The sequence below is a fragment of the Paenibacillus sp. FSL H8-0332 genome, assembly GCF_037963835.1.
Classification (GTDB): Bacteria; Bacillota; Bacilli; order Paenibacillales; family Paenibacillaceae; genus Paenibacillus_AQ; species Paenibacillus_AQ rhizoplanae.
On sequence record NZ_CP150145.1, the window covers coordinates 6,453,487 to 6,511,157 of the forward strand.

The 57,671-nt window shown below is 52.6% G+C and carries 47 protein-coding genes and 1 riboswitch (2 of these 48 only partly in view); of the genes, 19 read left to right on the top strand and 28 right to left on the bottom strand.

Features of this window, described 5'->3' with window-relative positions:
• Positions 1-1,765 carry the 3' portion of an O-antigen ligase family protein gene (locus NST43_RS28115; RefSeq protein WP_339220624.1) on the top strand. 695 nt of this gene lie to the left of the window's left edge, so only the last 1,765 of its 2,460 coding nucleotides appear in the window; the start codon falls outside the window, past its left edge; the stop codon is at positions 1,763-1,765.
• A gap of 121 nt (positions 1,766-1,886) precedes the next feature.
• Here NST43_RS28115 and galU read toward each other — a convergent pair whose 3' ends face one another.
• Positions 1,887-2,774 carry a UTP--glucose-1-phosphate uridylyltransferase GalU gene (gene galU, locus NST43_RS28120; protein WP_339220626.1) on the bottom strand — a complete coding sequence of 296 codons (888 nt, stop codon included), beginning with the start codon at positions 2,772-2,774 and terminating at the stop codon, positions 1,887-1,889.
• Between the two features lie 188 nt (positions 2,775-2,962).
• Between galU and NST43_RS28125 the strand changes: the two genes are divergently transcribed.
• Positions 2,963-3,796, top strand: coding sequence for a hypothetical protein (locus NST43_RS28125; protein ID WP_339220628.1), 834 nt, complete (start codon positions 2,963-2,965; stop codon positions 3,794-3,796).
• 191 nt (positions 3,797-3,987) lie between these two features.
• Here the strand turns inward: NST43_RS28125 and NST43_RS28130 are convergent, their stop codons facing one another.
• Positions 3,988-6,540, bottom strand: a complete 2,553-nt coding sequence (locus NST43_RS28130; RefSeq protein WP_339220630.1) for a DUF3656 domain-containing protein — start codon at positions 6,538-6,540, stop codon at positions 3,988-3,990.
• A gap of 268 nt (positions 6,541-6,808) precedes the next feature.
• Between NST43_RS28130 and rfbA the strand changes: the two genes are divergently transcribed.
• Both rfbA and rfbC read left to right on the top strand, forming a co-directional pair.
• Entirely contained in the window at positions 6,809-7,687 is an 879-nt protein-coding gene (gene rfbA / locus NST43_RS28135; RefSeq protein WP_339220632.1) for a glucose-1-phosphate thymidylyltransferase RfbA, read from the top strand.
• A 21-nt stretch (positions 7,688-7,708) separates the two neighbouring features.
• A complete protein-coding gene (gene rfbC, locus NST43_RS28140) occupies positions 7,709-8,263 on the top strand; it encodes a dTDP-4-dehydrorhamnose 3,5-epimerase (protein ID WP_339220634.1) in 555 nt (184 codons plus the stop codon).
• A gap of 105 nt (positions 8,264-8,368) precedes the next feature.
• On the opposite strand, the gene NST43_RS28145 is transcribed toward rfbC, so the two are convergent.
• The 4 genes from NST43_RS28145 to gmd all read right to left on the bottom strand — a co-directional run bounded on the left by NST43_RS28145 (position 8,369) and on the right by gmd (position 13,177).
• A complete protein-coding gene (locus NST43_RS28145) occupies positions 8,369-10,333 on the bottom strand; it encodes a stalk domain-containing protein (protein ID WP_339220635.1) in 1,965 nt (654 codons plus the stop codon).
• Positions 10,314-11,495, bottom strand: coding sequence for a trypsin-like peptidase domain-containing protein (locus tag NST43_RS28150; RefSeq protein ID WP_339220637.1), 1,182 nt, complete (start codon positions 11,493-11,495; stop codon positions 10,314-10,316). Before NST43_RS28150 ends, NST43_RS28145 begins: the two co-directional genes overlap by 20 nt.
• A 136-nt stretch (positions 11,496-11,631) precedes the next feature.
• The gene (locus NST43_RS28155; RefSeq protein ID WP_209988697.1) at positions 11,632-11,841 is read right to left on the bottom strand and encodes a hypothetical protein; all 210 of its coding nucleotides are present in this window, start codon (positions 11,839-11,841) and stop codon (positions 11,632-11,634) included.
• Between the two features lie 346 nt (positions 11,842-12,187).
• Positions 12,188-13,177: a GDP-mannose 4,6-dehydratase gene (gmd, locus tag NST43_RS28160; RefSeq protein ID WP_339220639.1), complete on the bottom strand. Its 990-nt coding sequence runs from the start codon at positions 13,175-13,177 to the stop codon at positions 12,188-12,190.
• A gap of 139 nt (positions 13,178-13,316) precedes the next feature.
• Between gmd and NST43_RS28165 the strand changes: the two genes are divergently transcribed.
• Complete coding sequence (locus tag NST43_RS28165; protein ID WP_339220641.1) at positions 13,317-13,556, top strand: DUF3977 family protein; 240 nt, start codon at positions 13,317-13,319, stop codon at positions 13,554-13,556.
• 133 nt (positions 13,557-13,689) lie between these two features.
• Here NST43_RS28165 and uvrA read toward each other — a convergent pair whose 3' ends face one another.
• Both uvrA and uvrB read right to left on the bottom strand, forming a co-directional pair.
• Positions 13,690-16,566 carry an excinuclease ABC subunit UvrA gene (uvrA, locus tag NST43_RS28170; RefSeq protein ID WP_209988706.1) on the bottom strand — a complete coding sequence of 959 codons (2,877 nt, stop codon included), beginning with the start codon at positions 16,564-16,566 and terminating at the stop codon, positions 13,690-13,692.
• Between the two features lie 494 nt (positions 16,567-17,060).
• Positions 17,061-19,052 carry an excinuclease ABC subunit UvrB gene (uvrB, locus tag NST43_RS28175; RefSeq protein WP_209988709.1) on the bottom strand — a complete coding sequence of 664 codons (1,992 nt, stop codon included), beginning with the start codon at positions 19,050-19,052 and terminating at the stop codon, positions 17,061-17,063.
• Positions 19,053-19,233: 181 nt separating this feature from the next.
• On the opposite strand from uvrB, the gene NST43_RS28180 reads away from it, so the two are divergent.
• The 3 genes from NST43_RS28180 (at position 19,234) to NST43_RS28190 (ending at position 21,605) form a co-directional block, all read left to right on the top strand.
• The gene (locus NST43_RS28180; protein ID WP_339220643.1) at positions 19,234-20,016 is read left to right on the top strand and encodes a flagellar motor protein; all 783 of its coding nucleotides are present in this window, start codon (positions 19,234-19,236) and stop codon (positions 20,014-20,016) included.
• Complete coding sequence (locus NST43_RS28185; RefSeq protein ID WP_339220645.1) at positions 20,013-20,888, top strand: flagellar motor protein MotB; 876 nt, start codon at positions 20,013-20,015, stop codon at positions 20,886-20,888. Before NST43_RS28180 ends, NST43_RS28185 begins: the two co-directional genes overlap by 4 nt.
• 84 nt (positions 20,889-20,972) lie before the next feature.
• On the top strand, positions 20,973-21,605 hold the full coding sequence (locus tag NST43_RS28190; RefSeq protein ID WP_339220647.1) for a hypothetical protein: 633 nt from the start codon (positions 20,973-20,975) through the stop codon (positions 21,603-21,605).
• Positions 21,606-21,705: 100 nt separating this feature from the next.
• Here NST43_RS28190 and gcvH read toward each other — a convergent pair whose 3' ends face one another.
• Positions 21,706-22,098, bottom strand: coding sequence for a glycine cleavage system protein GcvH (gcvH, locus tag NST43_RS28195; RefSeq protein ID WP_339220649.1), 393 nt, complete (start codon positions 22,096-22,098; stop codon positions 21,706-21,708).
• Positions 22,099-22,282: 184 nt separating this feature from the next.
• Positions 22,283-22,380, top strand: a riboswitch (glycine riboswitch).
• Between the two features lie 184 nt (positions 22,381-22,564).
• Here gcvH and gcvT point away from each other — a divergent pair.
• The 3 genes from gcvT to gcvPB are packed head-to-tail and all read left to right on the top strand — an operon-like array spanning position 22,565 to position 26,495.
• Positions 22,565-23,689: a glycine cleavage system aminomethyltransferase GcvT gene (gcvT, locus tag NST43_RS28200; protein ID WP_339220651.1), complete on the top strand. Its 1,125-nt coding sequence runs from the start codon at positions 22,565-22,567 to the stop codon at positions 23,687-23,689.
• The gene (gene gcvPA / locus NST43_RS28205; protein WP_339220653.1) at positions 23,686-25,038 is read left to right on the top strand and encodes an aminomethyl-transferring glycine dehydrogenase subunit GcvPA; all 1,353 of its coding nucleotides are present in this window, start codon (positions 23,686-23,688) and stop codon (positions 25,036-25,038) included. The genes gcvT and gcvPA overlap by 4 nt, the downstream gene beginning before the upstream one ends.
• Positions 25,035-26,495, top strand: coding sequence for an aminomethyl-transferring glycine dehydrogenase subunit GcvPB (gene gcvPB, locus NST43_RS28210; RefSeq protein ID WP_339220655.1), 1,461 nt, complete (start codon positions 25,035-25,037; stop codon positions 26,493-26,495). Before gcvPA ends, gcvPB begins: the two co-directional genes overlap by 4 nt.
• A 208-nt stretch (positions 26,496-26,703) precedes the next feature.
• On the opposite strand, the gene NST43_RS28215 is transcribed toward gcvPB, so the two are convergent.
• On the bottom strand, positions 26,704-27,477 hold the full coding sequence (locus tag NST43_RS28215; protein ID WP_339220656.1) for a LuxR C-terminal-related transcriptional regulator: 774 nt from the start codon (positions 27,475-27,477) through the stop codon (positions 26,704-26,706).
• A 209-nt stretch (positions 27,478-27,686) separates the two neighbouring features.
• On the opposite strand from NST43_RS28215, the gene NST43_RS28220 reads away from it, so the two are divergent.
• From NST43_RS28220 to NST43_RS28235, 4 genes are all read left to right on the top strand, one after another.
• The gene (locus NST43_RS28220; RefSeq protein ID WP_339220657.1) at positions 27,687-28,037 is read left to right on the top strand and encodes a hypothetical protein; all 351 of its coding nucleotides are present in this window, start codon (positions 27,687-27,689) and stop codon (positions 28,035-28,037) included.
• A 175-nt stretch (positions 28,038-28,212) separates the two neighbouring features.
• Positions 28,213-29,262: an ATP-binding cassette domain-containing protein gene (locus NST43_RS28225; protein ID WP_339225547.1), complete on the top strand. Its 1,050-nt coding sequence runs from the start codon at positions 28,213-28,215 to the stop codon at positions 29,260-29,262.
• A complete protein-coding gene (locus tag NST43_RS28230; RefSeq protein WP_339220659.1) occupies positions 29,240-30,049 on the top strand; it encodes an ABC-2 family transporter protein in 810 nt (269 codons plus the stop codon). The genes NST43_RS28225 and NST43_RS28230 overlap by 23 nt, the downstream gene beginning before the upstream one ends.
• A gap of 19 nt (positions 30,050-30,068) precedes the next feature.
• A complete protein-coding gene (locus NST43_RS28235) occupies positions 30,069-30,866 on the top strand; it encodes an ABC-2 family transporter protein (RefSeq protein ID WP_339220661.1) in 798 nt (265 codons plus the stop codon).
• Between the two features lie 144 nt (positions 30,867-31,010).
• Here the strand turns inward: NST43_RS28235 and NST43_RS28240 are convergent, their stop codons facing one another.
• The 5 genes from NST43_RS28240 to NST43_RS28260 all read right to left on the bottom strand — a co-directional run bounded on the left by NST43_RS28240 (position 31,011) and on the right by NST43_RS28260 (position 35,660).
• Positions 31,011-31,829 (bottom strand): hypothetical protein, encoded by an 819-nt coding sequence (locus NST43_RS28240; RefSeq protein ID WP_339220662.1) that lies wholly within the window; start codon positions 31,827-31,829, stop codon positions 31,011-31,013.
• 126 nt (positions 31,830-31,955) lie between these two features.
• Positions 31,956-32,279, bottom strand: a complete 324-nt coding sequence (locus NST43_RS28245) for an L-rhamnose mutarotase (RefSeq protein WP_339220663.1) — start codon at positions 32,277-32,279, stop codon at positions 31,956-31,958.
• A gap of 108 nt (positions 32,280-32,387) precedes the next feature.
• A complete protein-coding gene (locus NST43_RS28250; RefSeq protein ID WP_339220665.1) occupies positions 32,388-33,548 on the bottom strand; it encodes an ABC transporter permease in 1,161 nt (386 codons plus the stop codon).
• Positions 33,541-34,707, bottom strand: a complete 1,167-nt coding sequence (locus NST43_RS28255; RefSeq protein WP_339220667.1) for an ABC transporter permease — start codon at positions 34,705-34,707, stop codon at positions 33,541-33,543. Before NST43_RS28255 ends, NST43_RS28250 begins: the two co-directional genes overlap by 8 nt.
• Before the next feature lie 17 nt (positions 34,708-34,724).
• Positions 34,725-35,660 (bottom strand): ABC transporter ATP-binding protein, encoded by a 936-nt coding sequence (locus NST43_RS28260; RefSeq protein WP_339220669.1) that lies wholly within the window; start codon positions 35,658-35,660, stop codon positions 34,725-34,727.
• Positions 35,661-35,855: 195 nt separating this feature from the next.
• Here NST43_RS28260 and NST43_RS28265 point away from each other — a divergent pair, with 195 nt between their 5' ends.
• Positions 35,856-37,019, top strand: a complete 1,164-nt coding sequence (locus NST43_RS28265) for a histidine kinase (RefSeq protein WP_339220670.1) — start codon at positions 35,856-35,858, stop codon at positions 37,017-37,019.
• A 434-nt stretch (positions 37,020-37,453) separates the two neighbouring features.
• Positions 37,454-38,116 carry a response regulator transcription factor gene (locus NST43_RS28270; protein ID WP_209988764.1) on the top strand — a complete coding sequence of 221 codons (663 nt, stop codon included), beginning with the start codon at positions 37,454-37,456 and terminating at the stop codon, positions 38,114-38,116.
• A gap of 374 nt (positions 38,117-38,490) precedes the next feature.
• On the opposite strand, the gene NST43_RS28275 is transcribed toward NST43_RS28270, so the two are convergent.
• The 5 genes from NST43_RS28275 to ftsE form a co-directional block, all read right to left on the bottom strand.
• Complete coding sequence (locus NST43_RS28275) at positions 38,491-39,813, bottom strand: PDZ domain-containing protein (protein WP_339220672.1); 1,323 nt, start codon at positions 39,811-39,813, stop codon at positions 38,491-38,493.
• 82 nt (positions 39,814-39,895) lie between these two features.
• Positions 39,896-41,362, bottom strand: a complete 1,467-nt coding sequence (locus NST43_RS28280; RefSeq protein ID WP_209988768.1) for a S41 family peptidase — start codon at positions 41,360-41,362, stop codon at positions 39,896-39,898.
• A 322-nt stretch (positions 41,363-41,684) separates the two neighbouring features.
• Entirely contained in the window at positions 41,685-43,010 is a 1,326-nt protein-coding gene (locus NST43_RS28285) for a peptidoglycan DD-metalloendopeptidase family protein (RefSeq protein WP_339220675.1), read from the bottom strand.
• Positions 43,011-43,053: 43 nt separating this feature from the next.
• On the bottom strand, positions 43,054-43,968 hold the full coding sequence (ftsX, locus tag NST43_RS28290; RefSeq protein ID WP_339220676.1) for a permease-like cell division protein FtsX: 915 nt from the start codon (positions 43,966-43,968) through the stop codon (positions 43,054-43,056).
• Entirely contained in the window at positions 43,958-44,644 is a 687-nt protein-coding gene (ftsE, locus tag NST43_RS28295; RefSeq protein ID WP_036694710.1) for a cell division ATP-binding protein FtsE, read from the bottom strand. The genes ftsX and ftsE overlap by 11 nt, the downstream gene beginning before the upstream one ends.
• A gap of 188 nt (positions 44,645-44,832) precedes the next feature.
• Here ftsE and NST43_RS28300 point away from each other — a divergent pair, with 188 nt between their 5' ends.
• A complete protein-coding gene (locus NST43_RS28300; protein ID WP_339220677.1) occupies positions 44,833-46,260 on the top strand; it encodes a VanW family protein in 1,428 nt (475 codons plus the stop codon).
• 110 nt (positions 46,261-46,370) lie between these two features.
• On the opposite strand, the gene NST43_RS28305 is transcribed toward NST43_RS28300, so the two are convergent.
• The 8 genes from NST43_RS28305 to NST43_RS28340 form a co-directional block, all read right to left on the bottom strand.
• On the bottom strand, positions 46,371-46,973 hold the full coding sequence (locus NST43_RS28305; protein WP_339220679.1) for a DL-endopeptidase inhibitor IseA family protein: 603 nt from the start codon (positions 46,971-46,973) through the stop codon (positions 46,371-46,373).
• A 211-nt stretch (positions 46,974-47,184) separates the two neighbouring features.
• On the bottom strand, positions 47,185-47,793 hold the full coding sequence (gene pilO / locus NST43_RS28310; RefSeq protein WP_339220680.1) for a type 4a pilus biogenesis protein PilO: 609 nt from the start codon (positions 47,791-47,793) through the stop codon (positions 47,185-47,187).
• Positions 47,780-49,378 carry a pilus assembly protein PilM gene (gene pilM / locus NST43_RS28315; protein WP_339220682.1) on the bottom strand — a complete coding sequence of 533 codons (1,599 nt, stop codon included), beginning with the start codon at positions 49,376-49,378 and terminating at the stop codon, positions 47,780-47,782. Before pilM ends, pilO begins: the two co-directional genes overlap by 14 nt.
• Positions 49,379-49,393: 15 nt before the next feature.
• Complete coding sequence (locus tag NST43_RS28320; protein ID WP_339220684.1) at positions 49,394-50,143, bottom strand: prepilin peptidase; 750 nt, start codon at positions 50,141-50,143, stop codon at positions 49,394-49,396.
• Between the two features lie 71 nt (positions 50,144-50,214).
• Positions 50,215-50,703, bottom strand: a complete 489-nt coding sequence (locus NST43_RS28325) for a type II secretion system protein (RefSeq protein WP_339220686.1) — start codon at positions 50,701-50,703, stop codon at positions 50,215-50,217.
• A 98-nt stretch (positions 50,704-50,801) separates the two neighbouring features.
• On the bottom strand, positions 50,802-52,007 hold the full coding sequence (locus NST43_RS28330) for a type II secretion system F family protein (RefSeq protein ID WP_339220687.1): 1,206 nt from the start codon (positions 52,005-52,007) through the stop codon (positions 50,802-50,804).
• Positions 52,007-53,056 (bottom strand): type IV pilus twitching motility protein PilT, encoded by a 1,050-nt coding sequence (locus tag NST43_RS28335; RefSeq protein WP_339220688.1) that lies wholly within the window; start codon positions 53,054-53,056, stop codon positions 52,007-52,009. Before NST43_RS28335 ends, NST43_RS28330 begins: the two co-directional genes overlap by 1 nt.
• Before the next feature lie 15 nt (positions 53,057-53,071).
• Positions 53,072-54,736, bottom strand: coding sequence for an ATPase, T2SS/T4P/T4SS family (locus tag NST43_RS28340; protein ID WP_339220690.1), 1,665 nt, complete (start codon positions 54,734-54,736; stop codon positions 53,072-53,074).
• Between the two features lie 305 nt (positions 54,737-55,041).
• On the opposite strand from NST43_RS28340, the gene NST43_RS28345 reads away from it, so the two are divergent.
• Positions 55,042-57,671 carry the 5' portion of a DUF5057 domain-containing protein gene (locus NST43_RS28345; protein WP_339220691.1) on the top strand. Its footprint extends 2,188 nt past the window's final position, so the window shows 2,630 of its 4,818 coding nt (coding positions 1-2,630); the start codon lies at positions 55,042-55,044; its stop codon lies beyond the right edge, outside the window.

Here is a 57,671-nt window from a genome sequence, read left to right on the forward strand (position 1 = left end):
CACCTTCATGCTGGTGCCGATTATTGTATCTCTTTTGCTGACCTTGTCCCGTGGGGGACTTGTCATGCTGCCTGTAGTGTTCATTCTGCTCCTGTTGTTCCTAAAGCCTGCTCAGCAGATTCTCTGGATTATGCACCTTGCGATCTCTGGCCTTGCGGCTCTGCTGGTTACGAGCCCGCTGACTACTCTTGGAACAGAGCTCAATGCTACTTATAACTCAGCAGCAGCACTTAAGGCCTGGGCCTATCTGATCGGAGCCTCGACAGTGGTTGCTGCTCTGGGATGGTTGATTCAACGTTATGTTGCACCGTGGCTGCATGGGAAGCTAGGGAGCTCGGGCACCCGTAAATTCACAGGACTATGGATTCCTCTCGGCTCAGTTGTAGCTGTGGCTATCGTTGCTTTCCTGCTGATTGGGACTAGCGTCCGCAGTGTATTGCCGGATAACATCGAGACACGGCTGGAGAACATTAACTTTAAACAGCATAGTGTACTCGAACGGTTCACTTTCTACAAGGATGCCATGAAGGTAGTGAAGGACTATCCGATTCTCGGATCAGGCGGCGGCGGTTGGGCTTCCTTATATGAAGAGTACCAGAACAATCCTTATATAAGCCGTCAGGTTCATAACTTCTTCTTGCAGTATTTGATCGAAGTCGGGATTGTCGGGTTCATTGTATTTATGGGCTTTATCGGATATATTTTCTACAAATACATCCGTGCCTACCTGAAGCGTGACAAGGATGAGTTCCATAACGGGTTTTTCTTCTATATTATTGCGCTGTCAATTCTAATACACAGTCTACTGGACTTTAACATGAGTTATGCGTTCATGGGGATTATGGTGTTCATCGGTTTAGCTGGTATGGGCGCTGTAATGGATAACAAACCGCTCCGCCAGAGCTGGAATAAAGCCGGAATTCGGATGGGGTACATGGCTGTACTGGCCATCGGGACGATATTCCTGTTATTCCTGTCGATTAGCTACATCGGGTCCAGCAATGCTGCGCTCAAGGGCAAAAACTTAGTCTCCGTGAGTACTTCCTATGAAGAGATCAAAACTCCTTTGGTCAAAGCATTAGATGCCCGTCCATACCATCCTGAAGCAGCATTATACTTGTCCACTCTTGACATGCAGGTATTCAAGCAAACTCAAGATGAGCAGTATCTGGCTGAAGCATCCAGTGTGTTGACACGTGCTCTGAAAGATGAGCCTTATAACAAAAATCTTTTGGCTCAATTGGGCAGTTATTACGATCTGAAGGGTCAACCTGATATGGCACTGGCAGTATACAGTGACAATGCCTACAAGTTCAACTGGGATATCACGTGGTATGAGTCATTGATTAACCGTGCTCAGACGCTTGCTGCGGCAGCTAATGAGCAGAAGGATGAGGCCAAGAAACAGGAATACATTGCAACCGGTCTGTCCGCATACAAACACGTGGTGGATGGTGTGGAGCATTTGAAGACTCTACCGCCTGAGCAGATGCAAGGACGTCCATTCTCAGTAACTCCTACCATTGCATTGAATACGGGCAAGCTACAGGTCATCTCAGGACAAAATGATGTAGCTACTGCTACCTTGAAGCTTGGTTTAAGCGACGACTACAGTGATACCACTAACCGTGAGGTAGCCCGTTGGTACTTAGCAGCACTGAAGAAAGCAGGAGCAGCAGCCGATCAGCCGGTCTATGATAAGCTGGTTGCCGCTGATCCGGCTGAGGCCGCAGCCATTGAGGCTGTTGTGAATACTCAGTACTGATCGCAATAACAGAACAGATATACAAAAAAGCGGCTTCCTGTCTGAGTACAGTGAGCCGCTTTTTTATGATGATTTAAGGGGAATTGGATAAGAATACGTATGAAGATACGCTATAGTATCCTTATCTGCTTAACAGTCTCTCCTCATTCTCAATAACTTCCTTCAGATACTCCAACAGCCCTTCCTTAAGCTCTTCATGCTGAAGTGCATAGTGAATGCTTGTCTGGATAAAACCCATCTTCTCGCCGACATCATGCCGCCTGCCTTCGAAGTCATAAGCTATAATCCGCTCCACTTCGCTCAAGCGGGAAATCGCATCTGTAAGCTGAATCTCGCCGCCTACACCTACCTGCTGCTCACCCAGCATATCGAAGATACGCGGAGTCAGGATATACCGTCCCAGGATCGCAAGGTTGGACGGAGCTTCCTCACGCTTCGGCTTTTCTACAAGCCGGTTGGCTTTATAGACACGTTCTGCTAATTCAGATCCATCTACTACCCCGTAACGGGAAACATCCTCCCAAGGGACGGGTTGAACGCCGACGATGGAAGATCTGTACTGCTCGTACACTTCAATCATCTGCTTCAGGCAGGGCTTGTTCGACTCCACGATGTCATCTCCCAGCAGCACGGCGAAAGGTTCATTGCCGATGAACTTTCGAGCGCACCAGATGGCATGTCCAAGGCCGCGCGGTTCTTTTTGACGAATGTAGTGGATGTCGGCCATCTCGGAGGATTTGCGTACCGACTCCAGCAGCTCCCACTTCTGCTTCTCTGCCAAATTGAATTCCAATTCGAATGAATTATCGAAATGGTCTTCAATTGCACGCTTGCCTTTACCTGTCACAATAATAATATCTTCGATTCCGGAAGCAACCGCTTCTTCCACAATATATTGAATCGTTGGTTTGTCTACAATAGGCAGCATTTCCTTGGGCATCGCTTTTGTCGCAGGCAGGAAACGGGTTCCCAGACCGGCGGCAGGAATAATCGCTTTACGGATCTTCATCTCATGGCTCCTTTAACAGATATACTCATAATCTCAATTATAGCAGTTACTGCTGCTTTTGGGCAGTATACTGAGGCAGGGACAAACAGGGACGAAGGTCTCTGGGTGAACACCCGGCGTTGACGTTCCCATTGGATGTTGATATAACAGCACTATACAGGCACTTCCATTCGAAGAGGAGGGTATCCATGTTAGACTTATCCAGTCCGGTATGGCAACAGCTTCACGGCCCTTTCGGCCCGGCTGAAGCGGTCCCCGGGTTACTGCAGCAGTTGCAGAAGGAGTATAGCACCGAGGTTAAAGATGAGCTGTACTGGGAGCACCTGTTCCATCAGGACACGATCTACAGTAGCACCTATGCCTCGTTGCCATATTTGTCGGAGCTCGCCAGGCAGTCGAATGATCCCGAAGTAAAATTGGATATCTACGTGACTTGCGGAATCTTCGTAGCAAATCAACGGACAGTGAACAGCGGACAGCTTCCTGCTGAATTTGCTCACCAGAACCCGCCGCTTGCTGAGGAATTTGTACGGGGGATTTATACAACCTACCTCATTGCTGTTGAACATCTGGGCAAGCTATCAGAAGAAATCTTCCGCTATGCAGAAGCGGCTCAAAAGGATGATCAGGAGAAGCGATACATCCTCGCTGCGGATGCTTCTTACCGGGGAGATCGGGCAGTAGCAGGTATATTGTTGACCTATTCTGAAGGCGATGAATACATGGTCGGATGCCCGAGCTGTTATGAGGAAATGTACATTTGGCCGAATGAGAACAGCCCCGGGATGACCGCCTATTCTGACGACCCGGTATTCAACGGCAAGGAGAATGGCCAAGCCGTTACGCCTTCCGCGCTTGGCAGCGTCAGTTCGGAAGACAGCCCGTTAGCACGCCTATGGCAAGCAGCTCATGCCATCAAGAACGGTCAGCTGATGGAGCAACTGCCTTATCTCACCGGAAAGGTGAACTGCCCGGCCTGTGGTGAAGCTCTGGACATCTGGCCGGAGCTGTTGCCGTTGTAAGAAAGAGCTGATGGGTAAAAGGTTTGGTTGGCCTGGATATTGTGGAGGATACAAAACAGGCCCGGAAGAATCGGGAGCCATCTGGTTGGATGCCCCCGGTAACTGCCGGGCCTGTTATTATGTCCTTAGCTGATTATGTGCGCGAAACGCGCGAAAACAAGTCCACCCTCAGGGGAATGGGTCTTATACACTTACTTCGCATTCACCAACTGCCCGCGCGTAACCCCAAGCTGGTTAGTGGCCTTCAGGCTTTTCCAGACCTGGGTGCCGGAGATTTCGCCACGCAGTGCGCGGCTGTAGAGGCTGATGACCTCTGCTACTTGCTCAGGTGTCTCCTCCAGGAACTCTACGCGGTAAGAAGATACGCCGAGCTCACGGAAGTGATTCAGGTATTCAGCGCCCGACTGCTCCACCGCATTATAGACGGTGTTCCGGCAGCCCTCGTCTACACGAACGGGATGGGACATGCCGATACGGTCCTGTAAGGATGCACGCTGCTCCTCGCAAGGGCGGCCACAGTTCGTGTAATCTGTGCCTTCACTCATGAAGGTGCAGTAGACACAGTGTTCTGTATGGAACATCGGCAGATGCTGGTGGATGACGACCTCCATGCGGGAGGTGTCGCTGTGCCCGAGCAGATCAACCATCTGCTGAATATTAAGGTCATACGACGGTGTCACCATGTCACAACCGGCGTCCAGGAACAGATCCACGGCTCTGTGATTGGCGATATTCAGTGAGAAATCGCCGATTAGCCGGGGATGCGCAGCCTCCGGGTGCTCCATACGGTGGCGCAGGTAATAATACAGCGCACCGGTGTTGCGCACCAGCACAGCATCCGGCTGCAGCCGCAGGATGTTGGCATGGTAGCCGTTCTCGTTCGGCATATGGATGCGCGGGGTGGCCAGCGCAATGCTGGCCCCAGCAGCCCGCACAGCGTCTACTGCCGCCGGGAACTGCTTGATGAACTCGAAATCGGCGTATATATTCGTTACGCCGGCTTCGAGCCCAGCCTGCACCTGCGGCAGGCTGCGGCACAGCGCGGTGAGCTCCGCTTCACCGCTGCCCGCCCCCGCGCCATCTCCTGCGGCGATGGCGCCAGCTGCGGCCCCCCTGCGGGTAGCGCCGCCATAGACCTCGACCTCCCGTTTCACATACACGGGAGGCTTAGGACGCTCGCCCGCAAGCAGCTCCACCGCCTGGCGGCGGATGCTGTTCAGCTCGCGCATGGGCACAATTACGTCGCCTTGCAGATGCGACTCCAGCGCTTCAAGCTGGAACAGGGTCCCGCCCAGGCGGCCGAATTGTTCTTCCAGCAGCGCGGTATCCATCGGACGCTTCTGCGCGGTATCCAGCGCCAGCTCCGAATCCACACGGACAGTGACGTTCTTCTGAACGTCTGTCCACCAGGTCGTCAGCTTCTCGCCTACGCTGCCCTGCACTCTCACATGAACCGGGAATACCCTGTAGGGCTTCTCGGTCTCGTAGGACTGGCGCAGCGCCTTGTCGAGCGCCGGGTCGTTCGTCTTCCAGATGCGGTCTCCCACATGCAGACGGCGCAGATCTACGTCACTGCGGCCGGGTACGATATCAATGATCCAGCCCTCACCGGCTTCGCCTTCCAGCTTGACACCCTTGCGTCGCAAATCGTAGATGCGGCCGCCTTCTTCCTGCTTCGTCGGATCTCCGGCGTCGAACACAATGCCGTCTCCACGTTTAAGCGGAGCATGAATGCGGCAGACCACGCCATCACGTAAAATCTGCTCCACGGTGCCCAGGTACACGCCCCGGCTCTTGGGGAAGGTGCCATCGACTAATTTCTTATTATTGGTGCCTTCAAGGAAACCGTTCGTGAACCCGCGTGAGAAGCTCTGTTGCAGCTCACGCATATCCTCCTTCGAGGTAGGCGTCCAGTTACCTTCAAAATACTTATCGATCGCCTTACGGTACTTACTGACCACATTAGCGACATACTCCGGGGTTTTGAGCCGGCCTTCGATTTTGAACGAGGTCACTCCGGCTTCAATCAGCTCCGGCATCAGGTCGATGGCAGCAAGATCCTTCGGAGACAGCAGGTAAGTCACATCGCCCATCGGCTTCACTTCACCGTCGATCATCAGATCATACGGCAGACGGCAGGCCTGGGCGCATTCCCCGCGGTTCGCCGAGCGTCCGCCCCACATTTCAGAGGTCAGACACTGGCCCGAGTAGGATACACAAAGCGCACCATGCACGAAGACCTCCATCGGCAGTCGGGCTTGCTCGCCAATCGTGCGGATTTGCTTCAGATTATTTTCACGGCCGAGGACTACGCGTTCCAGCCCCCATGGCTTTGTGAACTCCACCGCTTCCGGCGAGGTAATCGTCATCTGCGTAGAACCGTGAATCGGGAAGTCCGGAGAGATCTCGCGGATCATCTGCACCAGCCCCAGGTCCTGAACAATAACGGCATCCACACCCGCATCCACGCAGGCATCAATCAGTCCCTTGGCATCCGGCAGCTCATTCTCGAACACCAGTATATTAAAGGTCAGGAACCCCTTCACTCCATAGCTGTGCAGAAACGCCATAATCTCCGGCAGCTCGTCCATCCGGAAGTTGTTCGCTCTGGCCCGTGCATTGAATTTCTCTACGCCAAAAAAGACTGCATCCGCCCCGTTCGCCACCGCTGCACGCATGCAGTCCCAATCTCCCGCCGGAGCCAGTAGCTCTACGTCTTCTCTGCGTATTCCTTGCTCTTTCATTTATATCCTCCCAAACCGCCTGTTCAGCGGGTCATTTACAGCTTTTTAACTTATTAATTGTATCAAATATCACAGCTGTCTGCCAGTAAAATAGAAACACTTGGATTTTGCTTTCCCTAGGGATCTATCTTAAAATAGGCCAGGAGTTCCTACTTGAATAGACAAATGAAGAAGAACCAGCGTAAAATATGAATAGAAGAGAATAAATACGCAAAAGATCTCACGATTCCCAAAATTTATATGCAGCAAAAGGAGAGTTGAAACAGTTATGAAAGGCATAATTCTTGCGGGAGGAAGCGGCACCCGGCTATACCCTCTCACAATGGTAACCAGCAAACAATTACTGCCGGTCTATGATAAACCCATGATTTATTATCCTCTGTCCACATTAATGCTTGCAGGCATCCGAGAAATTCTTATCATCTCTACCGCCGAGGACACTCCACGGTTTGAGCATTTGCTCGGTGATGGCTCCCAATTCGGAATTTCACTGCAGTATATCGTCCAGCCGAGCCCGGATGGATTGGCACAAGCCTTCATTCTCGGCGAATCGTTTATCGGAGAAGACTCTGTAGCGATGATTCTCGGAGACAATATATATTACGGAAACGGTATGACCAAGATGTTGAAGCAAGCTGCCGATAAAACAAGCGGGGCGACCGTATTTGGCTACCATGTTCCCGATCCCGAACGTTTTGGCGTGGTGGAATTTGACGGAGACGGCAAGGTGCTCAGCATCGAAGAGAAACCGGAGCATCCAAAATCTAATTATGCGGTTACCGGCCTTTATTTTTATGACAACCGGGTAATTTCTATTGCTAAGGAAGTCAAGCCGTCACACCGTGGCGAGCTGGAAATCACTTCAATCAATGAAGCCTATCTGAAGCTGGATGAGCTGGATGTTGCCCTGCTTGGACGCGGGTTTACTTGGCTCGATACCGGAACCCACCAGAGTCTGGTGGATGCCACCAACTTCGTCAGAACGATTGAAGACCATCAAGGGATCAAAATCTCTGCACCCGAAGAAATTGCTTATGTTAATGGCTGGATCACCAAGGAACATCTCCTGGAATGCGGACATAAGCTGAGCAAGACCGGATACGGCCAATATTTAATTAAGGTCGCTACAGGTAAAATCCAATTTTAAACCATAGAAAGAGTGGATACGATGAAGTTTATCAAAACCCATCTGGAGGACGTTCTCGTCGTTGAACCGGCAGTCTTCGGGGACCACCGCGGCTGGTTCATGGAGACCTACAGCGAGGCTAAATTCCATGAACAAGAGCTCCGATATCAGTTCGTTCAGGACAATCAATCCTATTCCGCTGTAAAAGGCACTCTGCGCGGACTTCACTTCCAGCTAAACCCTAAGGCACAGACCAAGCTTGTACGTTGCACACGCGGTTCGATCTTTGATGTAGCTGTCGATATCCGTCAAGGCAGTCCTTCATATGGCAAGTGGTTTGGCATTGAACTGAACGCCGAGAACAAGAAACAGCTGCTCATCCCCAAAGGGTTCGCCCACGGCTTCATGACACTAACCGAGGATGTTGAAGTTCAATACAAATGCGATGAGCTATATGCGCCTGAATGTGACGGCGGTATTCTGTGGAATGACCCCGACATTGCCATTGAATGGCCGATGGATGTAATTCCTGTACTGTCTGCTAAGGATGAACAAGCGCCGCTGCTAAAGGATGTTACGCATAATTTTGTGTATTAACCAAATAAAAAATTTTAGTTTAATTCAGCAAAAAACGTCCCGGCTCTTAGTAGCCTGGGACGTTTTTTGCTGTTTTTCCACTTACTCAAGAAACTAATTACCCTCCTACTCCCCCACCCACCCAAACGACCCCAGCACCCGCTCCAGCACCGCCTGCTGACTCGCCGTGGCGTTGGCGGTGTTCAGCGTGATAGTGAGCGTATAGACCACCTCATTGCGGCTGAACACAATGATCTTCGTGCCCACGGGGATGCTGTTCTTGGTCTGTTCTACCGTGAGTATGGTGGCTGGCATACCGGCGAAGGCGGTTTCCACGATGCTTTTCACCTGTGGGCCCTTGGGATCTTGCTTGGTGTTCTGGTAATAGCTCTGCAGCTGGCTGACGGCATACTCCTGCGTGACCTCGGGGCTGGCATAGAGCTGGAACCGGCCGCCGGTGAAGCGGTATTCCACGCTCTGACTCTCAAACAGATCCTGAACCGGGCTCCACAGCCGCGGAATATCGAGCTTGTAGCCGTAGGTCTTGGAGGTCTTGGTGACCGACTTCTGGCTGAGCTGGGTATAATCCTCGGACGCCAGGCGTCCGAAGTTACTCTTCGTCTGGGCAAAATCAATATCGATCGAGTTCAGCACCTCTGTAAAGCGCGCCTGATCACCACTCTGCCCGGGCCCGGAAGCCGCAACATATTCAAAATAATAACGGTACCCGTTCTTCAGCAGCAAAATCTGATATTCGGTACTCCACCCGCTGCCCGGGTTAAGCCCGATCTCATTAATCAGCACCGGTTCACCGGAGACCTTGCCCGTTACGCTGTCCTTCAGGGTGTAGGCCTCAGCCACATAGGTGTCACGGAGCTGAGACAGCCGTTCCTGGTTCCAGCTTGCCAGCGTGGAGCCTGCAGGGGCGGAGCTTACTTTTACACGCAGATAACTCCCCTGTTTGCCCGTATAGTAGAGCTGCTGGTCATCCGCACTCCAGTCGGCAGGGACCTTAAGCGCAATTCCGTAGTCATCGTTGTATCCTTCGCGCAGCCCGTTGCGGATCGTAGAGAGGTCGCGGATCGTTCGGTCTGAGACGTCAAAAGAGGGCAGAAAAGAATTCAGCAGCGCTGCATATTTGCCCAGGTCCTTATAGTTGGCAGCATTGTCATCTGTCAGATAGATCTCATACAGCCTGCCTCCGGCATAATATTGCCTGCCCTCCCAGAGCGCGCCGCTCGAATCCTTGCTCACGGTCCGGGCGTAAGGAACCTTGGCCTTAGACACAGCCTCCCGGTCCAGCAGGATCTCCCCGCCCTCCTCCGAGGAGCGGACCAGATTCTCCAGCAGCCCTTCGGCATCAAGCGGAACGGCAAGCGGCGAAGCGTGCACCTCCAGATAATAACCGTTCTCTGCACTCGTAAAAGTCGCTACGCTCTCATTCCCTCCGCTGTCGCCTACCACAAGCCCTGGCGGATAGTTCATGCTCCACTCCAGATAACTGTTGCCGATCCGGGTTTTGCCGGCGTCACTGTCAATCCCGCTTTGCGCTTCAACGCCTACTACTGCTACCGGAGGGGATAACGTAACCAGTACCCTTCCGCCATCCGCCGGAGCCATCCGCGCACCCAGCACCCCAGCCACGAACCTCAGCGGCACCATCAGCACACCGGATACCATACGCGGCGGCGCGGCAAGCTTGATTTTGACGCCATCCTTCCAGGCAGTCGTGCTGCCTATTGTCATCGCCCCGGTATGCGGCCCGTACATAACCTTCACCACATCATCGCCTTGCAGAGAGACGGTGCTGCCGAAGGCTTTTTTGAAAATCCCCAGCGGGACCAGCAGTGTTCCATTCTCAGAAAAAGGCTTCGGAATCGTGACCGGCTTCCCGTTAACCGTCGCAGCTGTACTGCCCGCTTGAAGACTAAGCTGTAGCAGTGCCCCCTCCGCCGCCTGGGCCCTTCCCGCAGGAAAGAGACTGAGCAGCAACAATAGGACTACAATAACAGACAATCCGCGCCGTAGTTGTCCCGCCCTGCTGTCCGGTCCGGCTGTACCTGCCACCTCCTCACTCTGTCGTCTGATCATCGGTCTCCCCTTCCGTCTTAGCGGCGCTCACCAGAGGGTCTCCTTGTCCAAGGACAAGGCTTCTGGCCACGATATCGCCGTCACTCTGCATCAGCAGCTTGACCACTACCCCTGGCTTGTACTGTCTGAATAACTCATTAACATCGACAAGTGAGGTTACCCGGTGTCCGTCTATAGCGTACAGTGCATCTCCCGCCGTGATTCCTGCCTTGCGCGCTTCTGCGGTAAGCACCTTCGTCACCGTCAATGGCTCCTGCCCCGGTAGTCCGACAATCACGGGCCAGCTCTCCTCAAGCTCCACTCCAAGACTCGGACGCCGGACCTCTCCATATTGGAGCAGCTGATTCATGATGTACTTCACCGTATCTGCGGGAATCGAGAAGCCCATATTCTCCACACCCACAGCTGCGAACTTCATACTGTTGACCCCCAGAACCTCTCCCTTCATATTGACCAGCGGTCCTCCGCTGTTACCGGGATTAATGGCCGTATCGCTCTGAATCAGCCGGTACGCTGCATCCACCGAACGGTTGAGACCGCTGATCACGCCTACAGTGGCCGAATTTCTCAGGGAAAAGGAGATCGGCGTCCCGATCGCTATAACCTTCTCGCCTACCTGAAGATTCGCGGCGCTGCCTGCGAAGGTTGCGGGCTTTAGGGCTTTGGCTTTGATTTTGACCAGGGCAAGATCACTGATTTCATCCGAGTATGTATCTGTGATGTTATAGCTTGTTCCGTCTGAGGTGACCACGACCGCCTTCTCCAGCCCGGCCATCACATGGGCATTGGTAATGATCCATCCGTCTGCGCTGACGATAATCCCGGAGCCGTGGGTCAGATTGTAACGGTCATCCGGCCCGCCGGTTTCTCCGCCCGCTTTGCCGATAATGCCGACTACAGAAGGCGAGACTATACTTATGATTTGCGGAACCGGGTCTGCTGCTGCGGGCTGGCTCCATTGCCCCTTGCTCTCCTTTTGCGCCTTACCTGCTTGTCCGGCCTTCATTACGTTGACAGCCGCCCCTCTCTCAGCCGCTAATACTCCTGTCCCGCTGTAGACCGCCCCATGAACAACATCGGCTGGACTTACGAATCCCGACAATACCAACAGCATAGTGCCCAGCAGTACCACCCTGCCTCGGGCAGTTCCGCTCCTCCCCATTCCCATGGCTCTCCCCTTCTTTCCTGTGCGCGAAGCATATGAATTCTTATCTTTAAAAAAAGACGCCTTTAGGATCGCCGCTGGCGGTAAAGGTGTCTTTAGATGAGCTTGCATCTGAGGTTATGTGTGCCTTACTCTAGCTGAACCAGTTCACAATCATTGCATAATCGGAGACCACAAACACCAGCAGGCTCACCACTCCAAAACCGATGGCAAACTTGTTCTTCTGCGGAGCTCTAAGCAGCCGGACCACACCGATAAGTATCAGGATCGTGAATACAATCATAAACGCATCGAAGGTATGAAATTTAGACGGTTCTTGCGCGGCAGCTTCTGCAAGCAGCATGGCAATCCCTCCCTGAGAGTGTTGTCAAGCAAGTTTCTCTAATCCATATTACCTTCTATGTTATCGTTACCATTTCAGTCACGCAATAGAAATATTTTAAAAATGGCGTATTTGTCACAAAAAATATTCCTCATGGCTAAATCACGCCTCGGATTGGCGATATTTATCATTGACCGCCGTTGTATTTTTAATTTTCAAAGAGCCAATCCACCTCAATCCAGCCTACAGCTGCTGCTATCCATTCAACGCAAAAGCTTCTCATTGAATCTTACGGCAGACATGCTATAGATATGCCTGTTTGGACTTGGTGGACTTGGTGGGCTAGTTGGACCTCAATACCACGAAATCACACTATTTTAACACCTTTAATTAAATTTTCATTAATGAGCGCTAAATCGCTATCCACCATCATCTTGACCAATTGTTCAAATGTAACCTCCCGTTCCCAGCCTAGCTTTTCTTTAGCCTTGGAGCAATCGCCAAGCAGTAGATCCACTTCAGCAGGTCTAACAAATCTCTGATCAACCACAACATAATCTTTCCAATCCAGTCCTACATGAGTAAATGCGATATCTACAAGTTCTTCAATCGTATGTGTCTCCGCAGTCGAGATTACGAAATCATCCGCTTTATCCTGCTGAAGCATCAGCCACATCGCTTTAACATAATCCCCTGCAAAGCCCCAATCTCTTTTTGCATCCAGATTTCCCATCCGGAGTTCCGTTTGCAGACCCAGTTTTATTCTCGCCACAGCATCAGATACTTTGCGGGTTACAAATTCAATGCCACGACGTGGCGATTCATGATTGAACAAGATTCCAGAACAAGCAAACATGTTGTAGCTTTCTCTATAATTAACAGTAATCCAGTGACCATAAACTTTAGCTACACCATATGGACTTCGTGGATAAAATGGGGTCGTTTCTTTCTGTGGTGTTGCTAATACTTTACCAAACATTTCACTGCTTGAGGCTTGATAAAATTTCGCTTCCGGTTTAGTCAACCGCACAGCCTCGAGTAAATTGGTAACACCCATTCCAGTAGCCTGAGCAGTTGCAACGGGTTGAACCCAAGAGGTTGCTACGAAAGACTGTGCGGCCAGGTTATAGACTTCATCCGGATCTGAGATGCTCACCGCTCTCATCAGTGACCCCAGATCCAGCAAATCCCCTTCAATGAATTCGATTTCATTCTTTATATGTCCGATGTTATCCATAATTGGTATACTTGTTCTACGGCGCAAACCGAATACTTTATATCCTTTTGACAAGAGAAGCTCTGCTAAATAAGATCCATCTTGTCCTGTAATCCCTGTAATTAATGCATGCTTTGTCACTTCAAATCCCCCTTTTTCATAGGTAATAAGGCTTACTGATACCTATTAACAAAGCCTGCAGAATATGTCTAAGCCAGCCCTCCTCAGAATCCATCTCGGAAATCGGTACACATTATTTAGAAAGAGCGGTGACCCCTGCTTGAAATACATCGAATTCGGATTCGGAAACACATGGTGGGTGCGAACAGAGATTGAACAGCCGGATGGCACAGAGGTCGAAGTACAGGGGGTCGTCCGGCCAGTTATCTTCCGTTCCTTGTACATCCGGGTCTGGATCGGAAGAACCGTCTGGATTGCGGACTCACGGGAAGGGTTCAAACGGGGAGCTAAAACTACCCGCCGGTTTAAAATTATCTTCGGCATCCGCAGTGAGTTGTAGCGAAGAGCTGATAATGTAAATAAACTTGTGAAACATGCCGTGATATTAAAAACAACCCTTGCCTCTCCTGTAAGAAGAGATAAGGGTTATTAGGGTTAATAAGGGATTAGGTTTTATACCGCTCTTCCTGCATTTACACTGTCTCAGAAGGCTGTAATTCCATAGCCAACGTACGTTCCGTATCACGGATCAGAACAGGCTTCAGGTAGCGGCCCGTATAGGATTCCTCCACGCTGATCAGCTTCTCCGGCGTTCCGGTAGCAAGGACGGTACCACCACCGCTGCCGCCTTCCGGTCCCATATCGATGATGTAATCGGCTGTCTTGATGACGTCGAGATTATGCTCGATGACCAGAACCGATTCACCGGAATCGACCAGCCGGTGCAGCACCTCAAGCAGACGGCCGATGTCATCGACATGCAGACCGGTTGTCGGCTCATCCAGGATATAGAGGGTTTTGCCGGTACTCCGGCGGTACAGCTCGGAAGCCAGCTTCACACGCTGGGCTTCACCGCCGGACAGGGTGGTCCCCGGCTGGCCGATGTTAATATAGCCCAGGCCTACATCCAGCAAGGTCTGCATTTTACGGTGAATCTTCGGAATATTCTTGAAGAACTCCGTTGCATCCTCCACTGTCAGCTCAAGCACATCCGAGATATTCTTGCCTTTATATTTCACTTCCAGCGTCTCGCGGTTGTACCGTTTGCCTTTGCAAACTTCACAGGGTACGTAGACATCCGGCAGGAAGTGCATCTCAATCTTGATAATGCCGTCTCCACGGCATGCCTCACAGCGGCCGCCCTTCACATTGAAGCTGAAGCGCCCCTTCTGGAAGCCCCGTACCTTAGCCTCGTTCGTCTTGGAGAACAAATCACGGATATCATCGAACACGCCTGTGTACGTAGCCGGATTGGAGCGCGGGGTACGTCCAATGGGGGACTGGTCAATTTCGATGACCTTGTCCAGATTCTCCAGGCCGCGGATTTCTTTGTGCAAGCCGGGACGGACCTTGACCGCCTTGTTCAGCTGGCGGGCCAGACTCTTATACAGAATCTCGTTAATAAGCGAAGATTTGCCGGAACCGGATACGCCGGTTACCGCTGTGAAGACACCCAGCGGGATTTTCACATTCACATTCTTCAGGTTATTCTCCTTCGCTCCACGGATCTCGATCCAGCGTTCATTATCGGTTGGCCGCCGCTTGGCAGTCACCGGGATGAACTTGCGTCCGCTCAAGTATTCACCCGTCAGAGAGTTCGCATCTTGCATAATTTCCTGCGGTGTCCCTTGAGCAATGATATGGCCGCCATGTTTGCCGGCCCCTGGTCCAATGTCGATAATATAGTCAGCCGCCATCATGGTATCCTCATCATGCTCAACAACGATGAGCGTATTGCCGAGATCGCGCATATGGGCCAGCGTAGCAATCAGCCGGTCATTGTCCCGCTGATGCAGGCCGATACTTGGCTCATCCAGAATATAGAGAACACCCATCAGACTGGAGCCGATCTGGGTAGCCAGCCTGATGCGCTGGGCTTCCCCGCCGGATAGAGAACCTGCTGCCCGGCTAAGGGTCAGATAGTTCAGCCCCACATTCACCAGGAAGCCGAGCCGGCTGCTGATTTCCTTGAGGATCAGATTAGCAATCGCTGTTTCTTTCTCACTAAGCTTGAGCTCTGCGAAGAAGTCCAGGCAATCCCCAATCGAAAGATCCGTCACATCCGCAACATTCCGCTCATTGATGGTCACCGCCAAAATCTCTTTCTTGAGCCGCTTACCCTTACACGAATGGCAGGGTTTGGCGCTCATGAAGCCCTCAATGAACTCACGGATACCTTCGGAGGCTGTGTCACGGTACCGGCGCTCCAGATTAGGAATAATCCCCTCAAAGGCAACCAGGGCGTCTTTGCGCTGGCCGAAGTCATTCTCATATCGGAAGCGGATCTTCTCGCTGCCTGTTCCGTGCAGCAGCTTGGTCATATGCTCCGGTGACAAGCTGCTGAGCGGCACATTCTGCGGGATTTTGAAATGCTCGCATACGGATTTCAGGAACTGCGGATAGTAGTTCGATGTACTGCCTGTCCAGGCCAGGAATGCCCCTTCTTCAATGGACTTCTCCATGTCAGGAATCAGCAGATCAGGGTCAACCACCATATTCATCCCCAGTCCGTCACACTCAGGGCAGGCCCCAAATGGACTGTTGAAGGAGAACATGCGCGGCGCCAGCTCTTCTATGCTGAATCCGCAGACAGGACAAGCAAAGCTTGCACTGAACAACAGCTCTTCCTGGCCCATCACATCCACGAGAATCTGACCGCCGGACAGCTTCAGCGCAGTCTCCAAGGAATCGGTAAGCCGGGTCTCGATATCATCCTTAATCACAATCCGGTCAACGACAACCTCAATCGTATGCTTTTTGTTCTTCTCCAGTACAATATCTTCCGTCACTTCGCGCAGCTCTCCGTCCACTCGTACACGGACGAAGCCTTGCTTCGAGATATCTGTGAACAGGCCCTTATGCTCACCCTTACGGCCGGAAATGACCGGGGCCAGAATTTGCAGGCGGGTCTTCTCCGGGTATTGCATGATCCGGTCCACCATCTGTTCAACCGTCTGTGAGGTGATCTCTATGCCATGATCCGGGCAGTGGGGATGCCCGACCCGGGCAAAAAGCAGCCGCAGATAGTCATAGATTTCGGTAACCGTCCCTACTGTCGAACGCGGGTTACGGCTTGTAGTCTTCTGGTCAATTGATATCGCCGGGGAGAGTCCTTCAATGGAATCTACATCCGGCTTCTCCATTTGGCCCAGGAACTGGCGCGCATAAGCAGACAAAGACTCCACATACCGGCGTTGTCCCTCGGCGTAGATGGTGTCGAAGGCCAGGGAGGATTTGCCCGAACCGCTCAGTCCCGTCAGCACGACGAAGCGGTCGCGCGGAATCGTTACGTCGATGTTCTTGAGATTATGGGCCCTTGCGCCCTTGATTACTATACTTTCATGTGCCACGGTACCTCTCCTTTAAGGGGAATTTAAAATGCAAAAACATTTTGGGAAAATATTTTCGATCCCTCCCAAACCCTCCCTTCCAAGGGAGGGCCCCAAGGGTTGCACCCTCTGGACACCTGCAAACTTGGCGGAAAGAGTTGGGCTGGGTGGATGGACGACTACTGTGGGAATAGGCCCGCTAGCCCCTACGGGGCCGCTGTACGATTAGAGCGATTCGGCTCGCTGCTGCTTGCCGTCAACGCTGTCCCTCCGGGATACGCGCTAAGAGCTTGACGGCACGCTGCCCCTTCGGGATACACGCTAAGACCTTGAGTGCACGCTCTCCCTACGGGATACGCGCTAAGAACTTAACGGCACGCTGTCCCTTCGGGATACACGCTAAGGGCTTCAACGGCAAGCTGTCCCTTCGGGATACGCAAGGGCGTGGCCCCTTTATCTTCAAAAAGAACGGCCTGAATAGCGCCGTTCCCTGGATCGTTAACTTCATCGCCGCCTTACTCTGCCCGCAGCTCAAGCAAGGCATCGCGCAGCTCGGCGGCCCGCTCGAATTGCAGGTTCTTGGCGGCGTCCTTCATCTCCGCCTCCAGACGCTGCATCAGGCTCTGCTTGTCTTTCTTGTTCAGCTTGCCACCGACACCAGTGAGGTAATCGGCCTTGGACTCGGCCACCTTGGTGGCCTCTATGATGTCGCGCACCTTCTTGTTGATGGTTGTCGGGGTAATCCCGTGCTTCTCATTATGGGCGATTTGAATCTCACGGCGGCGCTGGGTTTCGCTCATCGCCTTCTCCATGGAATCTGTAATGCGGTCCCCATACAAAATAACACGCCCCTCAGAGTTACGAGCGGCCCGGCCGATCGTCTGGATCAACGAACGCTCGGAACGGAGGAAGCCTTCCTTATCGGCATCCAGGATGGCGACAAGCGAGACCTCCGGCAGGTCAAGACCCTCTCTAAGCAGGTTAATGCCGACCAGTACGTGGAATGTACCCAGGCGCAGATCACGCAGGATCGCCATCCGCTCCAGTGTCTTGATATCGGAGTGCATATAACGTACCTTGATGCCAATCTCCTTGAAGTAGTCCGTCAGGTCCTCAGACATCTTCTTCGTAAGGGTGGTAACGAGTACACGCTCATCGCGTTCAACCCGGTCACGGATTTCATTGATCAGATCATCGATCTGTCCTTCGGTAGGGCGCACTTCTATGATCGGGTCAAGCAGACCCGTAGGACGGATAATCTGCTGTACTGTTGTATCGCAGTGTTCCATCTCATAAGGTCCCGGTGTAGCGGACACATATATAATCTGGCTCACTTTGTCTTCGAATTCCTCGAACTGCAGCGGCCGGTTATCCAGTGCAGACGGCAGGCGGAAGCCATGCTCCACGAGTACTGTCTTACGCGCGCGGTCACCATTATACATCGCCCGGATCTGCGGAAGCGTGGCATGGGACTCGTCAATCACAATTAGCATATCATCCGGGAAATAGTCCATCAGCGTATAAGGAGTCGCTCCCGGTTCACGGAAGGTAAGCGGACCCGAATAGTTCTCGATCCCTGAACAAAAGCCGACTTCCTTCATCATCTCGATATCATAACGGGTCCGCTGCTCCAGCCGCTGGGCCTCCAGCAGCTTGCCTGCTCCATTAAGCACAGCCAGCCGTTCCTCAAGCTCACGTTCAATATTAACAAGGGCTACACGCATCGTCTCTTCCTGGGTGACAAAGTGGGACGCCGGGAAGATCGCGATATGATCGCGTTCGCCGATTAGCTCACCAGTCAGAACATTTATCTCCGTGATCCGTTCGATCTCGTCTCCAAACAGTTCTACCCGGATCGCATGTTCTCCCTGGGAAGCCGGGAAGATCTCAATTACATCCCCGCGCACACGGAACGTACCGCGCACAAAATTAATATCATTACGCTGATACTGGATATCTACGAGCCGGCTCAGAATCTGATTACGCGGCTTCTCCATCCCTACCCGCAGCGAGAGCAGTAAGCTTCCATATTCCTTCGGTGAACCGAGGCCATAAATACACGACACACTCGCCACAATAATAACGTCACGGCGTTCGAACAACGAGCTGGTTGCAGAGTGGCGGAGCTTGTCGATTTCTTCATTTATGCTGGAATCTTTCTCAATGTAGGTATCGGAGGAAGGAATGTACGCCTCTGGCTGGTAGTAATCGTAGTAACTGACGAAGTAATCAACGGAATTGTTTGGAAAAAATTCTTTGAACTCACTCGCCAGCTGTGCAGCAAGCGTCTTGTTGTGCGCAATGACCAGCGTCGGACGGTTCAATTTGGAAATCACTTGTGCGATGGTAAAGGTCTTGCCTGTACCTGTCGCTCCCAGCAGCGTCTGGTGCTTCTTGCCCTGCCGGATGCCGTCCACTAACTCTTCTATGGCATGAGGCTGATCGCCCTGGGGTGTATACTCGGACTCCAGTTCAAAAGTCTTTGTACTGACGACAATATCACTCATTTGCCCGTCTCCCCTCTATCGTCTAGAATATATGAATATATTATAATTTTAACCCTAATGATCCTTCATCCATACCATACTGAAAAATATGGAAGATAGGAATGCACGTTCCCGTTTATTATACAGCGTCGCCCAGACTGTTGCAAACCATAATATATAGAAATTTAAGGAGCCTGAATTTATGGATTTCACTACAATAATCGGCCTGCTGGCCGGGATAGCCGCTATGATCGGCGGATTTCTGTGGGAAGGCGGCAGCCTGTCCGGCTTACTACAACCCAACGCTGCCCTGATCGTGTTCGGCGGTACTCTTGCGGCGGTACTCATCAGCTTCCCGGCGTCCAAGCTCCGCAGCATTCCGGCGGCGCTTGGCCTGGCTTTTGGCAGACAGCAAGATACCAGCCGGGAACAAGCCGAAGAACTGATTGCCATGGCTGCACTCACGCGGCGCGGCGGTGTTCTCGCCCTGGAGAAAAGAGCGGAGGATCACCCCGATCCCTTCACCCGTGAAGGCCTGTTTCTGATTGTCGACGGCAATGACCCGGATCAGGTCCGCCAGATCCTGGAGCTTGGGATGGATGCCAAGGAGCTGAAATATGAAGGCTATGCCAAAATATTTGAAGCCGCTGGCGGCTATGCACCGACCATGGGGATTATCGGCACCGTTATGGGGCTGATCCGGGTACTGAGCAATTTAACGGACCCTTCCAATCTGGGCGCGTCGATTGCCGTAGCTTTTACAGCAACGCTCTATGGCGTAGCCAGCGCCAATCTACTCTTTTTACCCATCGCTTCCAAAATCAAATCCCGCAGCCAAAGTGAGCTGGGCACCATGGAGATGCTGCTCGTCGGCATTCTGTCCCTGCAGAACGGGGATCACCCGCATCTCGTCCGGCAAAAGCTGGCCCCCTTCCTGGCAGACGCCCCTAAACGCAGCAGCACCAGTCCGGGGGACCCGCTATGAGACAAAGAAACCGCCGGCAGCGCCGCGCCGCCGCAGGCAAGGAGAGCCGGGACCGCTGGATGATTACCTACGCGGATCTGATCACGCTTCTGCTTATTTTCTTCGTGATTCTGTATGCCATGAGCAGCCTGGATTCGCAGAAATATGCCATCGTCAGCGGCTCCTTATCGGATACCTTCAAGAGCAGAAGTGCAGTACTGGAGGGTGGAAGCGGCGTGCTGGAGGGCCATCCGGGAATCACAGGGACAGACGTTTCGAAGGGTCCTAATGAAGACGGCGGAACCGCTGGCGGTCCTTCTGCTACAGGCTCCGCGAATGCGGACGGGCTGAATGCAACCGGACAAACAGGAGATGGGGCTGGGCACCAGCCGTCAGCGCGTGAGCTTGCTTTTCGGGAACAGGAAGCGAAGCTGGCTGCGCTTATGGGGGTTATCACCCAATACGTGGAGGAGAATAACCTGGGTGAGCAGATTTTTGTTGCCGATAAGCCGCAGGGCATTGCCATCACGCTGAGTGACCGGTTCCTGTTCGATGCGGGTAAGGCTGAGTTGAAATCTCCTGCGTTCCCTGCACTGCGCCAGCTCTCCGGCCTGTTCCGCGGCATCGGCGCCACCATCAGCATCGAAGGCCACACCGACAATGTTCCCGTGACGCCAGGCTCAGTGTACAAAGACAACTGGGAGCTATCGGGCGCCCGGGCGCTGTCCGTCCTGCGCTTTTTTCTGGACAAAGAGGGGCTAAGCCCTGATACCTTCCAGTACGCGGGTTATGCCGATACCCAGCCCGCCTACGATAATACAAGCGCCGAGGGAAAACAGCGGAACCGCCGGGTTGAACTCATTGTTCTGCGGCAGCTGCAGGAGGAAGAATAGCACGTAACCGCGAGCGGATCCGCTCAAATACCGGCAGGCGGCAGAAGCATATATCCATTTGCTAATATAAGGAGATAGACCGCTATGCAGGATACAAACGGAGCGGCGCCGGAGGCCGCAGGGTTTTTCAGGTTTTTACGGCTGGCAGTTTCGCTGATCATGATCATTATTGCCCAGGGGATGCTTACCCTCTTCGTCGGATTTTTTGCCGCCTTCATGCAGTTCTTCTCCTCCCGTTACTTCTGGGGAGATCTGGCCCGCGTCTATCCGCTGGACAAGCTGATTGCAATTGGCGTTGATTACCTTATTGCCGGAGCTCTCTTCGCCCTGGCTTGGTTCGGGGTCTGGTGGATGCTCTACGGCTTGTCCGGGAATGGGCGTATCCGCTGTTTCCCCCTGCTTCTGCTGAGCGCGTATTCGACGTTTCTTCTCCTCTTTTTACAAGTCAATCCGGTCTATAACCCGGAAGCCATGATCCCCAGTTCTGCCGGGGAAGCGACATTTATCGTTTGTATGGGGATGTCGGCCGCTGTGCTTTTCCCGTTTTATTCAGCCGGAGTGTATTATTTCGTGCTCAAGCCCGCCACCCGTCCGCGAAAAAGATACCGTTTCCTGCTGCTGTGCTCTGTATTTTCCATTGCGGGTCTGGCTCTTCTGCCCCTGCTGTGGCAGCTGGCTCCGGGCCTTTATCCCGGTCTGCTTGGGTTTCCGGAATGATATACAGACGCAAAAAGACAGACCTCTCACATTAGTAACATCTAATGTAATAAAGAGAAGTCTGTCGTATTAACAGCCGTTTTTGCAAATACGCTAACTTTTATTCCCCAACCAGTTCCTTGTACGCAGCCGCATCCAGCAGACCGGTTACTGCCTCAGCGAACTCTACATCCAGCTCCAGCTCAAAAATCCAACCGTCTCCGTAAGGCTGATCGTTGATCAGCTCCGGGCTGGCCTCCAGCGCATCGTTGATCTTGGTTACCTTACCGGATACGGGTGAATATAGCTCCGATACGGTCTTCACAGATTCGATACTGCCCACGCTGTCGCCTGCGGAGATCGCCGCGCCCACTTCCGGGAATTCTACAAACACGATATCGCCCAGCAGATGCTGCGCATGATCCGTAATCCCTACACGTACTACGCGTCCCTCACCCTGCTGTGCCCATTCATGCTCTTCGCTGTATACCAGGTTGTCCAGCACTTCACTCATTTACAAGCCGCCTCTTTTCCACATTTGGAGTTCTAAATTTAGTTATAGCCTAATTTATTGCCTTGCCTAATGTCAATATAACTGACAGTAAAATTTAATTTGTCAACTTTTTGACGTTTTTTGATTGACAGTATGGAGGGTTACCCGGTTTAATGGAGTCAGTAGAATATCATATCGTTTGCGAATGATGGCATAGGGAGAGACTGTCTCACAGGAAGACAGCGCCGAAGGAGTAAGCCCGGGATGGGTGAATCTCTCAGGCAAAAGGACCTTTGCCGGACGCATCTCTGGAGAGCATCCGGTTACCTGCGCCGCAGGCTTCACGGATCACCAACGGGGAAACCTGCGCTGTACGGCAGGGTAACTCTCAGGTACCAAGGACAGAGCGAAAGTCCATTTATGCATACGTGCATAATGGCTTTCGCCTGTCCTTTTTCGTATGTAATCAGACCAAGGGAGTGACAAGATGGAGTCTTTGAGAAGAACGCCTTTTTATGACCTCTATGCCGCTTATGCGGAGTCCAGATGTATTGATTTCGGCGGCTGGGAGCTGCCGGTGCAGTTCACAGGCATTGTGAAGGAGCATGAAGCTGTCCGTGAACGGGCCGGACTGTTCGATGTCTCCCACATGGGGGAATTCATGGTTACCGGGAGCGGCGCTGAGTCCTTCCTCCAACGAATGACCACGAATGATGTCAGCCGCCTGGAAGACGGCGCAGCGCAGTACACCCTGATGCTCTACCCAAGCGGCGGAGTGGTGGACGATCTGCTCGTGTACCGGCTGGGCGAGGAGCGTTACATGCTCGTCGTCAATGCGTCCAACATCGACAAAGACTTCCAGTGGCTGCAGGAGCATCTCACCGCTGAGTTCAGCGGGGTCAATCTGAAGAACATTTCGGATGAGACCCTGCTGCTCGCCTTGCAGGGACCGCTGGCTGAGACCATTCTTGCCAAGGTGACGAAGGCTCCTCTACCGGAACTCAAGCCTTTTCACTTCATCGAACACGCTGAAGTCTGCGGCGTCACCGTCCTGCTCTCCCGTACCGGATATACCGGCGAAGACGGCTTCGAGCTGTATGCTCCCGCAGATACAGCAGCAGCACTCTGGAACGGCCTGCTGGCTGCGGGCGCTCCGCATGGCCTGACGCCTGCCGGACTCGGCGCACGCGATACGCTGCGCTTCGAGTCCAAGCTGCCGCTGTACGGCCAGGAGCTATCGGCTGAGATTACGCCGCTTGAAGCCGGTGTCCAGTTCTTCGTGAAGCTGGATGCAGGGGATTTCATCGGCCGCGATGCCCTGCTGAAGCAGAAGGAAGCCGGTCTGCCCCGGCGTCTTGTGGGCCTGGAGATGATCGACCGCGGCATTCCCCGCTCCCACTATCCCGTGTACGCGGACGGCGTGAAGATCGGTGAAGTAACGACTGGCACCCAGTCTCCGACCCTGAAGCGGAACCTCGGACTTGCTCTGCTGGACGCTGCCTATACGGAGCTTGGCACTGAGGTGTACGTGGAGATTCGCGGCAAGCAGCTCAAGGCTGCCGTCATCAAAGCCCCATTCTACAAAAGAAGCCAAGGAGTGAAGCCGCAATGAAGCACCGCTATCTGCCTATGACTGAGCAAGACCGCGCAGAAATGATGGAAACCGTAGGCATCCAGTCCATCGATGAGCTGTTCGCCGATATTCCGCAGTCTGTCCGCTATCAGGGGACAATGCCGATGTCCGGCGCCCTGGACGAATACGCACTGCTTCGCCATATGAAGGGCCTGGCTGACAAGAATGCCGACTTCGACACCCACACCAGCTTCCTCGGCGCCGGATTGTACGACCACCACGTTCCAGTCGTCATCAACCATGTGATTTCCCGTTCAGAATTCTATACTGCCTACACTCCTTACCAGCCGGAGATCAGCCAGGGGGAGCTTCAGGCGATTTTTGAATTCCAATCCTATATCTGTGAGCTGACCGGCATGAAGGTTGCCAATGCCAGTATGTATGACGGCGCAACCGCCTTCTCCGAAGCGGCTGTGCTGGCCGCAGGCGCCACCAAACGCAAGAAACTGATTGTCTCCCGTACAGTTCACCCGGAAGCGCGTCAGGTGCTGCGTACCTCCGCCAACGCCTGGGGTCTGCAAATTGTAGAGATTGACTATGCTGACGGGGTAACGGATCTCGCCAAGCTGGCCGAAGCCATCGACAGCGATACCGCTGCCGTTCTGGTTCAGTCCCCCAACTTCTTCGGCGGTATTGAGGATCTGCGCCAGATTGAGCCGCTGATCCATGCGGTCAAGGGACTGCTTGTCGTGAGCGCGAATCCGATTGCGCTGGGTGTACTGGAATCGCCCGGACGGCTTGGCGCCGACATCGTCGTCGGCGACGCGCAGCCGCTGGGGATCGCCGCATCACTGGGAGGACCCACCTGCGGATTCTTCGCGGTGGCTGAGCCGCTCATGCGCCGGATGCCGGGCCGGATCGTCGGTCAGACGGTTGACCGGAATGGCAAGCGCGGCTTCGTGCTGACGCTGCAAGCCCGTGAACAGCATATCCGCCGTGAGAAGGCGACCTCGAATATCTGCTCCAATCAGGCGCTGCTGGCGCTGTGCGCTTCCGTCTACTTGTCCGTGATGGGCAAGGAGGGCATGCGCGAGGTTGGTGAGCTGAACATCCGCAAGAGCCACTATGCCGCTGGGCGGCTGGCTGAAATCACTGGCGCAGAGCGCGTCTTCACTGCCCCGTTCTTCAATGAATTCGTCCTGAAGCTCCCGGAGGGCAGCAGTGTGAGTGCAGTTAACTCCAAACTGCTGAAGGAAGGCTATCTGGGCGGTTATGACTTAAGCCGGGATTATCCCGAGCTGGCCGGACATATGCTGGTTGCCGTAACGGAGAAACGAAGCAAGACCGAAATTGACGAATTCGCAAGCGCACTGGAGGGCTGTGTATGAAACCGGAACAAAGTCTGATTTTTGAATTAAGCCGTCCAGGCCGCTCTGCCTACTCCCTGCCTCTGTGTGATGTGCCGCAGGACGAGGGCCTTGGCGCACTCATTCCTGAAGGACTGCTGCGCAGTGAGCCGGTCATACTGCCGGAGGTATCCGAGGTGGATGTGATCCGCCACTATACCGCCCTGTCCCGCCGCAACTTCGGAGTCGATAACGGCTTCTATCCGCTCGGCTCCTGCACGATGAAATACAATCCCAAGATCAACGAGGATGTCGCCCGCTTCCCGGGGCTCTCCAAGATCCATCCGTATCAGCCGGAAGAGAGCATTCAGGGTGCGCTTGAACTGATGTACACGCTGCAAAAGGATCTCTCCGCCCTGACCGGCATGGATGCCGTATCCCTGCAGCCCGCTGCCGGCGCCCACGGCGAGTGGACCGGCCTGATGATGATCCGCGCCTACCATGAGAGCCGCGGCGAAGTCCGCTCCAAGGTGATCGTGCCCGATTCCTCGCACGGCACCAACCCGGCCAGTGCCGCCGCAGCCGGTCTCGACACCGTGACCATCCCCTCCAATGACAAGGGAATGGTGGACCTCGAAGCACTGAAGGCCGCTGTCGGCAGCGACACCGCCGCGCTGATGCTCACGAACCCGAGTACCCTCGGACTCTTCGAGACGCAGATCGTCGAGATCGCCGCGATTGTCCATGAAGCGGGCGGTCTGCTCTACTATGACGGAGCGAACTCCAACGCGATTATGGGCATCACCCGCCCGGGCGATATGGGCTTCGATGTGGTGCATCTCAATCTGCACAAGACGATGAGTACGCCGCATGGCGGCGGAGGTCCGGGAGCCGGACCAGTCGGTGTAAAGGCGAAGCTGATCCCGTTCCTGCCGCAGCCTACTGTGGCCCAGAACGAAGACGGCAGCTTCACGCTGGACTGCGGCGGGCCGGAATCGATCGGCCGCGTCAAAGCCTTTTACGGCAACTTCGGGATTCTCGTCCGTGCTTATGCGTATATCCGCACCTACGGTCCTGACGGTCTGCGTGAAGTCTCCGAGAACGCTGTGCTGAACGCCAACTATATGATGCACCGGCTGGCTCCTTACTTCGAGATTCCCTTCCCAGGCATCTGCAAGCATGAATTCGTCATGTCCGGTAAGAACCTTAAGCAATACGGTGTACGTACCCTTGATGTAGCCAAACGACTGCTCGACTTCGGCTATCATCCGCCAACCGTCTACTTCCCGCTGACGGTAGAGGAATGTATGATGATTGAACCGACCGAGACCGAGAGCAAAGAGACGCTCGATGGCTTCATTGAGACGATGATCCGAATCGTTAAGGAAGCCGAGGAGACGCCGGAGATTGTCATTAACGCGCCGCATACGACTGAAATCAGCCGCCTGGATGAGACACAGGCCGCGCGTAAGCCGGTACTGAACTGCTCCTGCGGTTAACTTTTGCCAGAGAAGCCAGGCTTCTACGGCACACAAGTGGAAACGGCTTTGCCGTCCTTTTAAAGGACGGTACCGTTTCGGCGAGAACTAGAAGGATAATTTGTAGCATGTAACATATAGATTCTTATATTTTCAAATAGCCGGGTCAGGGATACATTCATATCGCTGCCCGGCTATTTTGTATGTACCCGGAAGCGGATTCTCCCGGCTAAGGCGTAAGGCGCTTCACGAACTGGAAACGGTCGTTCACCCGCATTTTACTATAGATACTCTTCAGCATATTGCGCACGGTGCCTTCACTGATGCCCAGATCGCTCCCGATGTGCAGCGCGCTCTTCTCCATCAGCCACAGCCTCGCTACCTCCTGTTCCCGCGCAGTCAGTTTATATTCCTGCAACGTGGCCTCAAGCCGGTACTGCTGCATCTCCGGGTTCTTCTCCATCCACTTCTCCATGATATTCTCGGCAATCTGCTGCACGAAGGGAATGGCGAATTCAATAGGCTCTCCTCTATTAAAAGAAATATCAACATACCCGTAAACGTTATCATCATACTGCAGCGGAGCGCATACACAGTTCCAGTCCCGGAAGGTCTGATCCGTATGCTCCGTTCCCCGCACCACCCCGATGCAGTTCATCTCCATCGCCAGCGATACAGCATTCATTCCCGCCTGTTGCCTGCTTAAGCTAACCCCCGGACGCAGCTCCGCCTGCTCCATCTCCGCCTGCGTATCCGAAGAAGAATAGACCAGCTCCAGAATGGTCCCCGCCTTGTCCGTCAGGAATACCACATATGGAATGGAGAGCAGCTGGCTTAATTTGTTCATTTCACTGCGTATCGAAGAAATCATAGCTCGATGATAGATATGCTCCTTGGATTCTTCGAAAGAACCCGCCACGGACATTCCGCTCTGGACATCAACTTGGGATGCATCGAGCGGCCGGAAGGCTTCAAGCTCGCTTGCTTCTAAATCCCCAGGCATACTCCATGCTCTTGATTGATTAAAGATTCTCACAAACGATCCCTCCATATTTACCAATTCCTACATCATCAATTTTAAAAGAAAGCATTATAACATACAATTACGGAATAATGAACATTCAGTATTGGATCTGTAAATCCCCGCGTTAGCGCTGTAAAATGTAGAAATCTGTTCATCTTATATTTCTACAAAAAACCAGGAGGTTCGACATGCTTCGCATCGGCTATTTATCGTCTGCCCTCAATCTGGCTACCGCCATGGTATCCTTCCTGCGCTTCGGCAGTAATAATGCCCTGTTCATCATGGCCAGCTATACCCTCTTAACCCTTGCGGGATACCGGCTGCTGCAGAATAAAAGGACGCTGCATCTGATCCCGCTGCTCACCTTCAGCTGTTCATTCCTCTTATACAACGTGACCTATGTATTGTTGAAGCAGATTAACCTCGTAGACCTGTATGCTGTAGACTGGAGACTTGAGGTTCAGCTGGCGCTTCCCCTGCTGGTAGGGTTTGCCGTCCAGACTCTCCTTAAGCGGAGCGGCAACTCCCGGTTGGTGTAGGCTATCCGGGGTTGCCGCTTTTTTTTGCAAAATCGACCTAATCTGATAGTTTTCGACATCGGCTCAGTGATATATTTACTCTTACGTCATTCAGAGCGCTGAGGATTCAGAATTTTTCTCGCAGGCATCTACGGCAACGCTTTCAAAGTAATGAACAGGAGGGTTAAGTTTGAGTATGATTGAAGCCAGAGGACTGAGCAAGTCCTTTATGCAGGCGGTGAAGGAGCCCGGCCTTAAGGGAGCGGTGAAGCATCTGTTCCTGCCCAGGCATATTGAGAAGGTGGCGGTCAAGCCGCTGGATCTGAGGATTGAAGCGGGGGAGACGGTGGCCTACGTGGGACCGAATGGTGCCGGTAAATCGACCACCATCAAGATGCTGACCGGCATTCTGATGCCTTCCTCCGGGAGTATCTCGGTGAACGGAATCAACCCGTACCGCAAAAGAATGGAAAACGCCGCCCAGATCGGCGCAGTCTTCGGGCAGCGCACCCAGCTGTGGTGGGATATTCCGATTGCCGAGTCCTTCTCGCTGTTGAAGGATATCTATCAGATTCCGGATGCCCTCTACAGGAAGAACCTGGACTTGTTCACCGAAATGCTCGGGATGAGCGAATTCATTCACCTGTCCGCACGGAAGCTCTCGCTGGGTCAGCGCATGCGTGCCGATCTGGCCGCAGCCCTGCTGCATAATCCGCCGATTCTGTATCTCGATGAGCCGACGATTGGCCTTGATGTATCTGTGAAGGAGAAGATCCGCGGGTTCATTAAGCAGATCAACCAGGAGCAGCAGACGACCGTGATGCTGACGACCCATGATTTGGGCGACATCGAAGACCTGTGCAAGCGGCTGGTCATTATCGATCACGGCGCGATTATTTATGACGGTACGCTGAGCGAGGTCAAGGCCCGTTTTGCCAAAAACCGTGTGATCTTCTTCCAGGTACGCTCCCCCATGCCGGAATTGTACGAGCTGCTGGAGCAGAGCCCCGGGCTGAAGCTTACGCAGCAGAGCAGCCAGGAGTTCTCGGTCACTTTTGACCGATATGAATATACCGCCAGTGAAGTGGTTAGCCGGGTGATGAAGCATGGGGAGGTACTCGATTTCCGCATGGAAGATACCCATATTGAGCAGGTCATTAAGGCTGTTTATGACGGCCATCTGGATCTGAACGAGCACCGGGGAGCAAGGGGGCAGGAGCCGAATGATGACAGCAGCCGGGCTTAACAAATACAGAAGCATTGCCAACCGCTCCCTGCAGAATGTGATGGCCTACCGGAACTCCTACATCATTAATTTACTCGCAAACTCAATTAATCTGGTCGCGATCTTCTTCCTCTGGCAGGGAATCTATGGCGGGCGCGAGGCGGTGGGCGGCTACTCCTGGGATCAGATGAAGACTTATCTGCTGGTCACCTTCCTGGCCAATTCCGTCTTGTCCTGGTATTCCGAGACCGCCATCTCCGGCAAAATCCTGGACGGCAGCGTCGCCATGGACCTGCTGAAGCCGATTGATTTCCAGACGGCCCGATTCGCCGAGACCTTGGGTGCGAGTCTGCTGGAGGGGGCGATGAGTACGGTTCTGCTGATCGTGTTCGCCACCTTCCTTACCGGAGTGACCTTCCCCCACTCGCCGATCGTCTATCTGCTGTTTGCGGTTAGTCTGCTCTGCGCGGTTGTGGTCAAATTCGGCGTGGTCTATCTGGCGGCTCTCTTATGCTTCTGGTCGACGGGTTCACTGGGGATTGTCTGGACGCGGATTGCGCTCACTAACCTGCTGTCGGGCGCGCTGGTGCCGCTGGCCTTCTTCCCGGACTGGCTGGAAAAGCTGGCGCTGCTGCTGCCCTTCCAGGCCATTATTCATACGCCGACGATGATCTTCCTGCAACAGGCAGATACGTGGGAGAGCCTGCGGCTGATCGGCCTTCAGCTCTTTTGGGGGGCAGGGCTCTGGATGGCGGGCAAAGCCATGTGGAACTGGGCGGTCCGCCAGGTGACCATTCATGGGGGCTAAGGCTGAAGGAGGACGCAGAATGAAAATATCGCAAATGCTCTATCTCTATAGAAGGCTGTATGTGCAGCAGCTTAAGGCGATTCTGGAGTATAACAAAGACTTTTACATCCTGATGTGCTCGGCGGCATTGACGCAGGTGCTGGGATTTGTATTCCTGTGGGTGATCTATGACCGGATTCCGGATATTCAGGGCTGGCAGTTCTGGGAGGTTACCTTCATGTACGCTATGATCTTCCTGACAGAGGGGGCGGGTTCGCTGTTCTTCGAGGGCAGCTGGCGGCTGGGCAGGCTGGTTAACACGGGTGAACTGGACCGTTATCTGCTGCGGCCAGTGCCGGTGGTTCTTCAGGTGTTCTGCACGGGGATTGGGATTAACGGTCTCGGCAATCTGCTCATCGGCGGGGTGATTATCTGGCAGTCGCTTGTGCACAGCCCTATCCACTGGACAGCGGGTAAGGCCATCATTCTAATGCTGCTGTTCGTCACGGCGGTTATCATCCGGGTATCTATTAATCTCATGGGTAACTCGGCGGCCTTCTGGATTCGCAATGCCGGGAATGCATTCCCGCTGATGGTGCACAATCTGTCCGATCTGGCCAAATATCCGATTACCCTGTTTCCGCAGGCGATCCGCATCTTCATTTCTACGGTGCTGCCCTATGCGTTCATCAGCTTCTACCCGGCAACCTATATCTTCGGCAAAAGCGGCTGGTCCGGCTGGTGGCTCCTCGCCCCTGTCGCGGCTATCGGAAGCGCGGCTGCGGCTTACGGGGTCTTCCGGTACGGGCTGTCCCGGTATGAGAGTACCGGGAACTGAGGGATTTATCCCTTTCATCCGCCCCATCCGGCATACTTCCGCCAGCTTCCCGAATCACTACCCTTTGGATTTCAGCAGCTTACTATACTAAAAAACCTCCCTTCTGCCTGGAAGCAATATTCCAGATAGAAGGGAGGTTTTACTCTAACGCGCAATAAACAGCCGCTTCTCCAGATCCAAATCGTACACCCGTGGCTTCAGCTCCGGGTCAGTCCCGGCACCCTCAGGCGAGTGCACCACTAGCTGTTCGTTCTGGTTGGCCGGGAACGGCGGCAGCTCTGAGTAGACCAGTGTATCGTGTACGATTTCCCCCTGCTTGAAGGATAATGGAAACACTTCTCCGCTTCCTCTCTCCATAGCAAAGGCGTAAGCAACCAGTCCATGCCCGGATTTATATTGGGGAGCAAGCAAATATACTTCTGCATCCTTGAAGCGGACTGTATCGAACTCGAGGACCTGGTCTGATGGGCGTACGAACAAAAAAGCGGGCAGCTTAAGCAATACCTGGTCCTGCTTCCCCGACCGGTACACGATGGAGTAATCAGCCTGATACGTCTGCTCCCCTTCGAGACCGTAATTGCTGGATGCCTCCAGATGTCCCCGCTCCTCGGAGCTGCTTGCGATCATCAGCAGCTCGCCTTGTCCCGCTGCGCTTCTCGCGCGGATGGTTCCCGCAGCATTAACGGAATCGGCAATTACCAGGTTGGCGGGAGCTTCTGGCTGGACCGGACTCGATAGGCCTGCTGTAGTTGCCGGAACCACAGCGGATGCAGTTTCTGAGGCTGCGGGTGAAGCCGTTGTTGCCGATGGAGACGCAGAAGCTGATGCTATCGCAGACGGAGTCGTTTCTGCCGCCGGAGTACCCGTGACGGATGTATTTTGGCTGCTGCACCCCAGCAGCAGGCTAAGCGACAGGACCGTGCCCGCTGCCAGTGTTGTAGCTGTAGATCGGATTGGACTCATTCCCCTCTAATCGTTTTTTGAGTACAACCCATTATATAAGATTATCACGGTCCACAAATTTATTATTCAGCTGGCTTCAAACGATTCTCTCTAGTATAGCTCCAATAAACATTCCTGTAAGCCAGCCTACTTCAGATAAAAGACTTCACGCAGCGGCACCATCGGAACCGCATCGTTGAAATCAAAGGAGCCTTCGACCATCTTCGAGGTGATGGCATTCCAGCGGTTGCAGGCCTCACTCCCGGCGATGTAGGCGAACGCAGCTTCCGTATCATCACATTCAAAGCAATAGAAGAACTGGTTGCCGTTCTGAAAAATCGAATAGTTGCGGATGCCCGCTTTGCTGTGCTCCTCCAGAATCTCCGGCCACGGGTCCAGATGCATCTGTACGTATTCCTCTAAGTATTCCTCTTTCACCTTCCAGGTCCAAGCCAGCTTGTTGCTGCCCATCCTCGCATCCCCCTGTCATTTATCGCTTTGATCCGATCATATCACATAATTATGTCATTTGAATATGTCCGATTTAGACATTAGAGTCAGCAAGAATACGCTTCGATCTCAGGTGCTGATTCCCGCTTCATTCGGACGGAGAATGGCAGAACCAATCGCCAGCAGAACGGCAGCCATCAGGCCCAGGATCGCAAACGGCAGCCACAGCTCATTCCAGCCGCCGCCGGTTGCGGCAATGTCCACCGCCTGTATCGCCCATTTCTGCGGTGTAAAGTTGGCCAGCTTCTGCATATATTCCGGCATGATGGAGATGGGCCAGAAGCAGCCGCCCAGCATGCAGGTCGGTGTAAGGATCAGCGAATTCAGCATCCCCGCATTACGCGGATTGCGGATCAGGCCTGCAACGGTGCTGGCGATGCCCATCGACACCAGCATGAAGGCCGCCAGAACCAGAAAATAGAGAAAGAGCGGCATCTCATAATCGTAGCGGAGCACCCATTTGCCCAGCACCAGCACGATAAGGATCTGAATCATTCCTACAAGAAAGCTGCCCAGGAAGTTGCCAAGCGCAATTTCATAAGACCGGACCGGAGCGCTGAACATGCGCATCATGGTACGTCCTCTGCGGTCATCCGTGATCTGGGAGACGGAGCTGGTCACCAGTGCCATCAGGAACATCAGCGTCATCCCTGTAACCACACCCAGCGTCTGCCGCGGATAGAGATCATAATCGGTGCGGGTGCTGCCCACGTTGTGCTGCTCCGACTGCTTCAGTACAGCAGCGAGCTGCGCCTGCATATCGCCTGTTCCTCCGCTGGCGGCAGCAACGGTACGTGCTGCTTCGGCAATTTGCGCGGCAGTGGCGGTGATCTTCAGCTTCATCATGATCGAGCTTTCACTTGCCCGAAGCTCATAGATGCTGATCTGCAGCGGGTCCCCCGCCATTAAGGCGGCAGTGTATCCGGCAGGAATGAACACCCCCACCGTTCCCTCCTGCTTAATTGTCGCTTCCTTCAAAGCGGCCTCATCTCTGCGCGGCTCGAACTTATATTCTCCGGCCTGCTCCAGCTCCGTAATCAAATGTCTGCCGGCTGCCCCCGTATCCGAGTTGGCATATAGCACAGTTGCCGGCCCCTCCCCCATCCCTCCGGTAAGCGAGATAATCGCTGCCACCACTACGCCGGGAAGCAGAATGAATACCATAAGCCCCCTGAAGGTGCCAATGCTTCGTCTAATCATATTCCAGGCAATAATTAATATTTTATCCACGGTAACCCACCTTCCGGTATGAGACAATCACTGCTGCGAACAATGCCGCGCTGATGAAGCACATCACCCACAGATTCGGCAAAAGCTGCTCCAGACCGGAATGCAGCATCATCCGGATGACTGCCTGCTGCACCCAATGGTTAAGCGTGAATGCACCTGCACTGTTCACCCATGAATCAGGAAGCGGCGCCATCCCGCCGCTGACGAAGGTCATTACTACAGTCAGGACACTAATGATATTCGTAGCAGTCGCCGAGGTCCGGCTGAAGAGGCAGATCAGTACGCCCAGCGTCATTGAGGCGGCAATCATCAGCAGACAGAACAGCAGCAGCAGTCCCGGGCGGTTGCCCCAGTAGACGCCGAACAGCCAGTCAGTCATCAGAATAATCGTGAGACATTGCAGGATGCTGACCAGACCTACGCCGAGCATTTTGCCGATGAACAGATGACTGTCTTTTACCGGCATGGAATGGATTCTGAACAGCGTATGGTTCTCCTTATCGTTAAAAAGCGAGGCTGTCACGGTCAACCCGCTGTACATCAGGAACATCAGCAGCATGGACGCCGCATAGAACTGGGCCGCCGAGTAGGTCTTTCCGCCATTGTTCAGATCTCCCAGCACCACCCCCGGCTTACTGGCAGTTGCCGAAGTCGCTGTAAGAGCCTGTGGTCCAAGGGTAACGGCTGCCGCCTGCTTATAATTCAGCTCCATCAGCAGATTGTCGAAGGCGGTTCCGGCCACCCGGTTATCATCATGGCTCCTGCCCAGAATGAACTCCAGGCTCGCCTTCTTACCGCTCTGCACCTCCTGGTCAAAGTCCGTAGGAACAATCACCCCATAGGCATATTTACCGGTACGCAGCCCGCTCTCTGCCGCTCCACGGCTCTCCGTCTGGACAGGAATAATAAGTCCCTTCACCTCAGGCGTCTCCAGAAAGGCCGTAAGGATAGCAGATTCCTCTGCCCCTCCGCCTCCGTTATTCACAATAGCTACACGTACAGGCTTGATCTCATCTGCCCCCTGTACCCCGACCACCCCGGAGAGCGAAGCACCCAAGAGGAAGATCAGTACCAGCGGCAGCAGGAACATATTAAGCAGCAATGTGCGTGAACGGAGCTGTCTGCGCAGCTCAAACCCCATAATGATCCAGATATTCACACCTATCCCCCCCCTCTCTAGTCCCGCAAGGTCCGGCCGGTCAGACTAAGGAACAAGGTCTCCAGATCCGGCTCTTCAATATTCAAGGAGGCAATGACCCCTTCGTGCTTGGAGAAAATAAACAGAATATCCTGGAGCGCACTTTGCGAGGAGGGAAGATACAGCTCTATCGCATCCTGCACAGCTTCTACCCGGTTGATCCGGGGATGCTGCCCCAGCTCGTTCACTAAGGCAGGGGTGATGCCCGCTGCCTTCACAACGATTTTCTCCTCGTGGGCCACCCGTTCGCGCAGCTCGTTCTCCGTACCGCAGGCAATAATATGCCCCTGGTCCATAATGGCGACCCGGTCACAGATCGCAGCGACCTCCTCCATATAATGACTGGTGTAGATCACCGACGACCCCATCTTATTCAAAGCCTTCACGGATTCCAGAATATGATTGCGTGACTGCGGATCAATGCCGACTGTGGGTTCATCCATGATAATCAGGCGCGGCCGGTGCATGATGGCACAGGCGATATTCAGCCGTCTTTTCATCCCTCCCGAGAAGGTGGACGGTTTATCCTTCGCCCGGTCGCTTAGGCCGGTGAACTCCAGCGCTTCTTGGGTCCGCTCCTTCAGCAGTTGTCCGCGCAGCCCATAGAGTCTGCCGAAAAAGCTCACATTATCGGTTGCCGTCATATTCTCGTATAACGCCAGCTCCTGGGGCACAAGCCCGATTCGCTTCTTCACCTCAAGCGGCCGCTCCCTTACGGATAGCCCGTCGATGATAATATCGCCGCTGTCGGCTTGAAGCAGCCCGCAGATCATGCTGATGGTCGTGCTTTTCCCGGCACCGTTCGGGCCCAGCAGGCCGAAAATCTCACCCTCCTGTATATTGAAATTCACGTGATCCACAATCAGCTTACCGTCATATCTCTTCACAACATCGCTCAGTACTGCTAGTGCCATTGCCGATGCCCCCTGTTCCTTCATTCTCGTATTCTTATTGTACAGTAGGGCGGACACAGCCGAAGGTACTAAAGGTCATGATCCAGAGGTGACGAAAGTCATCTCCTGAAGAGCAGCGCTCTTATGCTAAGATGGATATACCTGAGAAGAATGTTGACGAATAAGAGATATTTTAATCTAAAAGGATGAACTTACTTGACCAGAGAACTGATACTGCTGCGCTACAGCCTGCTTATCATCCCGGCGATCCTCTCAATTCAAGTCTATGAATTCGCGGACTATGACTGGTTCACTCTGCATTTCATGCTGCTGATGCTGCTGGTCACACTGGGTGCAAGGGCATCCAGATCTCTCGCCGCACTGACCGGAGGCATGGAGCTGATCCTCACCGCCTGGCTTTGTTATGAATACGGGCCGCTGATGGTTTTTCCGGCCTTGTCTGCGGTGATCTCCTATGCCCGGCGGCAGCCCAAGAATACGGCCCTTACCTTCTGCTGTATTCAACTGGCCCTGCTGAATGCCGCCCTGCTTCATGTAGCTCCGGCTGTGCTTGTGTTCACTAACCTTACCTTCCTGCTGTGTGCCGGCTTGAATCTGCTGCTGCTCCGGGCAGGCCGCAGGCGTGCCGATACTTTATTTCTCTATGATGAGCTGCGCAAAAAGCATTTCGAGCTGGAAGAGGCCCGCTCAAGGCTACTCCAGTTCACCGCGCAAATTGAGGTGGCTGCGCAGGCAGAAGAACGTGTGCGGATCGCCCGCCAGCTGCATGATGACATCGGCCACCGGCTGATCCGGGTCAAGATGATGACCGAAGCGGCCATCCACACCCTCCCTGCCGCACCGGAAACAGGACTGCAGATGATGAAACAGATCCGGGACCAGCTCTCGGGCAGTATGGACGATATGCGTGCGGCGCTGAAGCGGATTAACCATACTCCCCAGCTTGAAGGAGCGTATGCGCTGGACCGGCTGCTGGAGGAAGTGGGCCGCGATACCGGCATTGCGACCTCCTATACGGTGCAGGGAATTCCTTATCCGCTCTATCCGAGCCTTCAGGTTGTGCTGTACACCAATGCCCGGGAGGCCATCACCAATGCGCTGCGGCACGGGCAGGCCAGCTCCGTATGGGTGGAGGTCACCTATGCGGAGCATGAGGTGCAGATGGAGACCGGTAATAACGGGAAGCTGCCCGAAGCAGACCCGCTGGGCCGTCTGCCCGGCAGCAGCAGGATGGGCCTGAAGGGCATGAGCGAGCGCTGCGCCATGGTCGGCGGGACACTGGAGCTGCGGCTGGAGCCGCAGTTCACGGTCATCACCCGGCTGCCGGTGTATCGGCAGCCGGAGGGAGTGCCGCGCTGAATGGGGAATGGGGGTGGGAGTGAAGCTGTGGGAAGCTGGCTATCGCCATGGCGTACGTATAACTGACGGGGAACTGATGGGAAGGCGGATTGAGATACAGGTGTTATATGCTAACAACTTGCGGTTCTCAGGGAGCTGCTCCCCCTCTGCCAGAAGCAAGTGGAAAAACGTATCTTAATTTCACAGCTTCTGATGTTTCCAGGGAATTAGTTGGAAAAACAGCATCTACTGCTGATAGTTTTACTGCTGCGGGGCAGATTGGGAACAATTAAGTGTTGTTTGTCCAACTGTTGTCCCCAGCGAGGCCACTCGTTGATCAGCAAGTGCTCAAAATCCAACTAAGAGATGGAGTCAACCAGGGAGATTGCACATACTCATCAAGTTAGCCAAGGACGGACAGCGGGAGTATATTCACAGATAAGAGGTGCTGAACCATGATTAGAGTATTGATTGTTGACGACGATTCTTTTATCCGCGAGAGCCTGAAGGTATTGATCGGGCTGGATGCCGGTATCGAGGTCGCCGGAACCGCAGGCGATGGCCGGGAGGCCCTCACCTTGCTGGGGGAGCTGCCCGGCGGAGCGGATGTTGTACTCATGGACATCCGTATGCCGGGATGTGACGGAGTGGAAGGTACAAGGCTGATCAAAGAAGCTTATCCATCCGCAGCCGTCCTGATGCTGACGACCTTCGATGATGACGAGTATATTATTGAGGCTCTGCGCGCCGGAGCCAGCGGATATCTGCTCAAGAACATCCCACCGGACCGGATTATTCAAGGCATCAAGACTGTACATGAGGGCAATATGCTCATTCATCCCGAGATCGCCCGCAAGCTGGCGGGCTTCCTCCAGCCCTCCGCGCGTCAGGAAGCTCCAGAGGCTCAGCCGCTTGCTTCCTATGGCCTGACCAAGTCCGAGCGGGCAGTAGTCACCTCCATTGCAGAGGGACTCACCAACAAGGAAATCGCCGCCAAGCTGTTCCTGAGCGAAGGCACCGTCAAAAACTATATTACCGACATCCTCAGCAAGCTCGGCGTACGCGACCGCACACAGATTGCGATTCTGTATCTGAAGAGTACACAGGGGAACCATTGAGCCGCGGGCTGGCGATATCCAAGGTGAGGCACAACATCACCCTAATAGGTGAAGGATGCTGGTGGCTTATACCCGTACATCCAGCTCATGTACCTTTGCGGCCGCTCATGCATTCGGTTTTCCACATACATTCGGCCCATGTGCCTGTACCACCCCCATTGTATTCGGTTTTTCGAGTTCATTGCCACATATGGGGTAGCGGCTGCCGATTGTATTCGGTTTTCCGCATACATTCCAGTTACCGTACACCACTCCCTTAACAACTATAAATTTAAAAGGCCCGTCCCCCCTGAACTTAGTTCAGAAAGAACGGACCTCTTTAACCTTCCGCGCCAACAGCCGCTGTGGGAACCCACTACGTTGATAATCTATCGTCAGACGCCGGCAGATTCCTGCTTGGCCTCTGCTGGCGGGCTCTTCTTCGCCCGGCCCAGCCGATCCGCCTGCACTCCCCGCTGCCGGGTGCCTGTTCGCATCCCGATGATGCTGAAGATGCTGGACGGCTTCGCCTCTGCGGTGATGCTGGCGTCCGGGTCCGGCACCAGAATGATGCCGAGCTGGTGATGGTCCCCGGCATAGAGCGCGCGCTGCAGATATTTGCTCTCGCCCTCGCGGTTCTGCACCTCCAGCTTGCAGAACGCAGAGTTCATGCGCAGCGCCTCATGCAGCTGCGCCGCGCTGGTCAACAGGACCCCGTTGACCTTCAGCAAGATCTCGCCGGGCAGGATGCCCAGCTCCTGCGCGGGGCTGCCCTGCAGCACGGCCAGCACCTTGCGGCCGGCCGGGGGATGCACGAAGACGGGGCTAAGGCTGCGCTCCTCCAGAGCGCTGTACCAGCTTAACCCTTCGTGCAGCAGAAGTGCCGCGAGCGCCGCGATGACAGTCAGCGGGCTCCATAGGTCCGCAAGCAGGCTAAGGCCGAGCAGGACGGCGCTGTACACCAGCAGCCGTCCGAATGTACGGGCCGCCTTGCGTCCGGGCATCATGCCCTGGGTCATCTCGCTGAAGCCGATGATGACCGGCAGCGAGATCAGGCCGAGGCCCCCGCCCAGCAGCGGATGCCACGGCAGCTCACCGATTCCCGTGCCTGCGGGAATCAGCACGAACAGCGGCAGCGGCCAGAAGGCCTGCAGCTGATAGCCGCCCACCACCTTGCCGCGCTTGCCGGCAAGGAACAGCGGCGTCGCCAGCCGGGGCCCCTGCCAGCGCGCCAGCAGCGCTTCGGCCACGTGGAGCAGCGCGGCAAGCGCCAGCAGCTCCGGGATGTCCATCTCCCGCACGGCAGCGGCAACCGTTCCGGCGGCTCCGCTCTGCAGCGTCTCCGGGAAGAACGACAGTACAAACTGCACAATTCCAAGCGTCCCTATGGCATACGCAAAGCATAAGTAACGCACCCGAAACAGCATTAAGACAAGGCTAACCACCCAGATACAGGCAACAGCCGTATAGGTCACCGAAACTCCCAGTGCAACTGCGGCAAGGGAGACCACCAGCCCCATGACTCCACCGGTCCACACAGTCCGCCAGGTTTCCGGTCCCCAGCTATGCAGCTTCACATGAATAAGCTTCCGCTCGAGGGCTACCTGTCTGCGGTAATATAGGGCAATAAATAGAATAGCGATATAGTAATAGGGCTGAATCAGCAGATGTAGGACTGCTGTGCCTAAGCTGGTCAGCAGCTCCGGGAGTACATTCAACGGTTCGCACACTCCTTTTCATAGCCTAGAGGACATCATATTTTATCCTTTAAAAGAAAAAAGAAGGCTAGAATCAGCCTTCTTACTTTTTCGACGCTGCAGCCTTGATTTCCTTCTGAATTTCTTCGATCCCCTTATTCCGCTGATTGTCGTTCACCGGATCTTGGATGACCTTGATCAGCGCCAGCTCCAGCGCTTCCGCGGTCTTGGTATCAATCGAGCCTGTCGTCTTCAGCTTGGCTGCGCTCTGGAATTTCTTGACCGCTTCTTTGGTCCCGGCATCGAAGTACCCGTCCTTGCGGCCCGGCTTATAGCCTAGCCCATCCAGCATAGTCTGCGCACTTTTGACATCTGCATTGTTCATATTATATTGCAGCGTAACGCTCTTGTTAATCGGCGCCACCGAGAAGTAATCCGGCTGGGCTACGGCGATATCCGGCTTAATGCCTTTACCGTGAATCCAGGTGCCGTCTGGCGTCAGCCACTTGGCAATCGTAATCTTCAGCAGGCTTCCGTCACCGAGCTGCTCCTCGAAGCTGGTCTGCACGGTTCCTTTGCCGAATGAATTCTCTCCGATCAGCTTGGCTCCGGCAGATTGCTGCAGGGCTCCGGCCATGATCTCCGAAGCGCTCGCGCTGCCTTTGTTCATCAGCACGACTACCGGATACTTCTTGCTAGATCCCTTCGAAGTGCTGACCTCGCGCTGCTTGTTCTTGTCCTCCACCTGTACGATGGATTTGCCCTTCGGTACGAACTGCTCGACCATCTCAATGACAACCGGCAGCACACCGCCCGGGTCATTACGGACATCAATAACGAGTCCCTTCATGCCTTGCTTCTCCAGCTTCATCAGCTCTTCCTTGAACCGCTCCGAGGTGTTCTGCGAGAATTGCGTAACCTCGATGACACCGACATGGTCCTTTTCCATCTTCGCATAGACCGTTTCCAGTCTGACATCATCACGGGTGATGACGAATTGCAGCGGCTCTGCTGTTCCGGTCCGCTGGACCTTCAGGGTCGCCTTGCTTCCCTTGGGACCGCGGATTTTGGCCACAGCCGCATTCAGCTCCAGTCCTTCCAGCGATTCACCGTTAACAGAGAGGATCACATCCTTGGCCTGAATGCCGGCTTTCTCTGCCGGTGAGCCCTTGATAGGGGAGACTACAACCACCTTGCCGTTATCGGAGGAGACCTCAGCGCCAATCCCCGAGAAGGAGCCTTCGATGCTCTCCTCGAACCGCTGTGCCGTCTCCTTGCCCATGTAGTTGGAATACGGGTCGCCCAGCGCTTCCATCATTCCGTTGACCGCACCGTCAATCAGCTTCTCCCGGTCCACCTTCTCATAATAATTGCCCTCGATCAGGCTAAGAGCGGTACCCAGTTTCTTCGATTCCTTCTCCTGTAGTCCGGCAGTCTGCAGGACCGTTGCCAGCCCTTCACCTGCGGCTTGTCCGAATACCTGCACATAACCGGTCACGCCCAGGGTCAGCAGACTGCCGCACAGCAGTGCCGCGACGATCATAAAGGCCGCAGTGCTTTTCTTTAACATGATGTTCCCACCGTCCCTTCTTGTCCATCTTAACACCAGCATGGGCCCGTTCCATGAGAAACGGCATCTCTTCCAGTATATGCCGCAGCACGAAAATATATTTATTTTATAAATTGAACCGATGATTTTTATGTTTTGAGATTGGCCGTGTCTCCAGAGAATATTTGGACTTCCAGCTGCTGTGGTCTGCAGATTTCATGATTCATCCCGTTTTTAACGGTTGAAATCCGCAGACTGCTGTTGCTTACGAAGTGAGCTTTCCTGCGGAAAGCTTTCAGGCGGATGCTATCGCTCCTTCAGTTCCAAAATCCGCTCAGTCCGCTTACAGATAAGGCATAGGATTCACCGGTTTCCCGTTGATCCGCACTTCAAAATGCAGATGCGGGCCGGTTGAACGTCCCGTTGAGCCGGATTCCGCAATCGTCTGTCCGCGCTCCACCCGATCTCCCTCGTTCACTCTAATGCCGCCTTCGCGGATGTGACCGTACAGCGTCCATACCCCGCCGCCATGGTCAATAATGACACAGTAACCATAGCCGCTATACCAGCGTGCTACCAAAACAGTACCGGAATCCGCCGCATGGATACTCGTGCCCTGCGGCACGGCAAAGTCCACGCCGGTATGCAGCTTGCCGACTTCATGCGTCACCGGATGGGTCCGGTAGCCAAAAGGAGAAGAGATCCGCGCGTAGCCAACCGGCCGCAGGTAAGGACCATCGCCGCCGGAATATTCTTCCACGCTAGCAACAGAGGAGCTGTTGCCGCCTCCAGACCTGGAGGCCTTCGCGGCCTTGGCAGCTTCGGCCGCCTTGGCTGCGGCTACTGCCGCCCGGCGCTGCGCCTCAGCCTTCGCGGCTGCTGCTCTGCGCGCTGCTTCCTCCGCCTTAATCTTGTCCTTCTGCGCTTCCAGCGCAGAGCGGCTGCTGGCCAGCTCTACCAGCTTGGCATCCTGTTCAGCAGAGATGACCTCCGAATTCTGAATCTCCTCATCATAATAAGCGATGAGCTCCTGCTTCTCCGCTTCCTTCTCCTTCAGCATACTGCGCTGGGATTCCAGATCGGTATACAGCTGCTTCGCCGTTGCATATTGCCCTTCCAGCTCCTGCTTCTTGGTAATCACCGTCTGCTTGTCCAGCTTGTGCTGCACCAGCAGATCCTGATCCTGATCCACGATCATCTTCAGGGAATCGGCCCGGTCCAGGAAGTCGGAGAAGCTGGTCGAGGACAGCAGCACATCCAGATAGGAGACTGCGCCATCTGTGTACATCAGACGGACACGGGATTCCAGCAGCTTTTCGCGGGAGGCCACACGCGCCTCAGCATCATCCAGCTCCGCTGCCGTCACGGTAAGCGACTTCTCCGTGCTGGCAATTTTGCCGGATATCGTGGTCATCTCGCCCTTTACCTGTGCAATCTGCCCCAGCACATAGTCCAGATTCAGCGTGGTCTTATTCTTATAATGCTTCGCCTCCTGATTGCGGGAGTCCGCCTTATCCTGCGCCGCCTTGGCCGCCTGGACCTCCTGCTGCAGCTGCTTCAGCTGCTTGTCAATTTCGGCAACGCTTGTTTTCTTCGCATATCCGTCAGAGGGCCCGAACATTGTGACAGCCAGCAATATTACGGCCATTCCGGCAGCAATTTTCTTCAACTTGCACTCTCCGTCCTTTGTTCAAATATAAGAATGATACAGGCTATACCTTCAAGAACTTGCGGATCGACACCGTGCTGCCCCATACGCCAATCAGCACACCGAGGCCCACCAGCAGACCGCATAGCAGCAACCAGATATTTTCAAACGGAATCAACTGCAGCCCCAGCATCGGATCTCCCTTCACAGAAGACACCAGACTGCTGTAACCGGCGTAGAGCGCGACCGAGGTTACCACTGAACCAATCAATCCGATCAGAGCACCTTCGATAAAAAAGGGCCAGCGGATGAAATAATTCGTCGCGCCCACGAGCTTCATAATGCCGATTTCCTTGCGGCGGGCGAGGATCGTTACCCGGATGGTATTCGAGATCAGGAACATCGACATCAGCGCCAGTCCCGCTACAAAAATAAACCCGATATTGCGCACCGCCTTGGTCACCTTGAATAAAGTCTCCACAGAGCCTTTGCCGTAGTTCACCTTGTAGATCGGCTGCTCTTCATGCGTCTTGTTCAGTGCTTCTATCTTCTCCGCTACAAACGGAACCGTGGTCGGCTCAATCACTTCAACGAGCAGCTTGTCCGGCAGCGGATTATTGTCTTTATCGAATCCTTCCAGGAGCTCGGCGGCATCCGGCCCCATATCTTCACGAAATTCCTTCAAGCCCTGTTCTTTGGAGATGAACTCCACCTTGCTGACTTCCGGCATATTGCCGATTTCGTTTTCCAGCTTCTCCCGCATCTTCTGGTCCGTATTCAGCGTCAGATGCACATTGATCTGCACCTGGCTGTCTGCTTTATCCGCTACCTGATTGACATTGAGCACCAGCAGGATGAACACTCCGAGTACGAAGAGAGAGACAACGATGGAAGTGATGGACGCCACCGACATCCAGCCGTTGCGGAATACGTTTTTGAAGCCTTCCCGCAAATGACGCAAGAAGGTTTTAAAACTCATAACCGTATTCCCCTCTCAATTGGTCTCTGACGATCGTTCCATTCTCAATCGCAAGCACCCGTTTACGCATTTTGTTCACAATATCCCGGTTGTGGGTCGCCATAACGATCGTGGTACCGCGAAAATTAATCTCATCCAGCAGCTGCATAATGCCCCACGAGGTCTCCGGGTCCAGATTGCCGGTAGGCTCGTCCGCAATAATAACGGCAGGGTTGTTGACGATAGCTCTGGCAATCGCGATCCGCTGCTGCTCTCCCCCTGAGAGCTGTGAGGGCTCCCGCCCCGCCTTGCTGCGCAGTCCCACCAGATCGAGCACTTCATTTACACGCTTCTTGATAATCTTCTTCGGCGCCTCAATAACATCCATCGCAAAAGCCACATTCTCATACGCTGTCATCTTCGGCAGCAGCCGGAAATCCTGAAAGACCACGCCGATATTGCGCCGCACATAAGGGATCTTGCGGGGCTTCAGCTTGCCGATATTGAACCCGCCTACGGAGATCTGTCCTTTGGTTGGCGTTTCTTCTCTATAAATTAATTTCATGAACGTCGATTTACCTGCGCCGGACGGTCCGACAATGTAGACGAACTCATTGCGGTCGATTTTGACGGATATTCCCTGCAATGCATGGGTCCCGTTGGCATAGGTCTTCCATACATCCTGCATCTCAATCATTTTCTCACTTCCCGATTCTGACATCTTCCGCCGGGCCACTGGCCGGGGGAGCTTCCATAAACTGCATGATTATCGCAGGCGTATCTATTGTAACAAATCCACAACCCCTTGAGTACCCGAAAGTTTTACCGAATCCTTACATATACATAAGAATATCAGGTTTCGCCCCATAGAAGGAGAGATTACTTATGAAAAAAATACACGCCGCTCTCATCGCGGGTTTCGGTCTGATGCTGGCTGGCTCGCTGGCTGCCGGAGGGCTTCATCTATACGGCACCCAGCCTACCCTGCCCGCAAATACCGCTATCGCAGGCTGGGAGGTTGGCGGAATGAACATCGCTGAGGTAAAGGCCGGAATGGATTCAAGACTTCAGGCGCTGGAAGCTACTCCACTCGTGATGAAGGCAAAAAATAATGCCGGACTCCAGGTTACCCTTAAGCAGGCAGGTGTGACCTATGAAGCCGGGAACTTCCTCCAGGCGCTGAAGACGCTGACGGACGGCACGCTGATGGAGCGGGTACAAGCCCGGCGCAGCTGGTCCGGCAGCTGGAATATGGAGATTCAGCTGCAGACTGCACAGCTTAAGAGTCTCTTGAATCCCGAATGGGAAAAAGCTTCCTTCGGCGTTCCGGTCGATGCGGTCCGGCGGATCACCGGAGATGACCAGGTCGTATATACGCCAGGGACATCCTCTTATGAGGTGGACTGGCAGGCGCTGGAGCTTGCGATGCAGGCAGCGGTGCCCACCCGATTGGCCGCTGACGGCACACTTCAGGATAAGCAGATTCAGCTGGAGGTCCCCCTTGCTGTCAAGCAGCCGAAGATCACGCTACAGGCGCTCAAGGATCAGGGCATCGATCGCAAAATCGTCCAGTTCAGCACCTCCCTCGGGGCCAGCGGCCCCGGACGCAGCTTCAATGTAGAGGCCGCCGCCAAAGCCGTGAACGGCACGGTGCTGCCGCCGAATGCGGTTTTTGATTACGGAAAAGCGATCCAGAAGGCCCAGACCGAATACGGCTTCCGCGAAGCCCCGGTCATCGTGAACGGCAAGCTCCAGCCCGGCACGGGCGGGGGGATCTGCCAGGTCTCCAGCACCCTGTATAATGCCGCGCTGCGCTCCGGGCTTGAGATTGTAGAGCGGCGCAACCACTCGCTTCCGGTCAGCTATCTGCCGAAGGGGCAGGATGCCACTTTTGCCGAGGGGTATATTAATTTCCGCTTCCGCAACAACACCGGCAAATATCTGATCATCAAATCCGAAGTCCAGGGGCGCACGCTGACCATCAAGCTGTTCGGCACGTTCCCGAAGAACGTCAACTATTCCATTGAATCCAGAACCGTCGAGGTGCTGCCCCCCACGGATAAATATGTGAGCGATGCCTCGCTCCCCAAGGGCGGAACCCGGGTACTGCTTGCCGGTAAAACCGGCTATGTAGTCGAAACTTACATTACCCGCCATGTGGATGGTGCAGCGGTAGAGAGAAATCTGCTCTCCCGCGATACCTATTACGCCCAGAAACGTATCATCGCCATCAACCGCGGCGGGATGAGCCAATCCGCTCAGCCTGAATCCCCGCGCAGACAGCTGGTCGAGGACGGAGTGAAGGGGCGGTAACGCCCGGTTCCTTGAAGTGTATGGACAAACAGAAACGGCTGTGCTCACCTTGTGACAAGGTCGGCACAGCCGTTATTTATGAAGCATTAGTCGAAGCCTGAAGCTGCTGCTTAGAAAAGGGTATCCGGCGACATATCAATTCTCCAGTAGCCGCTCACCTTCTTCAGCTTCACTGTCACTACTTCGGAAGACCCGTTCGGCCCTTCCGCAGGTACAGTCAGTTCGAACACTGCCGCTTGTGCAGTCTTGGAGACCATCCGTGCAGTCGCTCTAGAGAAATCCAGCGAGTTACCCAGATCGGCATTGACCTGCGCCATTCTGCCCTCGTGCTCCAGGAACTGTGTCTGTGCGTAGAAGGCCGCCGCATTATGCGTGAATCCCTTCTTGATGTAGCTCATCAGCTGCTGCTTCGAACCCAGATCACTGGACAGATAGCGGTACTCCTGTGCTTTATAAGTGAACAGCTCGGGGCTGAATACATTGCCTCCCCGGCTGGCATACGTATATAGCTTCTTGGCATGAACCACCAGCGGAACAACGCTCCGTTCAGTGAGATTGTTAATGGTAGCCGGCCCTTCCTTGCCCGGTGCAGACGCCGCAACCGTTCTTACGCCCTCAATACTTGCTACCGGTGAAGCCGCAAGCGCTCCGCCCCCTGCAGAGACAAGACCCAGTGATAATGCCAGTGAACCGATCATCCATTTTTTGTTCATCTTGAATGCCTCCTCATATTCCTGTGTGGTAGCCTGAAGCCTACTTCAGACTAAGCTGCTGCGATAATTACTCTATAACATTACAATAGCCCGTAAGCTGTAATACCCAAACCACCCGGGGGTATAAACGGGTAATGGGGGAAAAGCGTAAAAAAACTCTGCCCTCGTGAAAACGGGGGGGCAGAGTTGGTGGAGGTGCGAAGGAAACAGCCTAATTACTAGACTTAGGTACTGTTGCTTCAAAGTATGCAGTAAAGGACACATTTGCCGTTAGGATACTGCCCGGTTTCATCCGAGTAGGGAACTCGTAGGGTTGTTGGAAGGAGAAGGAGTCTACAGCAAGAATACGCGGCAGGTCATGAAGCTGCTTCAACCATTCCTTAATCTCTGCATAACTCCCTTGTACAATAGCAGCCATTTTGATCTCTCTCAAGCTGCCCGCTGCCTCGGGGATGATCCCGGTCCAGGGGCTAATTTCATTAGATTCTGTCTGCGAGAATCCGATATCCTTCAGTCTGGCATGTGAACTGGTTCCAATCCGCTGTAAGGCCAGGATTAGCGCTTCGCTGTCATCTCCTTGAGGAATTCCTGCCAGTAGAGTATCCTCACTTGAATCTGTTCCCTGCTCTTCACTCTTAAGCTCGTTAATCTTATTTGTAAGAATTCCCTTCTCCTGCTCCAGCAATGAGAACTCATTGTCTTGCATAGCTATATCGTTTTTTACCGGGCGTATGGCGAACATATAGAAGCCAAAGAGAATCAGGAACAGGACTAGCAATGCCAGCACAATGGCTGAACGGTATTTATTAATTTGCTCCACTGCTGTCCTCCCCTCCTTCTGACGGACTCTGGGCCTGAGCACTTTGCTCCACTACAGGTGCCATGTTCACCCTGAAGGCTGCGGTATATTTAGCAACAGAGTTACCGGAATTCTCAGTGCCTTCTGTCAGCTTCTGAATGGAAGCCCCTTTGGAGAAAGACATCTGACGTAATGCAGTTAAGTAGACTGTACTATGCTCCATTGCCGTGAAATTCACCGACAGAATAATCTCGCTATGGTACGAATATTTAATATCTCTGATGACTCCGCCATAAGGAAGACTTGCCTCTAATTCATCCAGAACAGCAGCAGCATCTACACGGCTGGCAGACATGGCTTCAATGATAACCGCACGGTCAAGCCCACCTCCTGAAGAGTTACGGCCGTTAAGTCCGGCTAATTCCGTCTGGAGCATGGCATTCTGATCCTGATAAGCTAATATCTGTTCGCCCCGCTCTGCATATTCTCCTTGAACAGAGGCATACAATACGCCCGAACCAACCAAACCCAGAATCCATATTGCTGCTAAAGAGATAGCGATATAAGGAAATATAATCGTCTCACGGTCTTCGCGGGGTAACAGGTTAATGCTCCGTATCTTACTGTCACGCAGAGCTGCTCCGGCAGCGGTTCTGTAGTCATTAAGAGTGCTGTCCGGCTTCGCGCCTTGTGAGAATTGGTTAACGGCAATAGGGGCAATAGCCATCTCTTGAAGTGCGGCTTGAAGCTCCTCCTGTAACTGTACACGCATCTCTGGAGAGCCGGTAATCAGGATCTCTGAGATTCGCGTCGAGCCGTCATGCAGACTGTATTGATAGAAGCTGAGCATCCGGGAGATTTCCGCTGTAATTTCAACGACTTGCTCCGTAGTGAGGTGTTCTTGTGCCGTTGCTGCAATCTCCGCTGCTGCAAGAAATGGTATGTTCTCTTGTAGATTCACATGCTTCTCTTGCGACAGATCGATCAGATCTATGGTTCTCATAAATACAGGATGACCACTACGGAACATATAGATATCCAGCAAAGATTGCTCCAGGTGAATCAGCATCGTCTCACTGAACTCATGTCCATACCCCGCTACAATACTTCGGGCAAGCGCAGTGGCCGTTACTTCTACCGTCCTCACCCGCAATCCGGCATCCTCCAGAACATCCACATAATCCTGAACTACCTTACGCGGTGCGGCAAAAATAATCAATTGGCTCTGGCTCTCATCCTGTTCGGTGATGACATAATCATACACCGGGTTCTCGAACGGAAGATGTAGCCCAGTTTCAACCTCCAACTTCACAAGCTGTTCGATCTGCTTCTCGCCCGTACTCGGAATCATCATCTTGCGGACAATCATTTGCGATGGAGGGATCGAAACATCAACGGCGCTGCCACGCATCCCCTTTTGTTTGACCCATTGCTTCAACCGGTCCAGCAGAGCCTCCCTATCCGCGATCTGATTCTCTACAATCATTCCTGGGAGCAGGGGGATGAACCGCTTTTTATGAATCTGCTTGTTGGCTTTGAAACTTATATAACGGATTCCAGTCTGCTCAATGGAGATCCCTGCTGCTCTGTGCCTTAATCCAATCATGCTATGTAGTTCCTCCTAACGAATGAGCGCAAGATAACCGCTGATAAGATGTGAGCCGTATGCGAAGGCAAGCAGCGCCCCTGCTGCCAGCCACGGGCCAAAGGGAATATGCTGCTTGCGCTTGATTCTGCCCGTAAATAGCAAAGTGCCCCCAACCACAGTTCCTAACATACAAGCAAGCAGAAAGGCCAGGATCGTATTAGGGAATCCCAGCACCAGACCGAGCAATGCCATCAGCTTCGCATCCCCCATCCCCATTCCGCCGAACAAGACTAACAACAACAGAATACCACCGCCTGCGGCTGCTCCCAGCAGATGGGAGATTAGCGGACCCTCGGGAAAGCGCAGCACTGCTGTAGCGAGTATCGGGAGAAAAAACAGCAATACCTTGTCGGGAATCAACATAAACTTAAGATCAGACACTGTAACAATAATAGCTAGACTTACCAATAAGTATCCAACAATCCCCTTGCCCGTCAGACCGAATTGGAAGTGAATCCATAGAAACAGCAAGCCTGTCATCGCCTCACCAAGCATATATAACGGTGAGATCCTGCTCCCGCAGTAACGGCATCTCCCTCTGTTCAGCACATAACTTAGTACAGGTATCAGATCCCTTGATCTTAGCTGTGTGTTGCAGCTTGGACAGTGTGAGGGCGGCCGCAGCAGCGATTCACCTGCCGGTATACGCAAGGCTACCACATTATAAAAAGAGCCCAGAATCAGGCCGATCAGCGTGATGTAACTGGCTACAATAATCGTCATGGTTCAACGGTTCCTGTCTGGTGAATTTTAAAAAAGGAATCGGGAATTCCGATTCCTTAATATAAATCCAATTATTTTAATTTAGTTTTTAATACTTGATCTGCAGTAAAATCTTTTGTTACGGTTCCGTCTGTTATACGAACCGCAAATCCAGAGGAGTTGTTTGCTAACTTTCCGCCTGTATAATTAATAGTTGAACCTGTCACTATGTTCGCCTTAGTACTAGGTAATACCAGTGGATTTTCCAAATATTTCAATCCCTGAAGCCCTGTGCCTGCTGTTGTGTCGGTTGGAGCGCTACCTATAACATCAATAGATAGATTCTCTACTTTCCCATCCAGCTCAGTAGTAATATACATACGCGAGGCTTCATATATCTGTCGAGCCGTTGCCAGATCAGCCTTGTCACCTGTATTCTTGATAAGACCGCTAATCATTGGAATAGCTATAACTGCTATAATCCCCATAATCACAATTACCGCCAGAAGTTCAATCAGTGTAAAGCCTTTTTCCTCTTTAACCGCCTTACCCAATCTCTTTTTTAGCGCTTGTGCCAACATGTTAACTCCCCCTCGATAGTGGTGTAATTCCTTGAGCAGAACCGATCCTCTGCTATTTGACCGGCGTCACCCCTCTCAAATCATTCAGGACATTCCAATTAAATATTGCTATAGATACTGAACATAGGAAGCATAATAGAAGCTACTATAATTCCTACCACTCCTGCCAAAAAAGCAATAAGCAGCGGCTCCAGCAGCGATTTCAGCCGGTCCACTGTATTCTCTACATCCATCTCGTAGAAATCAGCCACCTTGGCGAGCATCTGATCCAGTGCCCCCGTCTCTTCACCAATGGCAATCATCTGTGTAACGAGCGGTGGAAAGACCCAGGCCTTCTTCAAGGGGTCCGATAACGGCTTACCTTGACGAAGAGAATCACTGGCCTTACGAATATATCCGCCAATCACTTTATTCCCAGCAACTTCTTCAACAATCGACAAGGATTGAAGAATAGGCACCGAGCTGGCATATAGGGATGAGAAAGTGCGTGTGAATTGTGCAATGGAGCCTTTTTGATTCAGCTTGCCGAATACGGGAATCTTGAGCTTGGCATAATCAAGCGCATAGGCTCCGCGTTCCGTCCGTTTGACTACCTGATAGACAGTAATGAGCAGTACTATTGCAAGCAACCAAATATACCACTGGCCTTGAATGCTTCTACTAAGTGCCAATACCATTTTGGTAATCGCAGGAAGCTCGGCATTCATTGACTCAAACATACTGACGAACTGAGGTACAATCGCCCAGAGAAGGTACACTACTGCTGCAATAGCCATAACTCCAACGGTAATAGGATAGGTAAGTGCTGATTTGATTTTCTCGGTGGTTGTGTGCTGTTTCTCGAAATAGACCGCCAACCGTTCAAGCGTTCCTTCCAGATCACCGGTCTCCTCACCTGCACGAATCATGCTGACAAAGAGTGGCGGAAAGATCTTCTTGTGATCCTGAATTGCCTGTGAGAATGCTGTTCCTCTTAACAGACTGGAGTTCACATCCATCAAAGCTTTACGCAGAGGCTTACTCTCTGTCTGTTCAGCCAATATTCGTGTAGCATCCACAATAGAAACACCGGCACGCATCAGTGTGGCGAACTGGCGGCAATAGATAATGAAATGGATAGTCTTGACCGGATTTCCTATGTATATTTCCATAGACAGAATAGTGGTTTTGCGTTCTACGAGCGAGAATACAGTCAGACCGCGCTTACGAAGCTCCTCCATCGCTATGGCCTTGTCCGTTGCCGTGAGCTTCCCCTTCAGTTGCTTGCCCGCATGCGTCTTCACTTGATATTCGAATTGCGGCATCAGCTGCCCACCTCCGTTAGATAGGCTTTAGCAGATTCCGGATTAATAAGTCCATACTGCAGTTGTTCACGAATATTCATCTCAAGCGTATGCATACCGAGTGACCGCCCGGTTTGCATTACATTTTTGAGCTGGTGTGTCTTATCAGTACGAATCAGGTTCGCTACAGCTGGCGTATTAATCATCAGCTCTGTTGCGCACAATCTGCCCCGGCCACCCGCCCTCGGGAAAAGACGCTGTGAGAGAACCGCCAGCAACACTGAAGCTAACTGGGAACGAATCTGACCTTGCTGGTGGCCTGGAAAAGTATCGATAATCCGGTCAACCGTCTGCGGGGCATCCGTAGTATGCAGCGTAGCCATCACCAGATGGCCGGTCTCCGCAGCCGTAACTGCTGCCGACATCGTCTCCAGATCCCGCATCTCACCTACCAGAATTACATCCGGGTCCTGCCGAAGCGCAGCACGTAATCCGCTGGCAAAGCTGCCGGTATCACTTCCCACCTCACGCTGATCAATTAAGCATGTGCCATGAGAATGTATAAATTCTATAGGGTCCTCAAGCGTCACGATATGCTTACGCTCTGTCGTATTGATATAATTCAACATGGCAGCAAGTGTGGAGGACTTCCCGCTGCCGGTTGGCCCCGTTACTAATATCAGCCCCTGCGGTTTCATAGCAAGACTGGAAAGTACAGAAGGCAATGATAATTGTTCAAGCGTCGGAATCTCTACAGGAATTGCCCGCGCCGCTATGCTGACCTCCCCTCTTTGCTTATACACGTTAACCCGATACCGCACCCCATTGTCCAACGGATATGAGAAATCCATTTCCCCAACGCTATGGAAAATTACAGTTTTGCCGCTCCCAAGTAAGGTTTCCGCCATACTAACAGATTCTTCAGGCGCAACATTCTCCCCATCCATTAAATGCAGCGCTCCGTCTATCCGAATTACTGGCGGAGAACCTACGGATATATGCAGATCTGAGGCTTTGGAGGTATAGGCCATATGCAGAAGTTGAACAATATCACGTTTCAATAATGGCATTTGTACTCCCCCTATCTAATGCGATACCGTCTCACGCATGACTTCCTGTAAGGTTGTAATTCCTTTGGATACTTTGACAAATCCGTCCTCTACTAACTCGATCATGCCCTGCTCTCTACCGGCTGCCCGAAGCTGCTCTATGGATGCAGAATCTGTGATAAGCTGCCGCAGATGATCATTAATGGTCAGTACCTCATGAATGGCAATCCGTCCGCGGTATCCTGTGTTGTTGCAGTTACCGCAGCCTCGGCCGCGATAGATGACCTCAACAGGCAGGCCATAGCGCCTAAGCATTATCGACTCCTGCTCTGTCGGTTTATGCTCCTCTTTGCAATCCGGGCAGATTTTGCGTACCAGCCGCTGAGCGACTACCCCGAGCAGCGAGGATGCAATCAAGTAGGGCTCAACGCCCATGTCACGCAATCTGGAAATTGTGCTAATGGCATCATTAGTATGTAATGTGGACAACACCAGATGTCCTGTAAGTGAAGCACGTACAGCAATCTCTGCAGTTTCAGTGTCCCGAATCTCTCCTACCATTACAATATTCGGGTCCTGACGAAGAATGGAGCGTAAGCCTGCGGCAAAGGTTAAGCCGATCGCCGGATTCACATGCACCTGATTCACGCCTTCTAGCTGATATTCCACCGGATCTTCAATCGTAATAATATTCGCATTCTCAGTATTCAATTGGCTCAGGGCGGAATATAAGGTGGTTGATTTCCCGCTGCCGGTTGGACCGGTAATCAGGAGTATACCGTAAGGCTTGCTGATCATATCCCTGAAGGCATCGGCATTAACGTCACTGAAGCCCAAGGTATCTACAGACTTAACTCCAGTACTTAGGTCCAAGAGACGCAGTACAATCTTCTCACCATGCATGGTAGGCAGCGAAGATACACGTATATCGACCATCTTGTAGTCAAATTGCATTTTAATGCGGCCATCCTGGGGCAAGCGCCGTTCTGCTATATTCAATCGGGCCATAATCTTCAGTCTGGCGGTGATGAAGCCCTGCATTTGCTTGGGAATGATCCGCTCTGTCCGTAAAGTCCCGTCAATCCGGTAACGGATGGAGAGATTATTCTCACCAGGGTCCACATGAATATCTGAAGCCCGCAATGACACTGCCTGCTGAATCATCTGGTTAACCAGCCGCACAATCGGTGAATCCTCATCCGTAATCTCTGTTTCTTCTATCTCTTCCTGGGTTGGAAGCTCGACCATCATCTGACTCATAGAGTCCCGCATTCCGTAGTGACGGGCTATCGCTCTAGTCAACTCATCACGGCTGGAGATTGCCGGCTCAATCCGGAATCCTGTACTCATGCGCAAATCTTCAATAGCGAAGTAGTCCAAGGGATCTGCCATTGCCACCATCAGTTTGCTGCCTTCCTTCATGAAAGGAAGCACTTGGTAGCGCTTGGCCATACTCTCGGGGATGATCTGCGTAATTGCCGGATCAATCTGATATTTGAACAGGCTTACGTGGGGGATACCTAACTGGAACTCAAGTACCTCTATGAGCTGTTGCTCTGTAATATAGCCTTGGGTTATTAGCAGATCCCCCAGCTTTCGTTTGGTTTTGCGTTGCTCTACCAGCGCTTCTTCAAGCTGTTCTTGAGAGATAATCCCGTTTTCAACGAGTAAATCTCCCAGCCTCTTCTTCATGATAGCCATATCTGTTTCACTCCAGAGCACTGTATTTTCCAACCAGGTATAAGCCAATCATTTGGTAATCAGCAACGCATAAAAATCATAGTTTTCATAAAATATTTCAAATTTTATAGTTAATTAGTCTCAATTTTATAGGTTTTTATGCACATCTTTTAATTGCCTATCTACTAAATATGTCCTAGAATGTATATAGCATAGAATGGATAATTTTACAATGAAAACCCGCCTAAAACTACGATCTCATACGGCAAAATAGAAGTTTATATGACAAATTTTGTGTTATTAATAATTATTGGGGAGAGATCACGATGGAGGTCTTGAAAAGAAAAAGACTGCTGCTTATGCTTATCCTTCCGTTGACCTTAATCTTGTTTGCTGTCATCTGGAGTATGGTATCAAGGATTGACGCTGATCAGAACAGTTATCCGGTGCGCCTGCTTGAAATCACGGAAGATGGTACAAGCCAGTTAACCTCCTTCAAGACCGAGTTTCCAGATTTCACAGTTGTAACTATGAGTATGAAACGTTTTGTCGCTTTACGCGATGATCTGGATGGGCAGTATGACGGTATATTTATAGGTAAAGGTACCTATAGTCCAGTAACCTTGGGAAACCTCAAGGATAAAGATGTCTCCGTGCGCTCCGCAGCTATGAACACCTCGTTAATTCAGAATGATATTACGCGTCTTCGTGTAGATGATATCAATAAGCTCTTTATTATGAAGGGCTTGTATGTGATTTTTCATGAACAGACTTTCTTAGATCAAGAGAAGCCTGAAGCCAGACAAGGAATCCTTTACGAAGCATTCAATCCCTTGCGCAGAACCTCAGCTTCGAAGAGTAACGTTCTCTTTTTGACTGATTCCGGAATTAAAGATTTTTTCAATAGATTGAAGACTGACAGCTCCAAGCTGAAACAACGCCCCCAACTGCAAATCACGAACAGTGACGAGATCCGCAATTATGTTCCAGCTTCTACAGGAGGTAAGATATATGCTCCCGGAGACAAATTGAAGTTCAACTTCAATGTCAGCAACACGACTGATCTTGCGAATCATCCTATGACCGCCAAGCTGTACATTAACCTTGATAAGTCTATTGCCATGGGCGAGCAGCAGGTTGTTGCATCTGTCAAAGTGAATAAAGCAAATAGTACGCTGGAGTACATTCTCCCACGGACATTCTCAGGACTGTTGTACTGGAAGCTTGAGATTAGTGACCCTACCAGCTTTGCGCAGCTAAAAAGCTATGAACGCGGAAGCATCCGTTACCGGAATGAGAAGACCGTTATACGAGTCCTGCAGATTACACCTCCAGGTTCCAGTACAACTCCAATTCATGAGAGCAGTCTAAAAAAATCAATAAACATGAATCAGGATTTTTTAAGCAACGAGGATTACAAGCTGGATATTACTGTCATGAATATAGATGAATTCAATTATTATATTGAAAGCACCTTTGCAAATACACGTGAATATGGCCTTAATGGCGTATATGATATGCTATTGTTCGGATTCCGGGATGAATATTACTCGAAGACAATAATGAAACCCTTATCTATCACAGCAGTAAAGGAATTCATTAATGAATCCAAGCAGAGCGCAATGTTCACACATGATACAGTCATCAATCTGTATGGAGGTAATACTTGGGTAGACAATTTCAAAGAGATTACAGGCCAGAAAGATCCTGTTGTTAACCTTGGTCATAATGCACTTAATCCATCAAAAAAAGTAACGCCGGTTAATGACGGATTGCTTATGCAGTACCCTTTTTATCTGAGTCAACAGACTGGCAGCGGTACCCAGAACAATATTGGTGAACCCAAAGTAGCCAAGACCCACAATCAGTACTTCACTCTGGATCTGGAAGACCGGACAGTTGTTCCCTGGTACAACACCATCAGCGAATCAGGTGATGCAACCAAACGGACTCCCGATGACAGTTGGAACCATTACTACACCTATTCCAAAGGAAACGTAACCTATTCAGGAACCGGCCATCTGTTTGGCTCTAATCTTTCGAGTAGCGAGTCTGTGTTCCCGGAGTGGGAACAGAAGCTTTTTGTTAACACGATGTACAGAGCATTTATGGGTGCTAACCACGCTCCCAGCATCACTGCATATTCACCTATTGAAGGAACCGTTATTCCGTCCTATCAAGATAAGCTGACTGTAAGCTATTCGGTAGCCGATCTCGATTTGAAGGACCGCACTCTGACCACTAATCTGAAGTTCATCGTGAACGGAACAGAATTGACCAGCCCGGACTATATGATCCACAACCGGCGTGTAGGATCTGAAGAAACCATTACTCAGACCTTCAAGAACCCGCTTAGCGAGAGTGGCAATATTGAAATCATGATCACAGCACAAGATGACCAAGGCGCTTCCGCTTCACCAGTTATAATCCCATTGACTGTCTCAAAGGTGGAGTCCTCTTTATCCATAAACAGAAGCCAATCCGCCACCAAAATAGGTCGGGACAAGCTGGTAACAATAGATTATAGCATTGCTCCAAAAACTTTAAGGCTAGAGGATGTTCAACCTCAATACCAAGGGAAAAACAACCTGTTAATTTCCGGCTTGCGCTATGATGAAAAATTCGCTCCAAATCTTGAATTTGAGGGAGAATCACTACCGCAAGGGTTCACAAAGACCGGAAATCTCAGTGAAGGTTACACTATAAAAGGAACTTTTGAGAATATCACTTTTCAGTTAACAACAATCGATGGTAAGCAGTACTATAAGCCGGTTAATCCTCACAGTACGTCTGACCCGCTTATATATAAATTCACCCTAAGCTTCAAACCTAAGGCAGCGGAGAAATATATACTGGATAACTCCAGCATTATGTTCGAGGATATCCATGCCCCCGCAGAATCTGTACCTACGGCAGTACCTACAGCGGCTCCTACTGTTGCAGCAACACCGACTCC

Excerpts from the sequence above, each read along its gene's own strand:
- NST43_RS28150 (WP_339220637.1), bottom strand. The coding sequence starts at position 11,495 with ATGGGGAGGAGCGGAACTGCCCGAGGCAGGGTGGTACTGCTGGGCACT.
- ftsE (WP_036694710.1), bottom strand. The coding sequence starts at position 44,644 with ATGATTGAGATGCAGGATGTATGGAAGACCTATGCCAACGGGACCCAT.
- NST43_RS28330 (WP_339220687.1), bottom strand. The coding sequence starts at position 52,007 with ATGCCGCAATTCGAATATCAAGTGAAGACGCATGCGGGCAAGCAACTG.
- NST43_RS28180 (WP_339220643.1), top strand. The coding sequence starts at position 19,234 with ATGGATTTCACTACAATAATCGGCCTGCTGGCCGGGATAGCCGCTATG.
- NST43_RS28270 (WP_209988764.1), top strand. The coding sequence starts at position 37,454 with ATGATTAGAGTATTGATTGTTGACGACGATTCTTTTATCCGCGAGAGC.
- NST43_RS28215 (WP_339220656.1), bottom strand. The coding sequence starts at position 27,477 with ATGCCTGGGGATTTAGAAGCAAGCGAGCTTGAAGCCTTCCGGCCGCTC.
- rfbA (WP_339220632.1), top strand. The coding sequence starts at position 6,809 with ATGAAAGGCATAATTCTTGCGGGAGGAAGCGGCACCCGGCTATACCCT.
- NST43_RS28260 (WP_339220669.1), bottom strand. The coding sequence starts at position 35,660 with ATGGCACTAGCAGTACTGAGCGATGTTGTGAAGAGATATGACGGTAAG.
- NST43_RS28230 (WP_339220659.1), top strand. The coding sequence starts at position 29,240 with ATGATGACAGCAGCCGGGCTTAACAAATACAGAAGCATTGCCAACCGC.
- NST43_RS28280 (WP_209988768.1), bottom strand. The coding sequence starts at position 41,362 with ATGTTAAAGAAAAGCACTGCGGCCTTTATGATCGTCGCGGCACTGCTG.
- NST43_RS28300 (WP_339220677.1), top strand. The coding sequence starts at position 44,833 with ATGAAAAAAATACACGCCGCTCTCATCGCGGGTTTCGGTCTGATGCTG.
- NST43_RS28235 (WP_339220661.1), top strand. The coding sequence starts at position 30,069 with ATGAAAATATCGCAAATGCTCTATCTCTATAGAAGGCTGTATGTGCAG.
- NST43_RS28145 (WP_339220635.1), bottom strand. The coding sequence starts at position 10,333 with ATGATCAGACGACAGAGTGAGGAGGTGGCAGGTACAGCCGGACCGGAC.
- NST43_RS28190 (WP_339220647.1), top strand. The coding sequence starts at position 20,973 with ATGCAGGATACAAACGGAGCGGCGCCGGAGGCCGCAGGGTTTTTCAGG.
- NST43_RS28335 (WP_339220688.1), bottom strand. The coding sequence starts at position 53,056 with ATGCCATTATTGAAACGTGATATTGTTCAACTTCTGCATATGGCCTAT.
- NST43_RS28220 (WP_339220657.1), top strand. The coding sequence starts at position 27,687 with ATGCTTCGCATCGGCTATTTATCGTCTGCCCTCAATCTGGCTACCGCC.
- gcvPA (WP_339220653.1), top strand. The coding sequence starts at position 23,686 with ATGAAGCACCGCTATCTGCCTATGACTGAGCAAGACCGCGCAGAAATG.
- rfbC (WP_339220634.1), top strand. The coding sequence starts at position 7,709 with ATGAAGTTTATCAAAACCCATCTGGAGGACGTTCTCGTCGTTGAACCG.
- NST43_RS28320 (WP_339220684.1), bottom strand. The coding sequence starts at position 50,143 with ATGACGATTATTGTAGCCAGTTACATCACGCTGATCGGCCTGATTCTG.
- NST43_RS28130 (WP_339220630.1), bottom strand. The coding sequence starts at position 6,540 with ATGAAAGAGCAAGGAATACGCAGAGAAGACGTAGAGCTACTGGCTCCG.
- NST43_RS28155 (WP_209988697.1), bottom strand. The coding sequence starts at position 11,841 with ATGCTGCTTGCAGAAGCTGCCGCGCAAGAACCGTCTAAATTTCATACC.
- ftsX (WP_339220676.1), bottom strand. The coding sequence starts at position 43,968 with ATGAGTTTTAAAACCTTCTTGCGTCATTTGCGGGAAGGCTTCAAAAAC.
- NST43_RS28340 (WP_339220690.1), bottom strand. The coding sequence starts at position 54,736 with ATGGCTATCATGAAGAAGAGGCTGGGAGATTTACTCGTTGAAAACGGG.
- gcvT (WP_339220651.1), top strand. The coding sequence starts at position 22,565 with ATGGAGTCTTTGAGAAGAACGCCTTTTTATGACCTCTATGCCGCTTAT.
- NST43_RS28225 (WP_339225547.1), top strand. The coding sequence starts at position 28,213 with ATGATTGAAGCCAGAGGACTGAGCAAGTCCTTTATGCAGGCGGTGAAG.
- NST43_RS28185 (WP_339220645.1), top strand. The coding sequence starts at position 20,013 with ATGAGACAAAGAAACCGCCGGCAGCGCCGCGCCGCCGCAGGCAAGGAG.
- NST43_RS28240 (WP_339220662.1), bottom strand. The coding sequence starts at position 31,829 with ATGAGTCCAATCCGATCTACAGCTACAACACTGGCAGCGGGCACGGTC.
- NST43_RS28325 (WP_339220686.1), bottom strand. The coding sequence starts at position 50,703 with ATGTTGGCACAAGCGCTAAAAAAGAGATTGGGTAAGGCGGTTAAAGAG.
- NST43_RS28245 (WP_339220663.1), bottom strand. The coding sequence starts at position 32,279 with ATGGGCAGCAACAAGCTGGCTTGGACCTGGAAGGTGAAAGAGGAATAC.
- NST43_RS28305 (WP_339220679.1), bottom strand. The coding sequence starts at position 46,973 with ATGAACAAAAAATGGATGATCGGTTCACTGGCATTATCACTGGGTCTT.
- galU (WP_339220626.1), bottom strand. The coding sequence starts at position 2,774 with ATGAAGATCCGTAAAGCGATTATTCCTGCCGCCGGTCTGGGAACCCGT.
- gcvH (WP_339220649.1), bottom strand. The coding sequence starts at position 22,098 with ATGAGTGAAGTGCTGGACAACCTGGTATACAGCGAAGAGCATGAATGG.
- NST43_RS28125 (WP_339220628.1), top strand. The coding sequence starts at position 2,963 with ATGTTAGACTTATCCAGTCCGGTATGGCAACAGCTTCACGGCCCTTTC.
- gcvPB (WP_339220655.1), top strand. The coding sequence starts at position 25,035 with ATGAAACCGGAACAAAGTCTGATTTTTGAATTAAGCCGTCCAGGCCGC.
- pilM (WP_339220682.1), bottom strand. The coding sequence starts at position 49,378 with ATGATTGGATTAAGGCACAGAGCAGCAGGGATCTCCATTGAGCAGACT.
- uvrB (WP_209988709.1), bottom strand. The coding sequence starts at position 19,052 with ATGAGTGATATTGTCGTCAGTACAAAGACTTTTGAACTGGAGTCCGAG.